The sequence below is a fragment of the Cardiobacterium valvarum genome, assembly GCF_900460955.1.
Lineage (GTDB): Bacteria > Pseudomonadota > Gammaproteobacteria > Cardiobacteriales > Cardiobacteriaceae > Cardiobacterium > Cardiobacterium valvarum.
Genome location: NZ_UFUW01000001.1, coordinates 57672 through 113618, shown reverse-complemented (window position 1 = coordinate 113618; position 55947 = coordinate 57672). Strand labels below are relative to the sequence as shown.

The following is a 55947-nucleotide window of genomic DNA, read 5'->3' as shown; positions in this document are numbered from 1 at the left end:
CTGCCGCTGGACCGCGCCCTGGCTGCCAGCGCCGCCACCTACCCCGCTGCCCTTGCCGCAGACAAACATACCGCTGCCGTGCGCGACTACATCCGCGAACGCCTCGACAGCTACTACCGCGAACAGGGCATCCGCAGCGAAACCGTGCAGGCCGTGCTGGCACTTGACAGCGACGACCTCGTTGATAACGACCGCCGCATCCGCGCCCTCGACACCTTCGCCTCTAGCGACAACGTGAAAAACCTGCTGGCGAGTGCCAAACGCATCCGCAACATCCTGAAAAAGAACGGCGAACGCGACGGCGCAGTGCAAACCACCCACCTGCAAGAGCCCGCTGAACAGGCGCTGTGGCAGGCATGGCAGGACAAACAGCCCGCCTTCGGGCAAGCCCTTGCCGCAGGCGACTACCGCGCCGCCCTGGAACCACTCGCGACCCTCGGCGCACCGCTGGATGCCTTCTTCACCGACGTGATGGTGATGAGCGACGACCCGGCGCTGCAACAAAACCGCCTGACGCTGCTCACCACCCTGCAACGCGGCTTCGACAAAATCGCCGACCTGTCGCTGCTTTCCGAATAATACGCATCACGGGGCAGCACCCCATGCCTTAACAGCAGGAGAAAACCGATGGAACCCAAAACCTACACCAACCGCTACGGCCTCGTCTTCGACAGTCAGGAAGAACTCGAAGCCTGGGATGCTTATGTTGAAGAACGCCTTGCCAAAGCGCGGCAGACGCCCGTTATCAGCAACGAAGAAGCAAAAGAAGAAATCCGTTTGCTACGCGAGAGCCTGCGCCATGTACCGCATACGATGGAATAGAGCGGCTATCTGCGCCTTGCAAACCATCGCGGCATACCTGAAAGAAGAGCGCGGTGTGCCGTGGGTTGCGGATAAAGTCATCGCTAATATAGAAAGAACCATTGACGACTACATCGCCTTCATGCCGCGCATGTTCACCCAATCGCCCGGCGGCACGGCACACGCCTGTTGCCTGCCCTATCCCTACATCATCTACTACGACATTGACGAAGCCCTCCACACCGTGACCATCCTTGACATCATCCACGGCGCACAGGGCGAACGGCGTCGATAAACAGCCTTACCCCCATGCCCCGCATCCAGCAACTGCCCAACAGCCTCATCAACCAGATCGCCGCCGGCGAAGTTATCGAACGCCCTGCCTCTGTGGTCAAAGAAATCATCGAAAACGCCATCGATGCTGGCGCGACCGACATTGACATCGACATCGAAGACGGCGGCGGCAAACTCATCCGCGTCCGCGACAACGGCTGCGGCATCCACCCCGACGACCTCGCCCTCGCCTTCGCCACCCACGCCACCAGCAAAATCCAGAACATTGACGACCTCGAACACATCACTACCCTCGGCTTTCGCGGCGAGGCCCTGCCCAGCATCGCCTCCGTCTCCAAAACCACCCTGACCAGCCGCGCCGAAGGACAAGAACAAGCCTGGCGCATCAGTCCGCATCTCGGTAACGGCATCAGCCCCGCCGCACACCCGCCCGGCACCACCATCGAAATCCGCGACCTTTTCTACAACACCCCGGCGCGGAAAAAATTCCTCAAAAGCGAGCGCACCGAGCGTGCCCACATCCAGCAACTCGTGCAAAGCCTCGCCCTCAGCCATGCGGGCATCCGCATCCACCTGAAAAACCACGGCAAAACCCTCGGCGACTACGGCGGCGGCGACCTCACCGCACGCATCCAGAGCGTACTTGGCGACGAACTGCTCGAACAGGCCGTCGCGATTGACGCCCGCGCCGCCGACATGCACCTCTATGGCCGCGTCGGCCTGCCCACCTGCACCCACACCCAGCCCGACCAACAATACTTCTACATCAACGGCCGCATCATCCGCGACAAAATCATCGCCCATGCCATCCGCCAGGCCTACCAGGACATGACCTACCACGGCCGCCATCCCATCTACGTCCTCTACCTTGACATCAACCCCGAACTCATCGACGTCAACGCCCACCCCGCCAAACACGAAGTCCGCTTCCGCGAAAGCCGCCTCACCCACGACTTCATCTACAGCAGCCTCAACCACGCCCTGCGCGGCAACATCCCCGCCAATGCACCCACGCTGCCTCCTGCCGCTCCGCCCGCCCGCAGCAGTGTGGACGACAGCACGCCGCGCCCACGGCAAACCCCGCTCTACCTCGCGGGCAGCGAACGCCGCCCCGGCCGCAGCGCCGTCGCCGAAAGCACCGCTTACTACCAATGGGCGCAACACATCCCCGCCCCGCCACAGCCCGCCTCCGCCTATCCACTGCCGTCAGCGGGCAGCGTCGCGCCCGGCCCCGTCCTTCCCGCTGCCGCAGAACAGGCGCCAGAACACCCGCTCGGCTACGCCCTCGGCCAAATCCATAACATCTTCATCCTCGCGCAGAACGCGCACGGCCTCGTCATCGTCGATATGCACGCCGCGCATGAGCGCATCCTCTACGAACGCCTGAAACAACAACTGCGCGCACAAAACCCGCAAACCCAGCACCTGCTCATCCCGCAGAGTCTCGCTGCCACCCCGGCGACCCTCGATACCCTCGCACGGCACCATGACTGGCTCGCCCGCCTCGGCTACACCCTGGCGGCAAGCGCGGACGAAAGCCGCATCCACATCACCACCGTTCCCGCCCTGCTCAAACACGCGCCCGCGCCGGAAATCGTCGGCGAACTGCTGCACGAACTGGGCGAGTACCCGGCAAGCACCGCTATCGCCCGTCTCGAAGACCAAATCCTCTCGCGCCTCTCCTGCCACAAAGCCGTGCGCGCCCACGATGCCCTCAATCTCGATGAAATGAACCAGCTGCTGCGCGACATCGAAAACACCCCGGCCAGCGGGCAATGCAATCACGGCCGCCCGACCTGGATTCAGCTCTCGACCGACGAGATCGGCAAATACTTCATGCGCGGCGAATGAACGTCCGCGCTATCCCGGTATCCCGCCCATCCTTGGCGGCGGTGATGCGTGTTTTTTATCTTTAAGAGGAATCGCCATGAATCATGCCGTCGAACGCTTTTTGCACGTGTTACAGGAACAGGACGCCGCCGGCTATGCCTATCCGCCCGCCGATGCCGCCGCGCTGGCGGCATTTGAAGCGGCACACGACATCACCCTACCCCCCGCCCTGCGCGAGCTGTACCAGGTCATGAACGGGCAGGAGAGCGAGGTGCTCAACGCCGTGCCGTACCGCCTGCTGCCGTTGGCGGAAATCCCGCAGGTGCAGGCGCGCCTGCTGGCGCATATCGAGCAAGCCTTCGGCGCGGATTGGGCGGCGTTCCGCCTGCCCGATTTTGAGGACGGCGCAGCGGTGCGCGAGGTGCTGTTTGATGCAGCGCGCCTGCCGGTCTTCCAGAATACGAACGACGACTTCTACTGTTTGGATTTCACCCCGGCGCCCGGCGGCGTGCACGGCCAAATAGTTGCCGTGATGGGCGAACCGACACCGGACGATATGGCGCCGCTGCTGCTGATGTTCGATACCTTTGAAGAATGTCTGGAAGATATTGCCGTTGATATGAGCGATGACACCCCGCTGGATATCGAATCCTTCCTGGCACAAACGGGGGAGGATCTGGACGCCTTCGGCGATCTGCTCGGCATCGCGCAGCAGGATTTCGGCGCTTATGACGCGGCGGTCGAGGCGCATATTGTCCGCACACTGGGGGAAACCGACGGCGTGCTGCGCCATATGGCTGAAGACGACGATCTGAAGCGGATACACATCCACCACCTCGCGGCGAATGAAACGCGACCGTTTCAGGTGCTCATCACCAGCGGCATGGGCGATCCGGCGCAAGCGGGGCAAGAAGAAGCGGCGGCGCGGACGGAACTGGTACTGCTGCTGCCGCCGCAGTGGAATATTCAGGCGGACGACCCTGCTGCCGCCTGGCCGCTGCAATGGCTGCAAATCATCGCGCAAATGCCGATCCCCCCCAGCTTCGCGCCGGGACGGGGCAGGATTATCGCGCTGGATCGTGACCGGAAAGAAACCCTGCCCGGTACGCCGTTCGGCGGTTTTTTCCTCTATCCGCCACTGGTCAGCCTGCCGCAGGATTTCCTGCACCTGACCCTGCCTGATGGCGGGGAGGTAACGTTCCTTGCGCTGCTGCCGCTCTATCCCGCCGAAGTCGCCCTGCTGGAAGAAGAGAACGGCCTGGCGCGCCTCTTTGCCGCCTTCTCGCAGCATCAGGTAACGGAATGCGTGGATGTTACCCGCCCCGATTGCGCTTCATGACAAACCGTAGTGCCGCAAGCGGGCAAATACGCCGCTTGGCGGGCCCGGTAACGCCCCCCCAGTAATGACGCCGCTATAACAAACCGCAGTGCTGGAAATAGCGGCGGTAAGCGGCGATTTTCTCCGCGAGTTTGAGCGGATAGGCGCGAGAGGTGGAAGGGAGGCGGGTCAATTCCAGCGTCCGCCCGTCCAGCTGGAAAGTCAGGCTCTGCCCGGTTTTCAGCGCCGCTTTCCCGCCGGGGACAAAGCCGAGCAGGACGTCGGTCGCCTTGCCGCCGGTAGTGAAAATGTGGCGCAACTGCGGCAGCTCTGCCAGCACGACAGGCAGGTCGAGGGTCTCGACGATGCGCAGATGGGCATCGGCGGCATTGCCCTTCTCGCGGATGGCACGGCGCACACTGGGGCAAATGGCGATGCCGCGTGCGACGAGGAAGGCACGGATGCGCCCGGCATCAAAGCGCTTTTCCCCGGCCACTTCAAAATAGGCGGGGTCGTCAAAGAAGAGGCTGCCATAGACGCGCCACATATCGTTCTGATAGTTGGGGTAGTGGAACGCCATGCTGCGCTTTTCCGCCGGCGGCGGGAAACTGCCGCTCATCATCACGGTCGCCTGCGGCGGCAGCAGCGGCGGGAAGGGGTGGGTTTCGATTTCCATATAAACTCCGGGAAGAAAGCGGGGTCATGAAAAAAGGGCTGCGATGCAGCCCTTTTTTGTTGCGCCAAGCGGTTACGGTTGCAGCGCGAGGTAGAGGTTTTGTCCATTGCGGGAGATGAGCAGCGGTACCGAGCGCTTGCTGTTGGCTTTTTCCAGCAGGCTACGCGCCGTTTTCACGTCTTCGACGCGCTTGCCGCCGACTGCGACGAGGATGTCGTTCTCGCGCAGGCCGGAGCGTTCCGCTGCCGAGCCGCTTTTCACGCCGCTGATGCGCACGCCTTTACCTTTGTATTTCAGGGCCTCGCGGCTTTCTTCATCAAGCGCGCTCAGGCTCAGGCCGCGTACCGCCTGCGTCGTTGCCTTGCCCGCACCGGGGATGTCGTCGCCCGCGTCGTTGAGGTTGCCGATTTCGACTTTGATGGTGAGTTCTTTGCCGTCACGCAGCAGTTTGACGTCGGCCTTGTTGCCGATCGGCGCGGTAGCGACCAGCGCCGGCAAGTCGGCGGATTTCTGCACGGGTTTGCCGTTGAATTCGATGATGACGTCGCCGTTTTCGATGCCCGCTTTGGCGGCTGGCGAGTTTTCCATGACTTCGGCAACGAGCGCACCGCGCGGGCCATCCATACCAAAGGATTCGGCCAGGGTTTGATCCAGCCCCTGGATCAGCACACCGAGCCAGCCGCGCACCACTTCGCCCTTGTCTTTCAACTGGTCGGCAATGTTTTTCGCCACGTTGATGGGGATGGAGAAAGCGAGGCCGTTGAAGGCACCGCTGCGGCTGTAGATTTGTGAGTTGATGGCGATGACTTCGCCCTTGCTGTTGAAGAGCGGACCGCCGGAGTTGCCAGGGTTGACCGCCGCATCGGTCTGGATGAACGGCACATAATCGCCGCGCGGCAGGTTACGGGCGACAGCACTGACGATGCCCTTCGTCGCGGTGTGGGTGAAACCGAAGGGCGAGCCGATGGCCAGTACCCAGTCGCCGACCTGCACTTGGTCGGAATCGCCGAGTTTGGCGACGGGCAGGTGTTCGCCCTGGATTTTTACCAGCGCGATGTCGGTGCGTTTATCCAGGCCGATGACTTCAGCACTGTATTCCTTGTTGTTGTTGAGCTGCACGCGCACCTTGTCCGCCCCTTCGACAACGTGGGCATTGGTGAGGATGTAGCCGTCGCTATCGATGATGAAGCCGGAGCCCTGCCCTTCCAGCACACGCTCCCTGGGCGCATCCTGCTCAAAGGGTAAGGCGCCGAACGGGGCAGGGAGGCCGAAGAAGTCTTCAAACACCTCCGGCGGCAGGCCGTTAAACGTCGTTGGCTCCTTAACGCGGCTTTCCACCTCGATGCTGACCACCGCATCCTTGGTCTTTGCGACCAGGGCGGTGAAGTCGGGGGCGGGGTCGGCAAAACCTGTCGGGATGGTAAACGCCAAAGCCAACATAACCAATGTTTTATTCATCAATACCTCTGCTTGCTTTAAGATAGGTCGCGCATTTTGGCCAACCCCACCTTACATCAGCCGAAACGGTCGATTAAAGAAAAATAAGGAGCAACTCATGCACGTTTTGATCATCGAAGACGACAAAGACGTCGCCGCCTACATCACCAAAGGACTCAGCGAAAGCGGCTACGTCGTCGATGCCGCGCACACCGGCAGCGAAGGACTTGCCATGGCGCAAAGCGGTCAGTACGACATCCTCATCGTGGACCGCATGCTGCCCGAAATGGATGGCCTCTCCGTCATCGCCCAACTGCGCAGCGAAGGCATGAGCACCCCCGTCCTTATCCTTTCGGCGCTGGGCGAAGTGGATGACCGTGTCGAAGGGCTCGCCGCCGGCGGCGACGACTACCTCGTCAAGCCCTACGCTTTTTCCGAACTCCTCGCCCGCGTGCGCGCCCTCACCCGTCGCCGCGGCGGCGAAATCCAGGACCAGATGATGCTGGAAGTCGCCGACCTGCAACTTGACCGCTTAAAACGCAAAGTTACCCGTGGCGGCAAAAAAATCAACCTGCAACCGCGCGAATTCCGCCTGCTCGAATACCTGATGAGCAACGCCGGCCAGGTCGTCACCCGCACCATGCTGCTCGAAAAAGTCTGGGAATACCATTTCGACCCGCAGACCAACGTCATCGATGTCCACATCTCGCGCCTGCGCAGCAAAATCGACAAAGACTTCGAACCCCCTCTAATTCACACCGAGCGTGGCGCAGGATACAGCCTCTATGACCCAAGCGGCTATAACTAAGCGCCTGCGCGACTGGGGGAAGGCGGTGCGCACCACCGCCTTCAAATTTTCCCTGCTCTTTACCCTGGCATCGAGCTTCGTCACCGGCATCTCGATGTACACCCTCTACCGCAGCGCCGAAAAAGAAATCCGCGAACAAATCGACTCCCGCCTCCTCGCCGAAACCACCAGTCTGCGTCGCCGCTTCGAAGAACGCACCAGCATCGGCCTCTACACCCCGGTGCTCGGCATCATCGAACGCGTCCCCGGCGACCCGAACATCACCTTCTGCGTCACCGCCCGCAGCGACGGCGCAAACAGCGTCAGCGGCTACAGCAGCAACAACCCCTTCACCAACGGTTTTGCGACCAACAGCCCCATCAGCGCACCGAGCGACGGCGTATCCACCAGCGTGGACAGCAATGTCGCCGACCTCATCATCCTCGACAGCAGCGTCGCCGACCTCTGCCGCATCAATACTGCCGATGCCGATAACAGCGTCGGCAGCAGCATGCGCATCAACCTCGTCATGCGCGTCGTCGTCGTCAACACCGCCGACAACCGCTACACCCTCATCACCGCCTACGACACCACAAACGAGCGGAAAATGCTGCGGCGGATGCTGGATAACACCATCTACGTCACCGGCTTCCTCATCCTCATCGCCTTCATCGGCGCCTTCCTCATCGGCTACACCATCATCCACAGCATCTCGCGCATCTCGCGCACCGCGCGGCACATTGTGGACGGTGACTTCGCCGAACGCGTCCCCATCCGTGCCAACGACTCTGACGAAATGAACCAGCTCGCCGACGACCTGAACCACATGCTGGACCGCATCGAAGCCCTCATCACCAGCCAGCGGCAAGTCACAAACAACATCGCCCACGACCTGAGAAGCCCGCTGAACCGCCTGCGTAACCGCATGGAAGTGGCCCTGCTTGACCGCAGCAGCGATACCAAAACCCTGCGCGACGTTATCGCCGACTCCGTCGAAGACGCCGAAAACCTGCTCAAAACCTTCAACGCCCTACTCAGCATCGCGCAAGTCGAAAGCCGCGCCAAAGACGACTTCACCCACACCAGCCTGAGCGGCATTTGCGACGACCTCGCCGAACTCTACGACGTCTTGAGCGAAGACGGCGAACACACTTTCGCTGCCAGCATCGAACCCGACCTCAACATCATGGGCAACCGCCAGCTCATCGCGCAAGCCATCACCAACCTGCTTGATAACGCCGTCAAATACACACCGAGCGGCGGCAACATCCGCCTTAGCGCCGAGAAACGCGGCGACAATATCCTGATCAACGTCGCTGACAACGGCAAAGGCATCCCGCCGGACAAACGCGACGACGTATTAAAACGCTTCGTCCGCCTTGACAGCGCGCGCAGCACCCCCGGCAACGGGCTAGGCCTGTCGCTGGTCAGTGCCATCGTCGCCCTGCACAACGGCAGCCTGACCCTGCACGACAACAAACCCGGCCTGCGCATCCAAATCACCCTGCCGACAGAAACCGCTTACCTGCGCCGCCAGCACGAAAGCCGGTACTGAAAACCGCATCATTGCCCTGCCTGAAGGCAATCACCCAAACTACAAGGACATTACACTATGAACCAAACCCTCTGGCGCTGGACACGCATCATCCACTGGACCCTCGGTGCTTACATCCTGACCGCGCTGACCTTTTTCGCCGCTACCGGCTTCATGCTCAACCACAGCGCCTGGTTCGACAGCGAACCCGCCGAAACCCAATGGGAAGCCAAACTGCCGGATGACCTCACCCTGCCTGAACTCAGCGACGACCCGAACGCGCCTACCCCCGCCCTCAGCCCCGGACTTACCGCCTGGCTGGCCGGACGCAGCCCCTACCCGCTCGCCACCTACACCCTGAAAGCCGAGCCGCCGCAACTCATCCTCGAAACCCGCGCCCCCGGTAGCGAAGCCACCATCACCATTGACAGCGAAACCCGCAGCGTTGAATACAGCGGCCGCAAAAACGGCATCATCAGCCTGCTCAACAACCTGCACAAAGGCCGCCACGCACCCCACATCTGGCATCTCTTCATGGACAGCCTCGCCATCCTTACCGTCCTCGTCGCCGCAAGCGGCCTCGCCCTGCTCGCCTACTACCGCAAACAGCGCAGCAGCACCTGGCTGTGGACCACCACCGGCATCAGCATCCCGCTGATTATCATCTTCCTCAGCATCCACTACTGACATGAACCCAACCCTCGCCTACCTCCTCATCGCTGTGCAAACCCTCGCCTGGCTCCTTTGGCTGTGGCATCACCGCCCACAACAGGACACTGACGACAACAACCCGCTACTCCTCCTCTACGCCAGCCAGGGCGGCCAGGCCGAAACCCTCGCGCAAACCCTCGCTCCCCAGCTTGGCATCACCGCGCACAACCTTGACGCCTGGCACGCGCGCCACCCCCTCAAAGCCCTCAACCACAAAACCCTTATCTTCATCGCCAGCACCACCGGCGAAGGCGCGCCACCGGACAACGCTGTGCGCTTCACCCGTACCTTATGCAAGCAGACCGTGCCGCTCACCAACACCCGCTACCACCTGCTGGCACTTGGCGACAAACGTTACCCGCACTACTGCGCCTACGGCCACACCCTTGACCGCGAACTCAAGCGGCTCGGCGCCGAAGCTGCAAGCCCTATCGCCACTGTGGACAACCTTGACCCGCAAACCATCGCCTACTGGCAACAACAACTCGCTGCCGCACACGGCCTCACCATCAGTACCCCTGCCGAAGCGCCGTACCACAATGCCATCCTGCGCACGCGGATCCTGCTCAACCCCGACAGCGCCCAGCCCATCTACCACCTGCGCCTTGACTGCCCGGCCATCCCCGCCGACACCGCCCTCATCGAAATCACCATCCCGCAGCCGCACGAACAGGAAATCCGCCGCCAATACAGCGTTGCTGCCATCGCCCCGGACGGTAGCCGCGGCCTTGACCTCATCGTCCGCCTGCAAACCCACCGCGACGGCACACCCGGCCCCGGCTCAGCCTATCTCACCCAAACCCTCACCGCAGGCGATACCCTGCGCATCCGCGCCCTCACCCACCACCCTGCCGACCTGCCTGCAGAGCCGCGCCCGCTCATCCTCATCGCCAGCGGCAGCGGCCTTGCCGGTATTCTCGGCATCCTCACCCGTATGGAAGCGCACTATCCCGCCCGCGAACACGGCCTCAAACACTGGCTCATCTACGGCGAGCGTCACCCGGAGCATGACCGCATCTACGCCTCCTGCCTCGAAAAACAGCGCGAAGACGGCATCCTCGCCTGGCTTGACCGCACTTACAGCCAGGGCAACCCGCCGCAATACGCGCAGCACATCTTGGAAACCCAACAAGAGCGCCTACTCAGTCAACTGGAAGTCGGTGCCGTCATCTACATCTGCGGTAGCGCAGACAAAATCGGTACGGGAACGATAGACACCCTGCGCCAACTGCTCGGCGAAAAAACCTGCGACCACCTGACAAAAGAAGGCCGCCTGCACTTCGACACCTTCTGAATGCGCTATTACCCCGCTTGGCGCGCCCAGTAACGACGCCGCTTGACGCGAAACCCCAGTAACCACGCCGCTTGGCGGGCCGGCATTGACGCCGTCCGGCTGCCGTTATTCTCTCCCGCCGGGATGTCCGTCCGGCGGGACATAGACGTTCAGCGCCGCTTCGGCCAGCAGGGCATCGCCGTGATAGAGGCGGCAGTCGAAAATGCCGAAGCCGGTGCTGTCGCGCGTGGATTCTTGCGCCTCGACACGCAGGGTGGCAGGCAGCAGCAGGGCGCCCTGGTGCAGGCTCAGTTTGCGCGTGCCGAGCAGGTAGCCGAGACGTACAGGTTCGCCCGCATCCAGGGCCAACGCACCCGCCAAGGCACCAATGGCCTGCGCCATGATTTCGAGATAGGCCCACACGGGCAGGTGGCCGTCTTCGGCAAAGATATTGTCGTGCGTAATGTCGCTTTCGGTGCTGATGTGGTGCACGTCGTAGGCGAGGACGCGGTCGATGAGCACCATGTGGCCGCTGTGCGGCAGGAGCGGGGCGGCGGGGGCGATCGGGGTTTGCATGGGTCGTTAGCGGTTAGGCGGGTGATTTCAGTCCTGTTCAGTTACGGCGCTTTTGCGCGCCAGCATGCTGCGCGCGTGCTCGCGGCTGGTGTCGCTGTCGGCGCTGCCCAGCATCCGCGCGATTTCGATGATGCGCGCTTCGTCGTCCAGCGCGGTAACACGGGTTTGGGTTTCTTTGTCATCGCTGGTTTTTTCGATGCGGTAGTGCGCATCCGCGTAGGCGGCGACTTGCGGCAGGTGGGTGATGCACAGCACTTGCCGGCTTTTCCCCAGGGTATGCAGCAGGCGGCCGATGGTGTCGGCGACTTCGCCGCCGATGCCGCTGTCGATTTCGTCGAAGATGACGGTCGGGGTCGGTGCTTCGTCGAGGCAGGCCACTTCGATGGCGAGGCTGACGCGCGAGAGTTCGCCGCCTGAGGCAACTTTCGCCAGCGGTTGCAGGGTCTGGCCGGGGTTGGCGCAGAGGGTGTAGGTGATGTCGTCCGTACCGTGCGTGGCCGGGCGCGCGGCGGGGGCGATGTCAATGCTAAAGGTGGCTTTGTTCATGCCGAGCTGGCGGATCCAGTGTTCGACTTCGTGCGCGAGTTTGGGCGCGGCCTGCTGGCGCGCGGCGCTGAGGGCGGCGGCGCGTTCGCGGTAGGCGGTTTCGGCAGCCTGGCAGGCGGCAGCGAGTTGGCTGCCGTCTTCGTTTTCTGCGGCCAGCGCCGCGTGTTCGTCGGCGAGTTTTTGCCAGTGCGCAGGCAGGTCGGCGGGGTCGCAGTGGTGTTTGCGCGCCAGGCTGTGCAGGGCGCTCATGCGTTCTTCGACGGCGGTCAGGGCTTCTGGGTCGTGTTCGATTTTGTTCAGCTGTTTGTTGAGGGCGTCGCTGGCTTCGTCGAGGTAAACGACGGCCTGTTCGAGCAGTTCGGCAGTTTCCTGGAAGGTGTGGCTGGTGGTGGCGAGGTGGTTGGCTTCGCGCAGGGCCTGGCGCAGGGCGGTTTGCAGGTTGTGGTCGCTTTCGCTCAGTTGGGCGCTGAGCTGGCCGCCTTTGCCGAGGATTTCGTCGGCAGCGGCAAGCAGGCTTTGCCGCCCGGCCAGGGTGCTGAATTCGTCCGGCTGCGGCGCGATGTGTTCGATTTCTTCAAGCTGGTAGGCGAGCAGGGCCAGGCGTTCTTCTTGCGCGGCGCGGTTTTGTTGCCAGTCTTGTTGTTGTTTTTCGAGGCCCTGCCAGTGGCGGTAGGCTTCGGCGCAGGCGGCGAGCTGGTCGTGATGTCCGCCGTAGCGGTCGAGGCGGCGGCGCTGTTCGTCGTTTTTGAGCAGCGCCTGGTTGCTGTGCTGGCCGTGGATGTTGACGAGTGTGGCGGCGAGGGTTTTGAGTTTGGCGCCGGTAATACCGTGGTCGTTCGCCCAGGCTTTGCTGCCGCTGTCACGCAGGCTGCGGCGGATGTGGATTTGTCCGGGATTGTCGGGGTCGTCAAGGGCGTCTTCTGTCAGGGTTTGGCAGATGGCGGGGCTGAGGCGGGTAAAGGTGGCGCTGACGGTCGCGCGTTCTGCGCCGTGGCGGATGTGGCTGGCATCAGCGCGCCCGCCGAGGACGAGGCCGAGGGCGTCAATGAGGATGCTTTTGCCCGCGCCGGTTTCGCCGGTGAGGACGTTGTAGCCGGGGCGGAAGTGGATGTCGCTGTGGGCGATGATGGCGATTTGGTCAATGGTGAGTTGTTCGAGCATGGGGGGCTGGGGTAGGTAGGCGCGTGGTTATCCCGCTTGGCGTTATTTGGGCTGGCTGTCTTCGGGGGCGACGCCCCAGTTCAGTTTGGCGCGCAGGCGGTCCTGGAAGTGGTAGTCGGCGGGGTGCAGCACGGGCAGGGGGATGCCGGCGCGGATGGTGATGCGGTCTTTGGGATGCAGGCGGTGCTGTTGCTGGCCGTCGATGCTGAGGTGGGCACCGCTGCCGCAGGGGGTGATGGTGATGGGGCTGGCGGCATCGATGACGACGGGACGCTGGGTAAGGGTGTGCGGGCAGATGGGGACGACCAGGCTGACCGGCAGGCTGGGTTCGATGATGGGGCCGCCGGCGGCCAGGGCGTAGGCGGTCGAGCCGGTCGGGGTAGCGATAATGAGGCCGTCGGCGCGGTAGTGGCTGAGGTGGCGCGCGTGGGTGTACACGTCGAGTTCGATCATGCGTGCTTTGTTGCTGCGGATGACGGCGTCGTTGATGGCGGTGTGTTCGTAGCTGCCGTCGCGGGTATCCACGGTAACGTGCAGGGTGTGGCGCTCTTCGTGATGGTATGCATCGGAGAGGATGTGATCAAGTTCGCTGTCAATGTCGGCGAGGGTGAGATCGGTGAGGAAGCCGAGACGGCCAGTATGGATGCCGATAAGCGGGATTTGCCGCGCGATAAGGGCACGTCCGGCGTAGAGGAAGGTGCCGTCGCCGCCGACGACGATGCAGAGGTCCACGTCGCCCCAGGCGGCGATGGGCAGGGCGGCGGGGTCGTTTTGGTATTGCGGCGGGGCGGTGTCGCGGTCGAGGGTGTAGGTAAGGCCGCGCGCGGTGAGGGCGGCGATGAGGCGGGCAATGGTGTCATCAACGCGCACGGCGCCGTATTTGCCGACGATACCGATGTGTCGGATGTGTAGGGGCATGTTTTTTAACGGGTTGGGTTTGCCTTTATTATACGCAGTTGTTTGTTTTCTTTTGTTTTTGCGGCGCTGCCGCGGGAGGATGTGATGGAATTTTTTCTGGTCGGCGGGGCAGTGCGCGACAAGTTGCTTGGTTTGCCGGTGCTGGATCGCGATTGGGTAGTGGTCGGTGCAACAGCAGAGGCATTGCTGGCACAGGGCTTTCGCCAGGTCGGGCGGGATTTTCCGGTGTTTTTGCATCCCGATTCGGGTGAGGAATACGCGCTGGCGCGGCAGGAACGCAAATCCGGCCCAGGGCATCAGGGCTTTGCTTTTTATTTCGCGCCGGATGTGTCGCTGGAAGCGGATTTGTTGCGCCGCGATTTGTCCATCAATGCAATGGCGATGGACGCGGACGGGCGGGTGATTGACCCTTACGGCGGGCAGGCGGATTTAGCAGCTCGGCGACTGCGTCATGTTTCGCCCGCGTTCGTCGAAGACCCGCTGCGGGTGCTGCGCCTGATGCGTTTTTGGGCGCGCTTCGCGCCGCTGGGATTCGTGATTGCCGAAGAGACGCTGGATTTGTGTCGGGATATGGTGGCAGCGGGCGAATTGCGCCATTTGAGCGCGGAGCGGGTGTGGGCGGAATGCGGGAAGGCGTTAGCCTCGCCCGCACCGCAGCAGTTTTTCGCCGGTTTGCAGATGGTCGGTGCGCTGGATGTGCTGGGCATGTCGGTCAGTGACGCCCAGCTTGCGGCGATGAATGCCCGCTTGCGGGCGGCTGTCGCGGTTACCAATGCACCAGAGCAGCGCCTTGCGCGATGGTTGCAGGCGGAGGATTGCACGGCAGCGCGGACGGGCTTGCAGGAAACGCTGCCGCTGCCAAAGCGGTTTGTGTATTGGCTGGCGCTGGTAGCCACTTATGGTGCAAGCATGCAGATGTGGGCGGAACTCACCGGCGAAGCGCGCTGGGCGCTCCTGAAAGCGTGTCACAGCCTGCGCGAGGCCGGTGATGTGCTGACGCTTGCCCGTCTGATGCAGGTGGACGACGCCATATATGCCGCCATTGAAAACGCCCGCGAAAGGGTGCGGGCGTTGTTGGTGGATACGCTGGCGATGCAGTATCAGGGACCTGCCCTGGGCGCAGCCATCCGCGCGGCGCAGGTGGCCGCGTTGGCAATGATTAATTGAGATCTGCCTGCACTAATTTACGATTAAACGTATAGCTGGTGATTTTACTATCTTTAAAAACGGGGCTTTTCACAGTGAGCCGGGTTGTGGTTCTTCCGACAAGGACATCGCCTTCTTTGGTCAACAAATCAGGTACATTTTTTTGTACGCTAGTGGCAAAGGTAATATCAGCATAATCTTTGAACAGATTTTCATGATTAATGGTGTATTCGGACAGACGGTCCCATATATAACCATTTTTTTCAGGTTTTGGTTTCTGGAAATTTTTTGCTGAGGTGGCAAAGTATTCGCATGCTTCCGTTTTCCCGCCATCAACGATTTTGTATTTGTAACGGGTGTATTCATCTCTAATGTTAACCACAACATCTGGTGCCAATAAATCGCATAATGCCTGTGGATCGGCCTCACGGTTAAAGTTGACTTGTTCAACTACCCATGGGCGCATATAGGCATCATTGAATGTCTGGTAATTGTGAAAGAGATAGGCAGCAAGGCCCAAAACAATCAGTATCAGGACATGAATCATCGTTATTCCTTAATCAAAGTTTCCCCAAGGAATGGGCGGTAATGCCCATCATTTTATAAGCCAGATCGGCGGCAGTGAAATCGTACACATGCAGATCGCGAATTGGCGCAAATTCTACCAAATCCAGCCCGACTACCTGTCGTTGCCGGGCGATACTGTTCAGTAAATCCAGCAATTGCCACCAGCCAAGCCCTCCCGGCACCGGAGTGCCGGTCGCAGGCATCAGGGCGCTGTCCAGCCCGTCAATATCGACAGTGATGTAAATCTTCTGCGGGAAGCTTTCCGGCAGGCGCAGGTCATGCTGCGGCGGGCGGCAGATAACGCGCGCATCGTGAGCAGTAATTTGCGCCGGAAATTCGTGACGCACCGCCTGTTCATCCAGACTGAGCGCACGCACACCAATCTGGCACAGTGGCAGACCTTCGTCCACCAGGCGCTTCATTACGCAGGCGTGACTCCAGATGCTGCCTTCGTAGTTTTCACGCAGATCGGCATGGGCATCAAACTGCACCACGCCGATGCGTTCGCCGGGAAAGGCGTCAACGACACCCATCACTGCTCCATAACTCACGGTATGTTCGCCGCCCAGCACGAACGGCAGGCTGCCGCTTTCAGCGGTGGCACGGGTGCGCCCACGGATACGTTGCAGAATATCGCCCGCCTCGCCCCGGCAATCCACCGCTTCCTGCGTGTAAATGCCCAAGCGGCAGGGTTCGCCGTGCAACTGGTCGTAAGTTTCGAGCTGGTTGGAGGCTTCGATGATAGCCGCCGGGCCTTCCGCCGTGCCGCCACCGTAGCTGACGGTCTTTTCATACGGTACGGGTATTACATGAAACAGTGCGTCATCCGGCGCAGGTTGACGGATTTCCGAGCCGAGGAAGATACGCTCTGCCATAGATCCCCCGCTTAACGCGCCAAATCGCCTTTCAGGGCGACACCGGCTATTACCCCACCAGCATGACATTCATATTGGGTTGTACTCGAATAAGGTGATTTACGGTAATAGCTAATGAGGTTAATGACCTTTGTTGCACCAGCATCACGTGCGGATTGCTGGAACTGTTTGACCGCAGAGACAAAGGCACGAATACAGGCTTCCTCGTCACTTTTATTGGCGGCATTGGTTTTTTTATTACTAACCAGCCCTTTGCGCAGGATATCGCCATTACCTTTAGCGAACTCTATTTTAATATCCGGGTCAAGGGTTTCCTTGGCGAGTGGCGAATTCATCGCATCAGAAATCAAGAAATTATGTTTGGTATCACGGCCACAGCCAGTAATTAATAATGCGGCGCTAAAACAGATAGCGGCCATTTTTATGGAAGTTTTCATGTAAAATCCTTGTGTTAACGAAGATGACGGCTCGAAATACAGGCTGCATTTCAACTTATCGTCATTGTAACCAAAGCCTTACTGATTGCCAATGTTCGCCCCTGTCCTCTACTACACCGCGCCGCAAGACGCTGCTTACTCTCCGGATCAGCTGGACGACGGCGATCGCACCCGCCTGCAACATGCCCCGCAACTGGAACAGCGCGCTGACTGGCGCAGCAGCCGCGCCCTCAAACAATTGCTGCCGCAGCCGCGTCCGCCATACAGCCTCGCCCACAAAAAAGGGCACGCTGTGCTGCTCACAGGCGCGCCCGTCGTTGGCGTCGATATGGAAGCTTTATGGCCGCGTGATTTCACCGCCCTTTTGCCGTGGTTCGCGAATCCGGCGGAACAGCGCTGGTTCGGCACGCAACCTGACCCGGCTCTCGCTTTCTATCACTTGTGGACATTTAAAGAGGCGCTCTTGAAAGCATTGCATGCCGATTTTGCCGATTTGCCACGCCTTACGGCAGACACGCCAGCCCCAGCGGGGATGCGCTGGCAACGTCATGCCTGGCTGCTGGCAGGAGAGTGGCTGGTCAGCGCCGTACTGGCAGCGCCCACGCCCTTGCCGCCGCCGCGCATCATCGGCACGGCAGACGTGCAGCATTTGCCCGCCTACACCGCCACATGCGCCTGAATCCAGGCCAGCATATCCGCTTGCACCGCCTGCGCATCGCCAGCATTGTCGATGCGCACGCCGTGCTCATCGGCCTGTAATACTTCAAGAATGGCCAACTGCGAATCAAGCATGTCGGCTTTCATGTAATGCCCTTGCCGTGCCAGCATCCGTTCCAGGTTGACCGCCTGCGGTGGCGCCAGATGGATGAAGATTACCTCGCCCGTCGCCTCGCGCAGAATGTCGCGATACTGCCGCTTCAATGCGGAACAGGTGACGACGCTGACCGCCGCCCCCTGTTTGGCTTGCGCTGTCATCCAGTCGCGCAGATTGCGCAGCCACGGATAGCGGTCTTCATCGGTCAGCGGTATCCCCGCCCCCATCTTGTCGCGGTTCTCTTGGGTGTGAAAATCGTCGCCCTCGGCATAAGGACATTGAAAATGCGCTTGTATGGCGCAGGCAGCGGTTGTCTTACCGCAACCGCAAACCCCCATAATGACGAAATGCACGGTCATAACCACCTCATAATAAAGAGAACGCCAGCGCCGACAGGGCAAAGCCGATGACGGCAATCAGCGCCTGGTTGACCGTCCAGGTTTTCAGCGTCGTCGGCACATCCATATCGAGCAGGCGCCCGACCAGCCAGAAACCGGAATCGTTGACATGGCTGGCAAAGACCGAGCCGGAAGCGGTGGCCAGCACGATGGCGGCGAGCTGCCAGTCGTTATAACCGGCAGACGCGACCGCAGGCGCCATCAGGGCGGCGGCCGTGGTCAGCGCTACCGTGGCCGACCCCTGGGCGACACGCAGCACCAGCGCGACCAGAAAACAGCCGGCGATCACGGAAATACCCATATGCGCCATGCCGTCCGCCAGCGCCTTGCCAATGCCGGAGGCACGCAGCACGCCGCCGAACATCCCGCCGGCACCGGTAATCAGGATGACCGAGCAGACCGGCCCAAGTGCGCCATCCACTGTCTTTTCCAGTGCCGAGGCGTGTTCGCCACGTTTGCGTCCCAGTACGAACAGAGCCACCAGCACCGAGATCAGAAGCGCAATCGGCGTCGCTCCGAGCATTCTCAGCAGCTTGACCCAGGTGGCATCGGCGCTGACGACTTTTTGGCTGATTAACGTCATGAGGCCGGTATTGAGGAAAATCAGCACCATGGGAATCAGCATGATGCCGATGACCGTGCCCGCCGACGCAGGTGCACGTGGCGTATCCGTATCACGCTTGCCGCCGCTCAGAAAATCCGGCACCGGCACATGAAAATGCCGCCCCAAAAACTGCCCCAGCAAATAACCGCTGAAATACCAGGTAATCACGGCGATCGGCAAGCCAAGCAGCAGTACATGGCCGATATTGGCACCATAATATTCGCCGGCGGCAATTGGCCCCGGATGCGGCGGCAGGAATACATGCATCACCGAAAAAGCGCCGATGGAGGCCAAGCCATACGGCAACACCGGCTCATTCATGCGGCGCGCGGTAGCAAATACAATTGGCAGCATGACCACCAACCCAGCATCGAAGAAAATCGGAAAACCAAAAATCAGCGAAGCGACGCCGAGAGCAAAAGCCGCCCGCTTCTCGCCAAAAAGACGCACCAGCGCATCCGCGAGCGACTGTGCGCCACCGGACGTTTCCACCAGCCGCCCCAGCATGGCACCAAGACCGACCAGAATCGCCACACTGCCCAGCGTGCCGCCGAAATTCTTGATCAGCACCTGATCAACAATGGCTTCCAGCGGCAGCCCGGCGACGATGGCCGTCAGCAAGCTGACCAGCACCAGGGTAAGCAACGCGTGCACACGGAAGCGGATGATCATCACCAAAATCAGCAGGATTGCACCGGCGGCGATGGCCAGCAGCGAGCCTGCACCCAGAGACTGTGTCCAGTTATCCATCAATATCTCCCTCTCTCAAATACGACGGTTTGGGTGCCCTCTACCAGATACACGGCAAACAACACACCATCCACGGATATTCCCGTGCATTTCACGGTAAATCCATCACCATCATATAGAGGAACGTACCCGGCTGCACGATAAAATCGTGCCGCTATCCCGACTCGCAGGCAAATCGACCTGCCTGATGGATCGCCCCTGCGTGTATCGCGCAAGCCCAGGATTTATCCCGCTTGGCCATAGATATCTACCCATCTCCACCCCAAACAACCCATGCGGCCCCCTTATTTCTTCCGGTGTCATAAACTCCAATAATTCCTGTGCTGACAACAGATTAAGCATCCCTCCCAGAAGCGCAGGGGCGGTAATCTCACGCCCCTTCTTCGTCTGTCGGCCCGATAGCCGCATCAGAAACTCACACAGCCGCTGCCCTGCTTCGCTCCGGTCACTTTGCAGCCGCCACACCTGCAGGCAGCCGGCTCTACCCCACAATCAGCAACCGCTTGCAAATCCTTTCTCCCGTCTCCTGCTGCCAGCCCTCCACCCGGTAGCCCGCGCTCTTCAACAGTTTGCAGTAGCTCTCTATCCGCCAGCGGTAGTCGTCATACTGTGCCGCTTTCCGCGCCGTAATTTCCGTATTCGTCAGCAGTATCCACGGCGCCATCGTCTTCCCCGCCGTCTTCAACCGCACGCAGTTCATTTTTGCTTTCAGCGGGGTATGCCGCCCTTTGCCCCGCTTGGCGACCTCGGCAACTACGTCGCCTGACCAGAATCTTGTTGAGCACAAAATGGAGGCGAAAGAACAAAGACGGCGTGCTGCCCGATATAATCCGCTCCGCTTGTCGGGGTGTTCCTATGGAACTGAGAAATACCCGTAGAACCTGAAACGGTTAGCGCCGTCGGAGGGAACAAGGTTCACGCCGGTTCCCGTTTACTCATCGCAACAGCAAGGGAATCCATATGCCCACTTCCATCGCCCTCACCATTGCCGGCTCCGATTCCGGCGGCGGCGCCGGCATCCAGGCCGATCTCAAAACCTTTTCCGCCCTCAGTGTTTATGGCGCCTCCGTCATCACCGCCGTTACTGCGCAGAACACCCGCGCCGTCACCGCCGTCGAGGCCGTCAGTCCCGCCCTCATCCGCGCCCAAATCGAAGCCGTTTTCGCCGACCTGCCGCCGCAAGCGGTAAAAACAGGGATGCTGGGCGACAGCCAAACCATCTGTACCGTCGCCGACAGCCTCGCCGCCGTCGCCCTGCCGTATCTCGTCATCGACCCGGTGATGGTCGCGAAAAGCGGCGACAAACTGCTCGCCGATGCCGCCATCGCCACCCTGCGTGAGCGTCTCATCCCCCTTGCCACCCTGATAACCCCCAACCTGCCCGAAGCGGGCGAATTGCTTGGCCGTCCCGTCACCACGCGTGACGATATGCCGCAAGCCGCTGCCGATCTGCTCGCCCTCGGCTGCCACGCCGTGCTGCTCAAAGGCGGGCACCTCGCCGGCGATGCCAGCGACGACCTGCTCCTTACCACCGGCGGTGCCACCTGGCTTCCCGCCGCACGTCATCCGGGCAAAAACACGCATGGCACCGGCTGCACCCTGTCGGCTGCCATCACCGCCGGCCTCGCACGCGGCCTGGCGCTCGTTGACGCTGTGCATGCAGCGAAGGACTACATCGGTGCCGCCATTGCCGCTGCCGACCACCTGCATGTCGGCAGCGGGCACGGGCCACTGCACCATTTCCACCGCTGGTGGTGATGCGTCAAACCGGCAGCGGCCGCTTTGCGGAAACGTAAGGCACCGTTCAGATTTACGCGGGTGCCGCTGTGCGATACTGAATACGCACACCATGTGCATCCGCACTTACACAGGGAGACATCCATGAAATCCGTACTGAACAAAAGCATTCTTGCCCTCGCCCTGCTCGCCTCGCTGACCGCGTGCAGCAGCCTGACCCCGGCCCAGCGCAATACCGCAATCGGTGCCGCTGTCGGCGGTGCCGCCGGCAGCATGCTCGGCGGCGATACCGGCGCTATTCTCGGTGGTGCCGCGCTGGGCGGCGTCATCGGCAGCCAGATCCACTGAGCGGTACCCGCCACAAATCCGGGGCGCGCTGCGGCGCGCCCTTTGTTTCTACCTTTCGGTAATCTTACCCGGCCGATGCACTACTGCGACTACACCGCGACCCTGCCACCTGATAACCCGCACCGCCGCTACCATGACCACGAATACGGCTACCCTATCGCCGAAGATGACCGCCTCTTCGAACGTCTCGTTTTTGAAATCAATCAGGCGGGCTTGAGCTGGACGACCATCCTCAACAAGGCGGACAACCTGCGCCGCGCCTACGACCATTTCGCTATTGAGCGCGTCGCCGCCTACGGTGAGGCCGACGTCGCCCGCCTGCTCGCAGACGCCGGCATCATCCGCAACCGCCGCAAAATCGAGGCCACTATCCACAATGCCCGCGTTATCTGCGGGCTACAGGCGGCACACGGCAGTTTCCGTGCCTGGCTGGACGCACAGGAATGTCCAGACAAAGCTGCCTGGGTCAAACTGTTCAAAAAAACTTTCAACTTCACCGGTGGCGAAATCACTGGCGAATTTCTGATGAGCTGCGGCTACCTCGCAGGCGCGCACCGCCGCGACTGCCCGGTGTACGGCAAAATCCTCGCTGTCCGCCCGCGTTGGCTGACAGGCGGCAGATAAAGGCGGTTTGCCCAAATAAAAAGGGTGGACAGTATCGTCCACCCTTTGTTATTGGCGTTTATCGCTCAGCCCGCCAGCGGGTGCAGCCCGTCGATACTGGGGGCATCTCCTTTGCTGTAATCAAGCAGCAGCCAGCCGAGGGTGCCGTCTGCCGTTTTGATGAGCAGGCGGGTTTCGGTGCAGATGGGGGTGTTTTCGTCACCGATGCGGGCGCTGGCCGGGCAGTTGTAGCCGGCATCTGCCAGCAGCAGGGTGAGTTTGTCGCCCGCTTTCAGGGTCGCCACTTTTTTGCCGCTGTCGTCAGTCAGCGTCAGGGTGGCGTTTTTATTTTCGTAGCCGCCGTGGTAGGTGCTGTCGAGACCGAGGTAGTAATACGGTTGGGCGATTTCTTTGAAGGCTTTGCCGTCAAGCGCCCATTTTTGCCGCTTGCGGTAGTAGCTGCTGCCGCTGTCGTCGTCATCGGTGTATATGTAGCCGTTGCCGGGGAGGTAGTAATCCCGCCCTCTCAGGGCAGGGGCGCCGGTACGGGCAGCGTTGGCGTGCTGGAAGAGGCAGTAGTAGTCATCGCTCATGCCGGTCGAGCAGTCGATGCGGTAGGTGGCTCCGCCTGCTTTGAGGGCGGTGTCAAGCAGGTGGTCATAAATTTCATGGTAAGGGGTGGCCTCTTCGGGTTTGCCCTCAGGCGGGGTGCCCTGGTGCTGTTTGCCGTTTTCATCAAGGTAGTAGGTTTCCCGCGTGGCTTTGCCAAGTGTTGGCAGGTAGTGCAGGTTGAAAAGCGATGTTTCGCCCTCGCGCAGTTCGCTTTTTTCCAGGGCGGGGAAGTCGTCGTTGTCGTCTGCGGCGGTGACGGGTTGCGCCCAGCCGGTAAGGCCGAAGTGGTTGGCAACGAGGGTGTGGCCTTTGCCGTCGCTGATGAGCGCGGTGGCTTTGCCGCCTTGCGGGATGATGGCGACGGTCGCGCCGCCTTCAGGCTTGAGGGTGAGGGCAAGCGGCGCGGTGGTTTTGCTTTCTTTGCCAATATAGGTCAGCACACCGTCTTTGCCGGCGGGGATGTTGTCAGCCAGCGGCAGGGGAGCTGCGGCGGCAGTTGTGATGGCAAGGATGAGGGCAAGGGTCAGGGGTTTGCGGATCATGGTTTTTTCCTTTTATGGGTTAGGGTTTTTGCACGGTGGTGAGGCGGGTCGGCAGCTCCCAGGCTCCGCCCGGGAAGTTTTTGCATTGGCCGCTGCCCGCGCTGTAAGTGGTAACGAAGCGCTTGCCGTCCCAGGTGTGGCGGGTGATACCGAGGCAGTCACCAAGGCCGCGTCCGCGTCCGCCGCTTTCGATGGTGCCGTCCTGGTAGTCGTAGCCGTCTTCGATGTCCACGGCGGCGGTCAGGGTTTTCAGGTCGGGGCTGAGGATGGCGTAGTAGTTGGCGCTGTTGTAGGCGGCGAGCCAGCAGGAAGTTTCGGCGAGGGTGTGGCTGCTGTCAAGCGGATAGAGGGTGATGTCGTTCTCGCCTTCATTGATACGGTCACAGTCCTCCCCCGCTCTTTCGGCGAGCAGGCGGCGCAGGGCGCTATATTCGGCGTCCCCTGCTTTCAGGACACGCGGCGGGGTGCCCGGCACGGCAGCGGCATGGATGACGGGTTTGGCAGCCGGGGCGGGGATGGTTTTTTTGTCGTTACCGCGTTTGACAAGGGCGGTCGGGGTGCCGACCCGGCCCTGATATTCGTCCATTTTCAGCAGCACGGCGGTGGCGCCTTCGTTGGAGAGGGTCCAAGTGGCTTTATCGGTGCGGAAGGTGATTTTGCCGCTACCGGCGACGGCTTTGCTGACGGCTTCGCTCTGGGCGGGACTGAGGCGGGCTTTCGGCGCGGCGCCATCGCCGCTGAGGGTGATTTCGCCCAGGTTTTTATCGTTGAGGTAGAGGCTGCCTTTGAGCGGTTGCGGGGCTTTGTCGTCCCAGTTGAGGTCGGTCACGGCGATTTCACTGCTCACTGCGGCATCCGCTCCAGCGTCGCGCACGAGGAGGAGGGAGATGGAAAGGTCTTCGCCATCTGCCTGGTAGCCGGCAGCGCGGCAGGTGCCGGTGTTGTCGCAGGCGATTTCCCAGTCTTTGTGGTCAAAGTAGCTGCCGCCCTCGTCGAAGGCGAGGGCAGCAAGCGGCAGCGCCGCGAGGAGGGTGAGGGGTTTGCGGATCATGGTGTTTTCCTCTTATGGGTCAGGGTTTTTGCAGGGTGGTAACACGGATCGGCAGCTCCCAGGCTCCGCCCGGGAAGCCTTTGCATTGGCCGCTGCCTGCTTTATAGGTGAGAACGAAGCGCTTGCCGTCCCAGGTGTCGTGGGTGGTAAAGAGACAGTCACCAATGCCGCGCTTGCGTCCGCCACCTTCGATAGTACCGTCGCTGTAATCGTAGCCTTCGGCGTCCACGCTAGCGGTGATGGTTTTCAGGTCGGGGCTGAGGATGGCGTAGTAGTTGGCACTGTTGTAGGCGGCGACCCAGCAGCTTGTTTCGACGAGGATGCGGCTGCTGTCGAGCGGGTAGAGAGTGATGTTGTTCTCGCTTTCGCTGAGGTCGATGCATTCGTCCCCGGCCTTTTCGGCAAGCAGGTAGCGCAGGGCGCTATATTCGCCGTCCCCTGCTTTCAGGACGCGCGGCGGGGTGTCCGGTACGGCAGCGGCATGGATGACGGGTTTGGCAGCCGGGGCGGGAATGGTTTTTTTGTCGTTACCGCGTTTGACGAGGGCGGTCGGAGTGCCGACCCGGCCCTGATATTCGTCCATTTTCAGCAGCACGGCGGTGGCGCCTTCGTTGGAGAGGGTCCAGGTGGCTTTATCGGTGCGGAAGGTGATTTTGCCGCTACCGGCAACGGCTTTGCTGACGGCCTTGGCCTGGGCGGGACTGAGGCGGCCTTTCGGCACGACGAAGTCATCGCTGCTGAAGGTGATTTTTCCGAGGTTTTTGCCATCAAGGTAGAGGTGGCCGCTGAGCGGTTGCCGGTTTTTTTCGTCCCCGTTGCGGTCAATAACGGTGATTTCGCCAGTAATGGCAGCATCCGCCCCTGCGTCGCGCATGAGGAGGATGGAGATGGCGTTTTCGTCCTCGTCAGCCTGGTAGCCGGCAGCACGACAGGTACCGGTGTTGTCGCAGGCGATTTCCCAGTCTTTGTGGTCAAAGTAGCTGCCATTGTCATTGAAGGCAAGGGCGGCAAACGGCAGGACAGCGAGGAAGGTGAGGGGTTTACGGGTCATGTCGGGCTCCGGTTGTGATGTGAAAAGAGACGCGGTGGGGCGGCTCTCAGCGGCGGATGTTATACCAATCCCGGAAAATAATCTGAATGCGTTGGCGCGTCTGGTCACCCCTAAAAAATCGCGCAGTGATTTTCATGGAAACCCGCGCCGTACGATCTTCGACTCGCCACCTTATCTCAGTTCTATTTGAACGACTATACGGATTAACATCCCATATGCAACGAAAAAACGCCTCCGTGGACGTCTGGCGGAGCCTGTATTTACGCCGCTTGACGGTTACCAAAAAGCGAATGCGCAATTTGCATAAAAAGGGCGGACTTTACGTCCACCCTTTATCTGCTTGTGAATATAGTAAAATATATAGAGAATAGCAGCCTGAATCGTAGGATAAGTTTTAGTCAACCGATTAAGACATGCTGAATGTTTCAGTAATTTTTACTCTGCAATTTCCACATATATTCGCCCGCCAGACATTTCAGTAATAGAAATGTCGATAGTATTATTATTGCTTAATTCAGCAATGGCATAATGTACATTGCCTTCTGTTTCTAAAATTCCAACACTTCTACATGAGATTGGTTTATGGAGTTGCTCTTTGAAGATTTGTGTTGTTATTTCACAAGCGGAACGCTCTAATGTTGATTGCCCATCTCCAATAGGAAATATTAAATACATTATAAAAATTATAAATGATGCTAACCAAATCCAGAAAAATACTTGGGATTGTCTTAAGATATTACTACGCTTCCATATGTATACAGGATATAACAGAATTGGCCATAAGATATTGCCTACTGTTACCCCTTCTTTTTTCCAGAGAAGGTAGTCTATAGTACATAATATAGTAGGTAGGATAGTAAAAATTTGCCCTATAATATTATTGTCATATCTAATGAGTAATCTATCAAAAAAGACTGCTATCAATGGGAATATAGCAGCACATGTTGCAATAATATTACTAGGTATAAGTAACTTAGATTGATTTTCAACGCTTTCCATTTTTAATCCCAGTTAAATATCCATAATTTCTAATTTGTTTTTGGCTCAAAGAAAAAGTGTTCTACTGCAACCACAATAGAAGCTATCATAAATGGAATGGAAATAATTAAAGGAATTGGCACAAACATATTAACTAAAAAGAAAAGGAATACAATTTGCTTTGGCCAATACCAAGTATTAGAAATCCCTTGCTTTTTCTTTTTGTTATATGCTTTTGTAGCCACTATTAGAGATAATACAAAAAATAGGGTTATCAATACCATAAATACAATCTTAATTGTGTCCATCTTGGTCTCCTTTAGGATAAATATAACTAGCCGACCATCTTGCAAAGATAGGTCGTATCTTAGAGCTGTTACTTAATGTGGAAATCACATCAGTTAATCATAAACTCTGTAGATATTTTCGCTATAATTACCAACCTTAACCACATACAACTTTTATCAGTAACTATCCCTAATAGTGTAGGTTCCCATGAAAGTACACGACAAAATCCGCACCATGCGTGAATTGCGGCACTGGTCGCAAGAGGAAATGGCTGCCCGTCTGAGCATGTCCACCAATGGTTACGCCAAGCTGGAGCGTGGCGAAACCCGTCTCAATATTCCTAAACTGGAGCAGATTGCCGGGGTATTGGATGTTGGTCTGAATGATTTGATGGCGATAAGCGAGCGCAGCGTAATTTGCCTCTTTAATGAAAACGGCCCACATAGCAATAATTACTACGCCAATTCCTCACAAGAGCTCACCACCGAAATCAACCGTCTGCAACAGCAATTGCAGCATCAGGAAGCCCTGGGCGCACAAAAGGATGCGCTTATCGCCCAGCAGGCGCGCGAAATCGAGACCTTGCGCACTCTGGTTGCCGTTCTGCAAAAAAACGGCAGCGCCTGAAATGCCGCAACTCACCGCTTCGGCACCCGGCTCAATCATGGTGACGGGCGAGCATACTGTGGTCTATGGCGCGCCCGCTATTGTCTGTGCCGTCGCCGCACGTGTCCGCATTCATCTGCGCACCCGCGCCGACCGCCGCCTCCTCATCCACAGCGCCCTCGCCGACTACGCGACCGATCTTGATACCCTCGCCGATCATCCCAAGCTGCGTTTCATCCTCGCCGTCTTGCGTCAGGCGCCGCCCGTCTGCGGTCTGGAGCTCGATATTGTGAGCGATATTGACCCCACCCTCGGCCTCGGCTCTTCCGCTGCCGTCACCGCCGCGCTTACCGCCCTGCTCGCCCGCCTGAGCGGCGAGGCGTTTGACCCCGCCGCCCTACACCGTGCGGCGCACCGCACCATTCTTGCCGTGCAAAAGCGCGGCAGCGGTGCGGATCTTGCCGCTTCGCTTGTAGGCGGTATGGTTGCTTACACGCCAGCCATGGATGCTGCACCGGCCCGCATTAGCGCGCTGCCCCTGCCGCCGACTGGTCTCAGCCTGCGTTATGCGGGTTATAAGACGCCGACGGCCGAGGTGCTGGCGCAGATTGCTGCCCGTGCCGCCGCCGATCCACAGTGCTATCAGGATCTTTACGCGCATATGGGCGAAAACAGCGCGGCGACGATTGCCGCCATCGCGCGCGGCGACTGGCCGGAGGCTTATCGCCTGCTGAACGGCTACCAGCATTTGCTGGAGGAGCTCGGCGTTTGCGATGCGGTGCAGGCGGCGCATCTTGCCGCTGCGCGCCCGCATGCCCATGCGGTGAAAATCAGCGGCAGCGGTCTCGGCGATTGTATTCTTGCCTTCGCCGATACGCCGCCCCCGCAGCATCAGGCGGTGGTTGTTGACGGCAACGGCCTCCGCTTTGAGGTATAGCGGCCAGAGCGCTATACGGCGCTGATTTATCCCCCTTTCCGGAAAGAGTCCTGTGTATGCGGCCTTCATGTACAACAAAAGCCCCGTGGCCGTCTGGTGGAACCGGCATTTACACCGCTTGGCGGCATTGCTTCCAGGCAACTGCAAAGATCGCTCCAAGCGGGCTTACGCCTGCCCGGTGGGCTGAAGCCAACCCCGACCTTCTTCACGGGAGGATCTCTCGTTTGGATGCGCCAAGCGGCGTCATTACCGGGTCCATCAGCGGCGTGGTTATCGGGTTTTATAGAGACGTTGCCTGCAACGTCTCAAAAATAAAAGCGCGTTGTTTCCCCGCTTGGCAGTCATGTTTGCCCGAAGCGCAAAAAGCAGGCCGCGCCTGCCCGGCGGGCTGAAGCCCGCCCTACGCCCGCCAAGCGGCGTATTTGCCGGGCCCGCCAAGCGGCGTATTTGCCGGGCCCGCCAGGCGGCGTATTTGCCGGGGCGCCAAAAGGAAACGCCCCCGGGCGGGGGCGCTTGTTGTTGCCGAACCTGCTCAGGCGGCGGCGATTTCTTCGATGGTCGCTTTCAAGAGAGCGACGCGCGGTTCGATGCTTTCGATTTCCAGGTATTCTTTGTCGCTGTGGAAGCAGGCACCAATCGGGCCGAAGCCGTCCAGCGAGGGGATGCCGTGCGCCGAGGTAGTATTGGCGTCCGAGCCGCCGCCGACCGCCTGCCAAGTGATCGGCAGGCCGATTTTTTTGCCCGCCGCTTCGACGAAGTGCATCAGTTTTTCCGTGCCGGCGTTCATCACCATCGCCGGTTTTTGCGATTTGACGGTGATGTCCACACGGACGCCGTCCACGAACGGTTTGGCGGCGAGTTTGTCGAGCAGCGCCCTGATTTCGTCGTATTTGTTGTTGTCCCAGAAGCGGAGATCCAGGGTGGCTTCGGCGCTGTCGGGGACGACGTTGCTGGCGCTGCCGCCCTTGACCAGGCCGATGGTCAGGCTGGTGCCGTTCGCGTAGTCGTTGTGTTTGCCGAGTTCGAGGATCCAGTGCGCCATTTCGACGACCGCCGAGCGGCCTTTTTCCGGGTCGTTGCCGGCGTGCGAGGCGATGCCGTGGAAATTGAGGATGAAGGTGGCGTTGCCTTTCCTGCGGTTCACCAGTGAGCCATCGGCGCGGGCGGATTCGCAGACGAGGACGTAGGCGGCTTTTTTCGCTTCTTCGAGTATCCACGGGTCGGAATGGATGGAGCCGATTTCTTCGTCCGGATTGTGCAGCACGGCGATGGAGAGTTTATCGAGCACTGCCGGGTCAAGTTCGGACAGCGCCGCATACATGGCGACGACACCGTTTTTCATGTCGGCGACGCCGGGGCCGTAGGCGCGGTTGCCTTCGACCTTGAAGGGGCGGGCGGCAGCGGTACCGGCGGGGAAGACAGTGTCAATGTGGCCGATGAGCATCACATCGTAGTGGTCAGGGTTTTTGCGGTTGGTAATGAGCAGCCCGGGACCGACTTCGTCGTGCAGGTGTTTGCGCGTGACGTGCCAGCCGAGGGCGGTGTATTTGTCGGTGAGCATGTCGGCGATTTTGCCGACGCCTTCCGGCTGGTAGCTGCCGCAGTCGGTATTGATGAAGGGTTTTAAGTGTTCAAGGAAGATTTCTTTTTTCATGATGTTCTCCTAGACGAGGATTTGCATGACGACAAGGGAAAGCAGGGCGTTGATGACGGAGATGAGCACCATTACCGGGATGTATTTGCCCGGCACGCCAACCACGCCGAGCAGGCGCCCGATGTATTGCACTTGCGAACCCATCAGGTACATCGCCGGGGCGAGGACGGCGACGTCGTGCAGGCTGAGGGTGTCGGCTGCGAACAGGCTGGAGGCAACGCCAACGCCGCCGCCCATTGACAGCCAGGCGGCAAGCAGCACCATCAGCGCTTCGCCGGGCAGACCAAAGACGCGCATCAGCGGTCCGCACAGGTTGCCGATGAGGTCGAGGATACCGGTGAGTTTGAGGAAATAGATGAGGACGAAGGCCATCAGCACGTTCGGCAGCATGCTGCCGGTGGCGATGCCCCAGCCACGCCGTACACCGCTGACGAAGACGTCGGTGATCATCGGTTTTTCGTTTTGTTCGCTCATGATGGGTTCTCCGGTTGGGCCGGTGCTTTACGGTCGGCGAGGTTGAGATACAGCCGCATCAGGTTCGCGCCGAAGAATTTGAAGAGGAAGAGGACGGCGAAGCAGATGCCGATGGTGGTCGGCACGCCCTGCGTCGTACCGTCGGCAGCGACCGAGGTCAGTGCCAGGAGCGCCGCGCCGGAGCCGAGGAAGTTGGTGATGGTCGCGCCCGCGCTGAACTGGAACATGCAGAAGATTTCCCGCTCGCGCGCGTTGATCTGCCCCTGGTCGTAGAGCGCACGGGTCAGCGCCGCGCCGGCGTCGGTGGACTGGAAACTGGCGATCATGGCAAGCCCCGTGTCGCCGGGAATGCCCATCAGCGGCCGCAGGATGCGTTGCAGCAGGCGGCGCATCGCTTCCAGCGCGCCGTAGTGTTCGAGCACGGCGATGATGCCCATGGCGAGGAGGGTGGTCGGCACCAGGGTCAGGGCAAACATGAAGCCCTGCCGTGCGCCTACGCCGCCTTCACCGCTGAAATTACCGGTGGTGTAGGTCCCCGGCTCTTTCGCCTTGGTGTCAGGGATGACGACTTTGCCGAACTTGCCGTTCAGGGTGTTGAAGTCGAAAACGCTGAAGATATCGTGCACTTTCTTCGGCTCGACATTCATCTGCTGCGCGATGGTGGTGCCGAAATTTTTGACCGGCCCGCTGACGCTGATGCCGGAGAAGAAAATCACCGCAAACAACAACGCGATATAGGCGCCGACACCCGCTTTGCGCGGTGCGGTGGGAGTAGGATTTTCCTGCATAAACACCTCTTGACGATAAATGAACAACAAACAGCGTGCAAAAGCTGTGGACCTTTGGCGAAAAATTATCGCTATTACGCATTATTGAGGAGTCGGATAGGAAAAGTCCAGTGCTGGTTGTAAATTATTTTCTGTAATAATAAAAGGTTAGCACAAAATATTGGCTGCTGCCGAAAGGCAGCCTGCGCAAGTTCAGCATCGTGCCAATATGGGGAAGTCCGTGTAGGATAGTGGAAATTTGAGGTTATGTTACCACATTTTGCACGACGACAAACAGCCAGCAACGGCGTAAAATTGCGAACCTCTCCTATTTGTAAGTAAGGAAATCCCATGTCCGACAAAATCACCCTCGATCTCACCGTCCTCTCCGAAACCCTGCTCATCCCACTATGGGCAAAGGCGGTCGAACAGCAACAATCCGCACCGCTTCTTGTGGACCCGGTCGCGCCGCAGATGCTGATGCGCCTGGATTACGATTTCAGTAAATACGGCAAAGCCACCGCCTCACAGGTGGGCTGCTGCGGGCGGGCGTGGCTCTTCGACGAACAGGCGCGCCGCTTCATCGCCGCTCATCCTGATGCTGTGGTGGTGCAGATTGGCGCGGGGCTGGATGCGCGTTATGAGCGTCTCGGCCGCCCGGCTATCACTGCCTGGTACGACCTTGACCTGCCCGAAGTCATTGCCTTGCGCCGCGAGCTGCTGCCGGAATCCGGCAATATCTACTTGAGCGAATCGCTCTTTGCTTCCGGCTGGATGGATCGTGCCGCCGCTCACGGTAAACCGGTCTTGCTGCTCTGCGAAGGGGTGCTGATGTACTTTGAGGAAAGCGAGGTGCGCGCCTGGCTGGCGACCCTTGCGCAACACCTGCCGCAAGCGACGCTGGTGTTCGATATCATCCCGACCATCCTAGTCGGCCGCGCCAAGCGGCATGATGCCCTCGGCAGCATGAAAAAAGCCCCGCCGGAGATGAAGTGGTCGGTCAAGGACAGCCGCGAACTGGAAACCTGGCTGTCGGGATTGGCGCTGGAAGAAGAGCTGCCGTTGAGCAAGACCTGTGGCAAACGCTATCCGCTTTTCCTGCGTCTGCTTTACGCCCTCGGCGCGGGCAGCAAGCTGGATCAGCGCGTTGTGCGGGTGAAGCTGCCGTAAGTAGAGCGACGGCAATAAAAAACCCCGCCTGGCGGGGTTTTTGCCGAGCAGAACTAGCCGAAAAGGTTGGCATCCGGCGCCTTGCCGCCGACGATTTTCGGGTTGAGTTGGTACATTTCGCCCAAGAATTGCAGAATTTCCGTGCCGATGTCTTTGGCGCGCACGGCGGTCAGTGCGGAATGTTCAAAGGCGCGTTCCAGCGCGGGCACGGAGGCGGGCATGTAGTTGGCAGCGATTTCCGCCGCGCTTTTGTTGTTGGCGGCGACCCAGTCCAGCGCGGCCAGCAGGTCTTTATCCAGCGCGGCAAGGAAATCGGCCTGCTCTTTGACGACCGTCTCCGACACCATCAGTCCCGCTTGGGCGATGCCGTTCTGCGTGCCGAAGGATTCGTTCCAGATTTTGTCGATGGGGAAGCTGCGCACTACGTTCACGCCTTCTTGTTTGCCTTTGAGGATGGAGGCACTGGCGAGCGGTTCCGGCAGCAGGGCGTGCGGGAAGTCTTTTTGCAGGAAGAGGGTGACGGCTTCCGGCGGGGTGGCGGTGTAGGTGACAAGATTGGTGAGGTCGATACCCGCCCGCTTGGCGAGGATTTGCAGGACGAGGTCGGGCATGTCGCCCTTGAACGGCATGACCAGTTTCTGCCCGGCGAGATCTTTGAGGCCGGTGATGGGTTTGCCTTTGCTCATCACGGCGAGCAGGCCGCGCGTCATGATGTTGTGCAGGACGACGGGCTGGCCTTGTGCGCGCAGGTTGGCGGCGACGTAGCTGGGCACGATGCTGATTTCGATGCTTTTGTTCAAAAGGCCCGCGCGCAATTGGTCGGGACTGGTCCAGCTTTTTACGGTGAAGGGGCGGATTTTGCGCGCTTCGCCCATTTGTGCCGCAACGGCAAGCAGCACGGTCGGCGTGACCGGCGGTCCCCACAAGGTAAAGGCGCTGTCGGCAGCACGCAACGGCAAGGCGGTAGCGGCAAAGGCGGCGGCGGTCGCGCCGATGAATTGGCGACGTTTTAACATGTCATGCTCCGGTGATGAATGGTCCGGGCATTATAGGAATGGAGATAGCGAATAGGAATGATTCCTGTCAATGCCATTCGGCAGGCATAAAAAAAGCGCCTTGCGGCACTTCTCTTGCTTAAATGGGGTGGATGATGGGAATCGAACCCACGACCTCCGGAATCACAATCCGGCGCTCTAACCATCTGAGCTACACCCACCATATTTTTATGGCGCACCCGACAGGACTCGAACCTGTAACCTACGGCTTAGAAGGCCGTTGCTCTATCCGGTTGAGCTACGGGCACTTAACCTTGACTGGTCGGAGTAGAGGGATTTGAACCCCCGACCCCCTGGTCCCAAACCAGATGCGCTACCAGACTGCGCTATACTCCGACGCGGGATGAGGCGCGCATTCTAGTGGGCGCCCTGCGCATCGTCAAGCACTCTCTCTGTTATGGCGAAGTGGGCGCATCGCCAGCACCGCTGTCAGGCAGGTTGCTGAGGTCATCCGGCTTGCTGACCGGCGACGGGGCAGCGGCTTTTTCCACAACAGGCACGGCAGGTGCAGCCTTCTCTTCAGCGCGATAACGGACATGTAGCGGCGGTGCGCTGCCGTCCTTGTCCTGCCCAAAATAAATTTCCATATGCGGATAGGGCATCTCGATTCCTGCCGCGTCGAAATACATTTTCACCAGACGGTTATAGGCGCGACCGACCGTCCACTGATCGCCCGGCGTCGTTTTGATCGACACACGCAGCATCACCGCGCTGTCGGCGAGCTGAGAAACCCCTTGAATATTAATCGGTTCCAGGATGTAGCGTTTCATCTCGCCCTTGACCAATTCATTGAACGCCGCGCGCAGTTGTTCCATCGCCTCGTCCACATTCTCGCGGTAGGCGACGCCGTATTCGGCGATATGGTTGGCGTGGCCGCGCATATAGTTCGATACCCGCGTAACGTTGGAAAACGGGATCAGGTGATACGTCCCTGAACTGTCGCGGATGCCGACCGAGCGGATACCGACCTGTTCGGCACGGCCGGTGATGCCGTCCACCGTGACAATATCGCCGGTGTTGATGGCGTTCTCGATCTGGAAAAAAATCCCGGTAATCACGTCTTTCACCAGCGTTTGCGCGCCGAAACCGACCGCAAGACCGAACACCCCGGCACCGGCAAGCAGCGGGCCGATATTGATGCCCACCTCCGTCAGCACCATCAGCGCCGCACTGGCAAAAATGACCACTGCCCAGCCGCTGCGGAAGAGTGACAGCAGCGTCTGTGTGCGTACCCCCGGCGCGCCGCTGCCCACTTCCGGACTCAAATACCGCTCGATCAGTACCAGCGACACCAGCCACACCGCGAGTGCCACCGCCAGAATCAGGCAGACATTCGAGAAGCGCGCGAGCAGGGCATGACCCAGTGCCGAGCGTTCCCAGGCACTGACATCCACCACATGCCACGTCGCCAGCAGCTCAAAAAACACCAGCCACAGCATTACTATCCGCACTAGGCGCAGCCCCAACGGTACATAAAAATTCAGCCGCTTTTCCAGACCGGGCAGACGCCGCGCCGTATCAGGCGAAAAACGGATGGGACGGCCTATCCGCTGCGACAGCAACATTGACGCAAGCAGCGCCCCGCCGACCAGTGCCAGCGAATACAGCGTGCCGCGCAGCACAAACGGCAGCGACTTCTCGCCGCTCAATAGCGTCAGCACCAACAGCATCGAAAAATAAGCAATCGCCAGCCAATGCCATAGCGGGGCGAATACCCGCAGCGTCCCGGAAAAAATCGCGCTACCGGAGGCATCCGCCGCCTGCCGCAGGGCGAGGCGCACCGCTGTGCGCTGGCGGATGACCACCACCATGCCATAAACAAAAGCGCTGAGCGCAAGCAGTGCCGAAAACACCAGTCCCAGCGATGGCGACAGGAAAATCCGGATCAGCGGGAATACCACCAGATAGCCATAACCGAGCAACTGCAACAGCGTCGCAAACCAGCGGTTCCAGTACGCTGCCGCCTTATCCGTGCACGTCAGCAGGCGCAGGCCGGGAAAACGTGGATAAAACACCAGGCGTACCCCGATGCGCAGCGCCTCCACCGCCACAAACGCGCGCATAAAAAACGCCGCCTGCGTTGAGAGTGCCCCTGTCTCGCCGACCACAAACACTGCCAGCACATTGGCAAACACATAAGCAAAGAGCAGCAAGAGGGCATCGCAGAGTGCAGCCATGCCGACACCGAGCAGACGGCGCGACAGCGGCGACAACTGCGCTCCCTGCAACACCCAGCCCTGCAACCGCGCCTTCGCCCCGCGCGTAGCGCGGTGCAAGCCCCACAAAAACGACAACGTTGCTGCCACCAGCAGCGCCAGATTCAACGCCGTCTGCTGCAGCACCTGCCAATTCACCGCCTGCAACATCAAATCGCGACCACTGAACGCACCGACCAGCGCATCCCAACTCTCGGCAAAACGCGAACCCACCTCGCGCAGCACCTGCACCCCGGCCTCAGCCACTTTTTTCGGCCAGGCGGCGGCAGACACCACTGCCGCGCGCGCATTCTCGGCGACCGACTGCAACGCTGCTGCCTCCGCCTGCACCTCGTCCTTCTTCTCCCCGGCGGGTGCCTCCGCCGCAACTGCTTCCTGCCCCTCCGTCGTCTCGCCTGATGCCGCCGTATCCGCAGACGCTGCCGCATCACCGGCCTGTGCCGCCGTCGTGGCTGCCTGCTCCTTGCCTGCCGCCTTCCCGGCTGCTTCCAGCCGCCGCAACTCCGCTACCAGCGCCTTGCGCTGCGCCGGATTCTCCAGCACATCGGCGAGCGCCGCCCAAGCGGTGGCTTCATCCGTTTTGCCGCCTGCCTTACCACCATCTGCCGCCCAAAGCGGCGCCATCAGCAAACCCAAAACCAACACCAACCACCGCATCGTGCACTCCCTTCAAAATTAAAAGAAGCGCATAACATACACCAAGCCCGCAGTGCCCCGCTTGCCGGGCCAGTATTTACACCGCTTGACGGGCCCGGCATTGACGCTGCTTGACGGGCCCGTCGTCTGCGACACCCAGGGGCTGACCCTCTATTACGGCAACCGCATCCGCGCCCCAGCGCCACCGATTACGCCGCCATCGCCCGCGTCGCGCAGGACTACCTGCACCAGCACGCCGCGCCGCGCGTCATGGCACGTCTTGATGCCCACGGCCTGCACCTCTACCGCCCCAATGGCCGCAGCGACAGCATGGCGTGGCAGGACATGCGCAGCATCCGCGCCATGCTGCGGCGGGCAAAGAACGACCCGCTGACCCACTTCCGCCTCAGCGACCATGTCGGCGCAAATCCTCTACCTGCTGCTGGCGCTGCTCAACTTCTACGGCGAGCGGCTTTATGCCCGCCACCCCTGACACGCATATCCGCCGGGCAGCTGACTTTTTATAATGCCCCTCTTTCAGTCAAGCACACGGAGATTCCATGCAAACCTTCGACCTCATCTGCATTGGCGGCGGTTCCGGCGGCATCGCCACCGCCCGCCGTGCCGCCGAATACGGCGCGAAAGTCGCCGTTATCGAAAGCGCCCGCCTCGGCGGTACCTGCGTCAACGTCGGCTGCGTGCCGAAAAAACTCTTCTGGTACGCCGCGAACACCGCAGAAGCGCTCGCCAACGCCCCGCGTTTCTTCGACGGTATCCCGGCGCAGCCCGCTTTCCGCTGGGACGCCTTCAAAGAAGCCCGTGACGCCTACATCGCTCGCCTGAACGACATCTATGCCACTAACCTCGACAAAAGCGGCGTCACCCTCATCCGTGGCGCAGCACGCTTTGCGTCCGCCGATACCGTGTGCGTCGGCGACGACACCTATCGCGGCAAGCACATCGTCATCGCGACCGGCGGCTATCCGGAAATCCCCACGCACATCGCAGGTGCCGCACTCGGCAGCACCTCGGACGACTTCTTCGCCCTGGAACGCCAGCCCAAGCGCGCCGTCATCGTCGGCGGCGGTTATATCGCCTGCGAAATCGCGGGCATCTTGCAGGCGTTGGGTACGCAGTGCCACATCGTTATCCGGGGCGAACGCCTGCTGCGCGCCCACGACGCCGACATCGCCGAGACACTGGCGGACGCCATGCGCACGCAAGGCATCACCATCCACCGGGGCACGCAGGTGCGGCAGGTGGAAAAAAACGGCGCCGATTACAGCATCACCCTCAATGACGGCAGCACCCTCACCGCCGATTTCCTCCTCTGGGCGATGGGGCGGCACGCCAATACCGCCGCACTCAACCTCGCCGCTGCCGGCGTTACCGTGCGCGACAACGGGCAAATCCCGGTCGATGCCTTCCAGAACACCAACGTGCCCGGTATCTATGCCATCGGCGACATCACCGGCGCCGCCGAGTTGACCCCGGTTGCCATCGCCGCCGGCCGCCGCCTCGCCGCCCGCCTCTTCAAAGGCGACGCGGATGCCCGTCTGGATTACGAAAACATCCCGACCGTGATGTTCACCCACCCGCCTATCGGCGTCGTCGGCCAAGATGAAGCGGCGGCGCGCGCGGAATACGGCGCGGACAACGTCAAAACCTACCGCGCCGCCTACAACCCGATGGCGCGCGCCTTTGCCGCGCATGCGGCGAAAACGCTGATGAAACTGGTCTGCGTGGGCGAAGACGAACGCGTCGTCGGCATCCAGATGATCGGCGACGGCGTCGATGAAATGCTGCAAGGCTTTGCGGTGGCGGTGAACATGGGGGCGCGCAAACGCGACTTCGACAACACCGTCGCTATCCATCCGACCAGCAGCGAAGAACTGGTCACGCTGCGCTGAATGCCATTTCCCCGCCGCACATGAAAACACCCCGCTCAAGCGGGGTGTTTCCATATCGCGCGTAGGGTGGGCCTTGGCCCACCGCTTGGCGGGCTATAAGGGTTCACCCAATCGGCTCAGAACGGCATCCATCGCGGCGAAGCGCGCCGCGTCCGAAGAGGCATATTTGAGCTGGGTGTCGGCTTCGTCGGCGTTGAGCAGGACGATGCTGTCGCTGTCGTGGTTGCCGTAGATGGCGATGCCGCACAGCCAGTGGGCGAAGCCAAAGGGTTTGCGGCGGAAATGCCGTTCCAGTGTCGCCCGGGCGGCGCGATCCAGCTGGTAGAAATCGTCATCGCCGCCGTAAGGCAGGGCAAACATCGCTTGCAGGTGCGCCATCGCCAGCAGGAAGGCGCTGGTCGTTGCGCTTTCCTGCTGCCAGTGCCGACGGTCTTCGCTGACCCACACCGGCGGGTCAGGGAGGTGCAGGTCGGCATGGCGGATGCCCCACACGCAGCAGCCCTGGTTCTCGTTATAGAACACGAGATGGTCGGGGGTCTGATGCCGGGCGGCAGCGTCCGGGGTGAGCAGGTCGTCCTGGGTGTGGTTCAGCTCGCGGTGTTTGCCCAGCGTGCGGTAATAGTGGGCGAGGACGGCAGGCAGGCCGCCGCAGAGTGCGTGCAGTGGCGCGAGTTCGGCGGCGCTGTAGCCGTAATCGCCGTTATCCAGGGCGTAGAGACGGCGGATAAGCGGGCAGGGGTCGGGGGTCATGCCCGCCCGCGCACGGTTTCGGCCAGGGCGGCGAGGCGGCGCGCAGGTTTTTCGACGTAGGGGTTGGTCGTATCCCAGGCATAGCCGGCGAGGATGGCGCAGATCATGGCACGGATGTCGGGGTTATCGTCGCTGGCGTAGATGACATCCTGGAAGCTGCCGTCGTACCAGCCGAGGACGTAGGTTTTGAACGCTTCCACGCCGATGGTGAGTTTGGCGGCGTAATCCTGGGCCCAGTCCACCGCCTCATTGCGCAAGGTGCGGGTAACGGCCTGGGCGGCGAGTTGCGCCGACACGAGCGCGACGGTGACGCCGGAGGAGAAGACGGGATCGAGGAATTCGCTGGCGTTCCCCAGCAGGGCGTAGTGGTCGCCGTAGAGGGTGCTGACGTTGGCCGAATAGCCGCGAATGCTGCGTATCGGCATGCCGTTATCCCAGTTGGCGTCTTTGAGGAAGCGGGTGAGCAACGGCACATCGGCGGCAGCCGTTTTGAGGATGCTTTCATTATCAGCGCCAAGCGCGGCAAGGCGCGCCGGTTCGCCGACCACGCCGATGGAGGCGGTGCCGTCGGCGAAGGGGATGAGCCACAGCCACACGTCCCGCAGCTGGGTCGGGGTGGAGATGAGGATTTTGTTGCGGTCGTAGGCAGGGTCTGTGATGTGGTCTTTGATGTGGGTAAAGACGGCCATGCGTTCCGGCAGCACGGACGGGCGTTCGAGGTCAAGGAGGCGCGGCAGGACGCGGCCATAGCCGCTGGCATCGAGCACGAAGCGGGCGTGCACGGTGTAGCGGCTGCCGTCTTCTGCCTGCACGCTGACTTCCGCGCCGTCGCCGGTGTCGCGGTAGGCAGTGACTTCGTGGCCGAAGCGGATTTCCGCGCCCTGTTTGCCGGCTTCTTCAAGCAGTACCTGGTCGAAGTCGGCGCGTTTGACCTGGTAGGTGACGCCGGGGCCGGCGGTGTATTTCTGGGTGAAGTCGAAGGCGGTGTAGCGCTCGCCCCAGGTGAAGGCGGCGCCGTTTTTCATCTGGAAGGCGCGGTTGGCAGCGGCGTGTTGCACGGCGGCGGTCATTTTCGCCTCGCTCAGCACTTCCATGCAGGCGGGCAGCAGGCTTTCGCCGATGACGAAGCGCGGGAAGTGGCTTTTTTCGAGGATGAGGACGTCGAACGATTGCTGGCGCAGCAGCGCGGCAGCGACGGCGCCGGAGGGGCCGCCGCCGATGATGAGGATGTCACGGTTTTCCATGGGGTTCCTTGATGTTGGATGGGAAGAGCCAGGTGGCGAAGGTCAGCGAGAGGGCGATGCCGATGGCGACAGTGGCGCCGAAGGCGGCAACCGCCGGGGTTGCGGACAGGGCAAGAATACCGAAGCTGGTTATGGTGGTCAAAGCAGCGAGCAGCATGCCGCGATAGCGTATGGCGGCAGGTGCGCCGCCGCTTTTGGCGTACACGGCGTAGTCCACGCCGATGGCGCTGATGAGCAGCAGGCCGAAGGCGGCGAAAAGGCTGATGGGGATGGCGAGCGCGCGCAACAGGGCGACGGTGGCGATGGCGGCGGCAAGCGGTACAGCGAGGATGCTCAGGCTGTCGCGGCGGTTGAAGCCGGCTGCGCGCAAGATGCCCCAGGCGACAAGGTAGGAGGCGAGTTTCAGCCACAGCGCCTCGCTGCGCGTCGCGCCGAACAGGGTATTCAGGCGGGCGCGGCGGTCGTGGTAGCGGATAGCGTCGCCGTCAGCCAGGGCAGCGAGGGCGGCGCTGTCGCGCACGCCGTAGAGGGTGACGCGGGTATAGGCGGGGCAGTCGCTCGTGGACGGGGCTTGTTGTCCCTGCCCCTCCACGGGGGAGGGGGTGGTTATGGCGTGGGCATCAGGCGGGCGACACCGCCGCCCCAGGTAATGCCCCTGCCAGCGCACGGCGAGCGGGCTGGCGAGTTGTGCGGCGATGTCTTGCGGGGCGTTGGCAGCGGCATGGCGCAAGGCATCGTGCACCTCTGCGGCGGGGATGCCGAGGTCAGTCAGTACCTGCCACGCCGCCGGTTCAGCGGCGAGGCGCTGCAAATCGGCAGCAGTCGCCGCTTGCGCATCCGTCGTCCACACCCACTGGCTGATGGCGCTGTAATCCTGCACCGCGCCTGCCGCTTTGGCGGCATCAAGCCGCGCTGCCAGCGCCGCATCAAGGCGCAGCAGCGCGTCTTCATCCGCCGCGCGCAGCAGGTATTGCTGCGCGGCAGGCTCGACCCCGCTGATGCGCGCCACCTCCGCCGCCTGTTGCAACCATTGCGGCGGCAGGGCGATCCACTGGCGGATATCGTCCTGCCAGTCGCTGTGCCACAGACCAACGGCCAGCAGGGCGAGGGCAGGGATAACCAACACCCGGCGGCGCAGGGCGCGGCTGCCGCGCAGCAAGATGTCAGCGAGGCGGCCAAAGGCGGGGTTCGCGCGCGGGCGGAAGCGGCGGAAAAGCGGCGGCAGCGTCCACAGCGTCGTCAGCCAGGCGATCGGCAAGGCGGCGAGGGCGAACACGGCGCTTTGCCGCAGGATGGGCAAGGGCGTTGCCAGCAAAAAGGCGTAACCGGCCAGCGTTATCAACAGACTGATCAGGAAGGGGCGACGCAGGGCGGCAAGGGCGCTGTCCGCCTGCCAGTCCGGCGCGGTGCTCTTGCCGAGCCAGTGCAGCGGGAAATCGAGGAGGAGGCCGATGAGGCTGCTGCCGATGACCAGTGTCAGCAGATGCACGCTGCCGCATAGCGCGACCACGGCAGCGAGGCCGCAGACGAGGCCGCAGGCGAGCGGCAGGGCGATGAGCAGCACGCGCGCCCGGCGGAAGACGACGCCGGCGAGGAGCAGGGTCAGCGTCGCGCCGAGGGCGGACATCCAGTGACCTTCCGCTTCGCCCGCCTGCCGGCTGCTGGCGGCAAACACCGCCGTGCCGGCGACGTGCAGGGTGGCACCCTGCGCGGCGGCTTGTGCCGCGCTGTGCTCAATCAGCGGGATGAGGCGCGCCTCGCCGAGAATGTTCGGTGCGTCAGCGAGGGTGGCGCGGATGAGCAGCCAGCGTTTGCCGTCTGCTTCACGCACGAGGTAGCCGTCGCCATCGGCCTGCCAGTGCGCGGCGAGCGGCGCGGGCAGGAAACGGCTGAAACTCAGCCAGTCCTCTTGCGGCGGCAGCATGGCGACGGCGAACGGGTTAGCCAGATCGGCGGCGCGGGCGGCGAAATAGGCGGCGGGGTCGTCATGCAGCTGCTGCCGCGCGGCGGGCGGTAGGGCGAGGAAGCCGCGCTGGAAAAAAGCCGCGCGCAGTTCGTCCAGTGGCGGCGTGCGCGCAATGGCGATATCGGCAACGAGACCGCTGGCCTGCCAGTCGCGAACGACGGCCTGCGCGGTGGGCAGCGGTGCGTCGGCACCGACGAGCAGCAGCAACTGCCGCCCCTGCGCCGTCTCTGCTGCCTGCAACAATGTCTGCTCCCGCGCGGGCAGGGCGGCATCAGGCGGCAACAGCGCGTCCATGTCGCTGGCGGCGAAAGGCGCGCGCATCAAGAGGAACAGCGCGGCGAGAAGGCTGAGGATGAGGGGGAAAAGAGCGCGGGGCATAATCGGTGTACTTGCTTGGTTAGGCGGTGGTGAGGCCGGATTTTATCCCGCCTGGCGGATGGCCAGGGCAAACATTCGTGTCGCCAAGCCGCTTGCTACCGGGAGCGCTTTCCTTTTGTAGGGGATTCGCGGCGAAACCGCTACAATCTCCGCCCTTTTTTTACAACGACACCATCATCATGAACCAGGCCCCACACCAACCCACCATCGGTTTCGTCAGCCTCGGCTGCCCGAAAGCGCTGGTCGATTCCGAACGCATCCTCACGCAAATCAGCGCCGACGGCTACGCCATCAGCAAAAACTACGACGACGCCGACCTCGTCATCGTTAACACCTGCGGCTTCATCAACGAAGCCGTGGCCGAATCGCTCGCGACCATCGGCGAAGCCATCCGCGAAAACGGCAAAGTCATCGTCACCGGCTGCCTCGGCGTGCAGCCGGAAAAAATCCGTGCCGTGCATCCCTCCGTGCTCGCCATCACCGGCCCGCAGGCCTACGAATCGGTGATGAGCGCGGTGCACGAACACCTGCCCAAGCCGCCCTACAACCCGCACCTCGACCTCATCCCCTCCTCCGGCCTCAAACTCACCCCGCGCCACTACGCCTACCTGAAAATCGCCGAAGGCTGCGACCACAAATGCACCTTCTGCATCATCCCCGACCTGCGCGGCCGCCTGCAAAGCCGCCCTATCGGGCAAGTCATGCGCGAAGCGACGAACCTCATGAAAAACGGCGTGAAAGAACTGCTCATCGTCGCCCAGGACACCGCCGCCTACGGCGCGGACAGCCGGCACCAGATGGACAACTGGAATGGCGCGATGCTGCCGACCCGCCTCTACGAACTGGCGCAGGAACTGGGCCGGCTCGATGCCTGGGTCCGCCTGCACTACGTCTATCCCTACCCGGACGTGGACGCGCTCATCCCGCTCATGGCCGATGGCCGCATCCTGCCCTACCTCGACATCCCCTTCCAGCACGCCAGCCCCGCCATCCTCAAAGCGATGCGCCGCCCCGGCAACAGCGAACGCGTCCTCGAACGCATCCGCCGCTGGCGCGAGATTTGCCCCGACCTCGCCATCCGCAGCACCTTCATCGTCGGCTTCCCCGGAGAGAGCGAAGCGGATTTCGAAGAATTGCTTGATTTCATTGAAGCTGCCGACATCAACCGCGCCGGCTGCTTCGCCTACTCACCTGTGGACGGTGCGCCGGCGAACGCCCTGCCTGGCGCCGTGCCGGAAGCCGTCAAACAAGAACGCCGGCAACGCTTCATGGAAAAACAGGCGGAAATCAGCGCGCGTTTGCTCGCGGATAAAGTTGGCGACGTGCTGCCGGTCATCATCGACAGTGTGGACGCGGACAGCGACAGCGCCATTGGCCGCACGCCCTACGACGCGCCGGAAATCGACGGCGTGGTACACATCAGCGGCGTCAGCGGCATAAAAGCGGGCGACATCGTCCATGTGAACATCGACGACAGCGACGACCACGACCTTTTCGGCAGCGTGTATTAAGCTTTTTTGGTCATAAAAAACCCGCTGCGGCGGGTTTCATGCCGCCATGCCCCCGGCTACCCTTGCCGCCATCCACTTCGCGCGTCCGCGCAAATAGCGGCAAGCCCAGGTTTTATCCCGCTTGAGCGGCCACACCTTGCCCTCGCGCACAAAAAACGGGACGCCGCAGCGCCCCGTTTCCCCGCTAACCCTCAAAACTTCGGCGGGTTGTCCTTGCGTTCCTGCTCCTTGATGGCGTTTTCATAGCGCGGATCATCCAGGCGCAAATTGATAAAAAACGTTGATTTGACGAGTGACAGCGTCGGGTCGCTGTCAATACCGCAATCATCGCCACACCAGATATAGAAAACTGTCCCGCTGCCTTCATTCCCGGTCATTCTCACCGGTTCCCCATATTTCTCCTCGGCAGCTTTGAACATCTCGGAGCCATCTTCTTTGGCACCTCTTTCCTTTTGATAATCAACTGACGAGACCACCCGCTTTTCCGGCTGCCCATGCAGATAATCCGGCCGGAAACGCACTGTCATTTTGTTTCCTGCACCGTGACCATGCTTGACACTGAAATACGCAGGAATTTTTTCGCCCGTTTTTTCATCTTTATCCGGGTATGGTTCGGGCTCGATGTCCTTATCCGTCAACTGCATTTTCTCCTTCACCGCCGCCGTGGCTTCATCCCAGCTCATACCCAGGCGGACACCGGCAATATCCAGTTGATACACATCCACAGCCTTCTGACTGCTGGCTGCTGGCGCACTCTCTTGCGAAGAAGCGACAGAGGAGGCAGCAGCGTTTTCCGCTTGTGCCTTGCCGTCATCACTTTTACTGTCGCAAGCGGATAGCGCGACGGCCAAAAACAGGGTGGTGCATAAAGTACGTTTCATCATGAATTCCTTAAAAAAATGGATTACAGCGGCAGAACCGCCGCGCCGCAGATTACGGATTAGCGCACGCAAAAACAAGCCGCGAACCGCTAAGATAGCCGCCCCTCCCCACAGAACGAAGGACCCCCATGCACAGCCTCGACCTGAAAATTCTCGACCCCCGCCTCGGCGATACCATCCCGCTGCCCGCCTACGCCACCGCCGGCAGCGCGGCGATGGACCTGCGCGCCGTTTTCGATGCCGATACTTACACTCTGAACGCAGGCGCGGGCGCGCTTATCGGCACAGGGCTTGCCATTCATATCGCCGACCCCGGCTACTGCGCCCTCATCCTGCCGCGCTCAGGATTGGGGCATAAACACGGCATCGTCCTCGGCAACCTCGTCGGCCTCATCGACAGCGACTATCAGGGCGAGCTGAAAATCCCGCTCTGGAACCGCAGCCGCAGTGCCTACACCATCACCCTCGGCGAGCGCATCGCGCAAATGCTCATCCAGCCGGTCGTCCGCCCGGCGCTCAACCCCGTCAGCGACTTTGCCGCCAGCGCGCGCGGCACCGGCGGCTTTGGCCATACCGGCAGCCACTGATATGGATTTCGTCACCGCCCTGCGCACCCTGCGCGCCGCCATCGACGACCCCGCCCGGCATGGCGAACGCTGGCACTTCACCACCCGCATCCCCGATGCCGCTGAACTGACCGACATCCGCGCTGCCACCGCAAACGCCCTGCCGGAAGACTATTACCGCTTCATCGCCACCTGCGGCAGCGGCGAATACTTTGACGACGACTGGCCAGTCGTCTTCTACGACGCCGCAGAACTGCGCGCACAAAACGCCTACTATCAGGAACTGCTCGCCGAAGAACTCGCCGCATTGCCGCCCGATGCGCCCGCGCCGCAGAACGGCCGCCTCATCGTCGTGGGGGAACATCAGGCCATGGGTGACTGGTTCGGCTTTGACACCAGCCGTGCTGTGCCAAACTTCGACATCTTCATCCACGACGCCGCCGATCCGTCCACCTACGCCGAAGAAGCCGAGTGGCGCCACTTTGCCGACTGGATCGGGCAGTGTGTCGCCAGCAAAGGGCAAAGCACCCTGTAAACCAAGGAGAACCCATGCGTATCCTGCTTGCCGAAGACGACCGCATGATTGGCGAAGCCGTCGTCGCCGGCCTCAAAGACGCCGCCTATGCCGTGGACTGGGTCAGGGATGGTGCGATGGCGACCCGCGCCGCCGCCAGCGAGACCTACGACTGCATCCTGCTCGACCTCGGTTTGCCGAAGAAAGACGGGCTGGACGTGCTTGCCGACATCCGCCGTGACAGCGCCGCGCCCATCCTCATCCTCACCGCCCGTGACGACCTCGACAGCCGCCTGCGCGGCCTCGACGGCGGCGCGGATGACTACCTCATCAAACCCTTCGACATGGCGGAGTTACTGGCGCGGATGCGCGCCGTGCTGCGCCGCCGCAGCGGCAGCGCCGACAGCCTGCTGGATAACGGCATCCTCAGCCTGAACCCCGCCACCCGCGAAGCACGCCGTCTGGATAGCGGCACCGCCACCATCCTCACTGCACGCGAATACACCATCCTGCACGCGCTGATGCAGCGCCCCGGCCATATCCTCTCGCGCAGCGACCTCGAAGACAAAACCTACGGCTGGGGCGAGGAAGTGGAAAGCAACGCCATCGACTACCTCATCCACAGCCTGCGCAAAAAACTCGGTGCGGACAGCATCAAAAACGTGCGCGGCGTCGGCTGGTGCGTCGCCAAGCGTGGTGAGTGAAAACGCGGGATTACTCCGCTTGGCGGCTGTCCGCGAGCCCAGCGTTTTTCCCGCTTGGTGGCCATCCGCGAGCCCAGTGTTTGTCCCGCTTGGCGGCCGTCCACGAGCCCAGTGTTTGTCCCGCTTGGCGGTCGTCCGCAAGCCCAGTGTTTGTCCCGCTTGGTGGACCCGATATTTACGCCGCTTGGCCACAAAAAAGCCCCCAGACGGGGGCTTTTTGTTAGCCACGGCGTTATTTTTTCTGCGGCGGCAGGTCGGTGCAGGTGCCTTCGGCCACTTCGGCAGCCATGCCGATGCTTTCGCCGAGGGTCGGGTGCGGGTGGATGGTCAGCGCGATGTCGGTAACGGTGGCATCCATTTCAATGGCAAGTGCCAGTTCGGAGATCATGTCGCCTGCGCTTGGGCCAACGAGGGCGCCGCCGACAACGCGGTCGGTGTTTTTGTCGATGATGAGCTTGGTGAAGCCGTAGTCACAGCCGTTAGCCAGGGCGCGGCCGGAGGCAGCCCAGGGGAAGACGGCTTTGCGCACGTCGAGATTCTGCGCGGCGGCTTGCAGTTCGGTCACGCCAACCCAGGCGACTTCCGGCGAGGTGTAGGCCACGCTGGGGATGACGCGGGCATCGAAGAAGCTGTTGGCATCGCCGGCGGCGACTTGCGCGGCAACATGGGCTTCATGCACGCCTTTGTGTGCCAGCATCGGCTGGCCGACGATGTCGCCGACAGCGAAGATATGCGGCTGGGTGGTGCGCATTTGTTTGTCCACTTTGATGAAACCGCGTTCGTTGACGTACACACCGGCTGCGTCCAGGTTGAGCTGGTGGCCGTTCGGGCTGCGGCCGACAGCGACGAGGACGCGGTCGTACACTTGCGGCTCGGTCGGCGCCTGGGTGCCTTCAAAGGTGACGTGGATACCGTCTTTTTCGGCGGTAGCCGCGACGGTCTTGGTGCTGGTCATGATGTTGTTGAAGCGGTGGTTATTGCGTTTTTCCCAGACTTTGACGAGGTCTTTGTCGGCGCCTGCCATCAGGGTGTCGGCCATTTCAACGATGTCCACTTGGGTGCCGAGGGTGGCGTATACGGTCGCCATTTCCAGACCGATGATGCCGCCGCCGACGATGAGCAGACGCTTCGGCACGTCTTGCAGGGCAAGGGCGCCGGTAGAGTCGATGATGCGGTCATCCTGCGGCATGAAGGGCAGTTTGACGCTGCGCGAACCGGCGGCGATGATGCATTGTTTGAAGGGGATGGTTTGCGTCGCGCCTTTGTCGTCGGTGACGGTGACTTCGTGGCTGCCGGCAAATTTGGCGGTGCCGTGTACGACGTTGACTTTGCGCATTTTGGCCATGCCGGCGAGGCCGCCGGTGAGCTTGCTGATGACGCCTTCTTTGTGTTTGCGCAGGCTTTCGACGTTGATTTTCGGCGCGTCGAAAGTAATGCCGCTGCCGGCGACGCTATGCGCTTCTTCGACGACTTCGCAGACGTGCAGCAGTGCTTTGGACGGGATACAGCCGACGTTGAGGCAGACACCGCCCAGGGTTTGATAGCGCTCGATGAGGGTGACTTTCATGCCGAGGTCGGCGGCGCGGAAGGCGGCGGAGTAACCGGCCGGGCCGGCACCGATGACGAGCATATCCACGGCGCCGTCGGGGCCGCTGGCGGCAGCTGCCGGGGCTGTGGCGGGTTTGTCGGCAGCAGGTGCTGCGGCAGCGGCAGGGGCGGCAGCACCGCCGATATCGAGAGTACCGATGGTGTCGCCGGCGGAGACTTTGTCGCCCACTTTGACGGTCAGGGTGGCAATGACGCCGTCTGCCGGGGCAGGCACGTCCATGGAGGCTTTGTCGGTTTCGAGGGTGATAAGAGAGTCTTCTTTTTTCACGCTGTCCCCGGCCTTAACCAGGATTTCGATGATGTCAACGTTGGCGAAGTCCCCAAGGTCGGGGACGATGATGGGTTGGGTTGCCATGATGTGTTACCTCGCTTTTGACTGAAATGAAACAAATGTATCAGTGGCTGATTTTATCACTGTCCTAAGGCTTTTTGCGCCAGGAAGCGCTCGGCATCCAGCGCCGCCATACAGCCGCTTGCCGCTGAGGTAATGGCCTGGCGGTAGGTCTGGTCGGTAACGTCGCCGGCGGCGAAGACACCGGGGATGGAGGTTTGGGTAGCGTTGCCGTGGTTGCCGCCCTGGATGGTGATGTAGCCATTATCGAGGTCGAGTTGGCCGGTGAAGAGAGTAGTGTTCGGGCTGTGGCCGATGGCGATGAAGATGCCGTCCACGTCGAAGGTTTCGTCCCTGCCGTCTTTATAGTGAATGCTCGCGCCATTCACGCCTGCTGCGTCGCCGTGGACTTCTTTCAGTTCGGCGTTGAGCTTCAGGGTAATTTTGCTGGCGGCGACTTTGTCGTGCAGTTGGTCAAGCATGATTTTTTCGGCGCGGAAGGCGTCGCGGCGGTGGATGAGGGTAACGTGTGCGGCGAGGTTGGCGAGGTAAAGCGCTTCTTCCACGGCGGTATTGCCACCGCCGACCACGGCCACCGCTTTGTTGCGGTAGAAGAATCCGTCGCAGGTGGCGCAGGCGGAAACGCCTCGGCCTTTGTAAGCCTGTTCGGAAGGCAGGCCGAGGTATTTGGCGCTCGCCCCGGTCGCGATGATGACGGCTTCGGCGACATAGGTGTCGCTGCGGGTCCTCACGGTAAAGGGGTAGGTGGCGAAATCAACGGCGGTGACAGTGTCGCGCACGATAGTGGTCTGGAAGCGTTCGGCGTGCGCCAACATGTTTTGCATCAGTTGCGGGCCCTGGATGCCTTCTGCCGCTCCGGGCCAGTTGTCCACTTCGGTGGTGGTCATCAGTTGTCCGCCCTGTTCGAGGCCGGCGATGAGAACGGGGTTTAGACCGGCGCGGGCGGCATACACGGCAGCGGTGTATCCGGCAGGGCCGGAACCAATGATGAGGACTTTGGCTGGGATCATGGGATTCCTTATGTGTTTGGAGGAATGTTTGATATGGGGACGCGGTTCGGTTTTTCCATTTATGAACGAAAAATGGCACAAACATTACGCTTGCATTTCACAAAGTTAATGTGCATCATGCCTCGCGAGGCTTTATGGGAGGTGGTGTGGCTGCTAAATGGATTCTCGCGCTGGATGTCGGTCAGCGTAAAACCGGCGTGGCTGTCGGGCAAACTTTGACCGCGACGGCGCGCCCACTCGCAGTTATCCGTCATCCTGCAGCGACGCTGGAAGCCGCGCAGTTTGCCGCGTGGGTTGCGGAATGGTCGGTCTCTGCCATCGTCATCGGCTGGCCGCAATTGCACGATGGTAAGGAGCATCCGCTGGCGCCCGCCATCCGTCGTCTGGCCGATAAATGCCGCGAGGCATTTGCCCTGCCGGTGTATTTTTCAGATGAATATCTGAGTTCGCACGAAGCACGGGCACGTCTGCCGGCCGCCAAAGAGGTCGATGCCATGGCTGCCGTGGTTATTGCAGAAGACTGGCTGGCCGCAGAGGAACGGGGGAATAGCATGGGAGCGTCGCAATTTTAATGACAATCCGTTATTCTATGTCCGATGTATTAGCGAAAATTAAGGAGTTCGCGTGTCTGATAATAAATCCGTGAAAGTGCTCGTGGTGGACGATAGTGGCACGATCCGGAAAACCGCCGAAGCCATTCTCAGCCGGGAAGGCTACACCGTAGCTACCGCCGAAGACGGTTTCAGCGCCTTGTCCAAAGTTATGTCGTTCAAGCCGGATCTGATTTTTCTCGACATCATGATGCCGCGTCTGGACGGCTATCAGGTCTGTTCCGTGATTAAAAGCAATGCCGCATTTGCAAAAACGCCGGTGCTGATGCTTTCCAGTAAAGACAGTATCTTCGATAAAGCGCGCGGGCGCATTGCTGGTTCGGAGTTTTTTATGACCAAGCCTTTTTCGCGTGATGAATTGCTAAACGCAATCCGTACGCACGTTAAATAAAGGAATTCCCCGATGGCTACGATCCTGATTGTGGATGATTCGCCGACCGAAGCAGAAGTCGTGCGGGTCATGTTGGAAAGTGAAGGTTACAGCGTGCTGTGGGCCGATACTGCTGACAAAGGCATCAAGATGGCGGAAGAGAAACGCCCCGAATTGATTCTGATGGATGTGGTAATGCCCGGTATGAGCGGATTCCAGGCAACGCGCAAATTAATGCGCAATCCAGAAACCCGTGAAATCCCCGTCATTATGCTGACCACCAAAGATCAGGAAAGTGATCGTGCCTGGGGGCTTCGTAACGGAGCGCGCGAATATTTTGTTAAACCGCCGGAAAAAGAAGCATTGCTGGCACAAATCCGGTCATTGATATGAGCAGTGAAAACGTTAAAGGCACGGAAACCACACCATTCACTATCCTCTGCGATTATGTGGAAAAAGCCGAAGCCCGCAAACAGATCGTCGATAAATATCACGATATTGGCGAAAGCTATTTGGCCTTTACCGCCGGTGATAAGAATTATCTGCTGGATATGAAAATGGTACAGGAAGTATCCACCACTATTCAGGATATTACGCCATTACCTTTTACACCGAATTGGTTGCTGGGACTGGCCGGTATTCGTGGGGAAGTTTTTTCCGTGGTGGAGTTCAAACGCTTTGTGGATCCTGCGGTGAAAAATACCAAAGGTAGAAGCGGATTTATCGTGCTGCATAATGAAGGGCAGGGCTATATTCTAAAAGTGGATGCCATTCAGGGTATTCGTTCCTGTGAAGTCTCTTCTTATCAATCCACGCGCAATTGGCTGGATGGACAGGCCGCTATGGATGGACGTCAATGGTTGCGTATCGATTTGAAGAATCTGGTGACAGACGCTTCATTCATTCAAAATGTACAATAATATCGGGTGATTTATGTTGAATTCAAGAAATAGAATAATTGCCGCTGAAGGCAATAGCGGCAACACTTTTCGTATTGCCGCACTGGCTTGTTCGGGTATCGCTGCTGCATTGGCGCTCTTTTGCCTCTTTCAAATCTATTTGGGTGATGGCGGTATGTTGGGCACCATTCTGCCCGCCATGATTGTATGCGCCGCTCTTGCCGGTTTCCTTTGGTACAAATTTGTTGATGCGCAATATTCCAAAATCCAGCACGTTTCTACTGAAGCGGAATTTCGTGCCAAGCGGGATCAGGATGCCATTTTGCGTCTGATGGACGAATTGGCGGAATTTTCCAACGGTGATTTGACCGTTGAAGCACAAGTAACGGAAGACTTTACCGGCGCTATTGCGGATTCCGTTAACTACGCGATTGAATCCATGCGCGAACTGGTCGGTACCATTAACCGTACTTCCACTCAAGTATCCAATGCCTCCAACAGTACGCGTCTGATTGCCGAACAAATGCAAAGTTCATCCACCGAGCAGGCGCAAAAAATTCATACCATCACCAAAATTATCGGCGACATGGTGCGCTCACTTGACCGCGTTGCCATCAGTACCAGTGATTCGGCAGAAATTGCCCACAATTCCGTGAGCATCGCGCGTGAAGGCGCGCAGCAGGTGCGTAATACTATCAACGGTATGAACAACATTCGCGGTAACATTCAGGAAACCCGCACTCTGATCAAGCGTTTGGGCGAAAGCTCGCAGGAAATCGGCAATATCGTCGAAATCATCAAGAGTATTGCCGACCAGACCAACATTCTTGCGCTCAACGCTGCGATTCAGGCTAACTCGGCCGGAGAAGCGGGACGCGGTTTTGCAGTTGTTGCCGACGAAGTGCAACGCCTGGCAGAGCGTTCGTCCAATGCGACGAAGCGGATTGAGGGTCTGGTCAAGACCATTCAGAACGATACCAATGCGGCGGTAGCCTCCATGGAACGTTCGACCAAAGAAGTGGTAGAAGGCGCGAATATTGCCGAAGAAGCCGGCACCGCACTCAGCAAAATCGAAGATGTTTCCACTTCTTTGGCTTCGCTTATTGAAAAAGTGTCCGATTCGACGCGCAAAGTATCCACTATGGCGGAGGGTATCGCCAGCGATATGGCGCAAATCAACCAGATGGCGGTGACAACGACAGAAAACGTAGTTAAAACATCCGATTCTATCGAGAATCTCAGTTTGCTTTCCCAAGAACTGAAAAATTCCGTTTCCGGCTTCAAACTGCCGGTCGGCTATTAACAATAACTTACGATAAATGGTTTGGGTTTTGTGCCATTAACCGGGTACAGGAGTTTTCATGGCAACTGAAATAGGCAATCAATTACTGGCGCGTGTCCGGGATGAGATGGGGCGCAATATCGCTACCATCAAACGGCAACTCATTGAATGGCTGGAACGTCCCGAATCCGGCGGTATTGAGATTTTGCGTGACAAACTTGCGGAAATCAGCGGTGGTCTGTCCCTAATGGAGCAAGGCGAAGCGGTTGCTTTGGCAGACGTCATTATTGCGGGTGTGACCGATTTAAGTCAGGGTGTAGCGCAGCATGGTGTGGATGCGGCTTTTGCCGGGCACGGAGCAGAAATTGCCGCCGGCCTCTTGGTGCTGACCGATTACATCGAGCGCCTTGATCATCTCAGCGAGCACAACCGGCAAGCGGTCATCCAGGCAACCGAAGCGGTGAAAAGTATTGCCGCTGCCGATAAAGACACGGTACATGTTGCCGCTCAACCATTTATCAGCAAAGAAACCTATCAGGCACTTGCGGCCAAGATCAATGAAGTCATCGAAACCAGCCGTAACCAGATTGAAGAACATATCCGCAATCCTGAAGCACCTTTTAATACGGCAACAATCATTGAGGCCAATAAAGACCTGATCAGTTTCTTCGCCGTCCTCGAATTAAAGACGCCGCAAGCCTTATTGCAGCAAATCAATCAGCAAATCTCAGCACAATTATCCGAGCAGCAATGGATCGATATTGCCGAAGCTATGATTCTGGTGCAGGAATCCCTGAGACTCGCCGAGCACGACGAAGCAATTGCGCAAACCGACAACTTCCGCGAAGCCGTACAAGCGCAGACGGCACACTCACGCCTGCTTGAAGTTGAAAAACTGATACACGACACCGGCAAACTGGGGCGGCGTTTTTTTGAAGCATTGCGCAAGGAAGTGCTGCATGCCGAGACGATCAGGCAAGAACAACCCTGGCGAGAGGCAACCACGCAACTGGTGCATTACAGTGCCATTACCGCTTTGGCCGGCCTGAAAGAACTTGCCGCACAACTGCAACACTTCGGCCTGCTCTGCGCTGAATTTACCCTGCAAAAAGACGAAGCGCTGGCAAAAACCTATGCACCGGTGATTGATGCGCTGGTTGCCATTGAATACCTTTTCAACGATTTGGCGGAAACCGGCAAGATTTCCCTGCATAACGTCGGCTTCCTCGCGGCAGCGGTCGGCAATATTGACAAAATTACGCCTGTCAGCGCCCAGGCGAAAAACCTTTTTGTCCAGCTTGCCAACATGGCACCACCGGATGATGGCGAAGAAGAGAGCAGTGGCGATATCGAGCAGTTCAAGGATGTGCTGGAATCGGCGCTGGATGTGCTGGACGACGACTTTTCCATGTTTGATGCGCTGGAAGATGTACAGGAAGAAACGGTTGCAGAAGAATTGCCTTCAGTTATGCCGGCCGGAGCTCCCGCAGGCGCAGGGGCGCCGGCTTCCACCACGGGTGTGACGCAACTCGGGCACAGCGACAGCGCTGCTGCCATCTCCGTCAATCAAGACACCACCAGTGTTGGTATTAATGCGCCGCTTGCCGGACAGGGTGCTGCAGCACAGGTAGGTAGTACAGAAACAGCTGCACCTGTGCCAGGCATCCCGCCAAGCGGGACAATAACGACTGTGGCGGCAGAAAGTGCCCCAAGCGAAACAGCGGCTGCGATAGAAATCGCACCAAGCGGGGCAACCGGTGCATCCGACAGTGGACAACAGGCTGCCGTTGCCGCAAGCGTTACTCTACCGGCAGTCGCCTATTTTGCCGGCAAGTCGCTGGAGGATTTGCAGGCAATGGATGTGCCAGCTGAGAAAGTCTCCTTCGTCGGCAGCCATGCTGATGCCGTTATGGATGAAGAAATCCGCGAATTCTTTAACGAAGAGCTGGCGGAAATCATCGCGACCATGAATGACGTTTATCCACAATGGCGCGAAGCCTCGGATGATGCGCGCCTGACCGGTGATATTCGCCGCGCTTTCCACACCCTGAAAGGTTCGGGGCGTACGGTGGGCTATGAATCGCTGGGCGAATTTGCCTGGCAGCATGAACAACTGCTTAACCGCGTTATTGAAAAAGATTACCCGGCGAACTCGCTGGTGCGCGACACTGTTGGCGACGCCATTTCCCTGCTCAACGTCCTGCATCAGGGCGAAGAATTTGTTGAACACAAAGGGGCGCTGTTGCAGCAGGCGCTGGTGGCTGAGCGTGTCCGCTTGTCCCTGCTCGATGCGCCGCAGAGCGAACAGGATGCACTGGACGCCCTGTCCCGCAAACTGCGCCTGTCCGACGGCGGCGCAGTCCCAAGTGGCGAAGCGGCAAGCGAGGCAGTAGCTACGACTACCCCGGCAAGCGAGACTGCAGACGACTGGGCTGTCTTTGATGATATTGCCCTCGATGCCCCGGCCAGCGACGAAGTACCAACCATCACCTTGGCAGAAGACGATTTCAGCGTCGAAAAAGAGCGTGTTTCTCCTGACGAAACCGCTAGTGTCACGGCAACACATCACGATGATGCGGGTATCGACTCCGTCCCTGCCGATGAACATACTGTGACCGCCAGCCACGATATCGCTGCTGATGCAGACCACAGCGACATGGATTTCGCCTTCGTCGAAGACGACGCGGGTCACACAGCAGCACAGACTGTTGCTGCCTCTGTCCATCACGCAGCAGCACCGCACGCCGACACCGCCGCTATTGATTTCGCCCTGAGCGATAGCCACGCGACAAGCGATATAACCTCCGCTCCTCCGGCAGAGGAGATAAAAGCCGCCGATGTCAGCGGCAGCGAAAGTTACGACAAAGCCCTGCGTACCCTGCAACGCGGTCTGCGTATGGGCGAGCCGGATGCCGATATGCAGGCGGCGCTGGCCGAAACCATCCGCCGTCAGTGGCAGCAAAGCATGATGGATGACCCGGATATGCGCGCCGCCATGACGCAAAGTCTGATTGAATCTTTCAAGGGTGACAGTGCCGGTCAGGCGCAATGGGTCTCGGACATCCTTGCCCAGGCAAATGCTGCTGGCAATGCTGCGGTGCCTGTGCAGCCCGGTCTTGTGCCGCAAATGACCGGGGCGCCGGTGCACGTCGCGCCGTCGGGTATCTCGCAAGAAGCCTACGACCGCATGCTCACCACCCTGCGCCGTGGCCT

55 protein-coding genes, 3 tRNA genes and 1 riboswitch (2 of these 59 running past the window's edge) are annotated in these 55947 nt (G+C 60.1%); of the genes, 28 read left to right on the top strand and 30 right to left on the bottom strand.

From position 1 onward, the window contains the following. From glyS to DY250_RS00545, 5 genes are all read left to right on the top strand, one after another. Positions 1 to 579, top strand: partial view of a glycine--tRNA ligase subunit beta gene (gene glyS / locus DY250_RS00560; protein ID WP_115610458.1) — the 3' end only. Its footprint begins 1485 nt before the window's first position; only the last 579 of its 2064 coding nucleotides appear in the window; its start codon lies beyond the left edge, outside the window; the stop codon is at positions 577 to 579. Between the two features lie 48 nt (positions 580 to 627). Then, complete coding sequence (locus tag DY250_RS13830; RefSeq protein WP_172542118.1) at positions 628 to 822, top strand: hypothetical protein; 195 nt, start codon at positions 628 to 630, stop codon at positions 820 to 822. Beyond that, the gene (locus DY250_RS00555) at positions 800 to 1096 is read left to right on the top strand and encodes a type II toxin-antitoxin system RelE/ParE family toxin (protein WP_172542117.1); all 297 of its coding nucleotides are present in this window, start codon (positions 800 to 802) and stop codon (positions 1094 to 1096) included. Before DY250_RS13830 ends, DY250_RS00555 begins: the two co-directional genes overlap by 23 nt. 14 nt (positions 1097 to 1110) lie before the next feature. After that, entirely contained in the window at positions 1111 to 2946 is a 1836-nt protein-coding gene (mutL, locus tag DY250_RS00550; protein WP_115610456.1) for a DNA mismatch repair endonuclease MutL, read from the top strand. Between the two features lie 76 nt (positions 2947 to 3022). After that, positions 3023 to 4264: a suppressor of fused domain protein gene (locus DY250_RS00545; RefSeq protein ID WP_115610455.1), complete on the top strand. Its 1242-nt coding sequence runs from the start codon at positions 3023 to 3025 to the stop codon at positions 4262 to 4264. Positions 4265 to 4337: 73 nt separating this feature from the next. Here the strand turns inward: DY250_RS00545 and DY250_RS00540 are convergent, their stop codons facing one another. Both DY250_RS00540 and DY250_RS00535 read right to left on the bottom strand, forming a co-directional pair. Then, positions 4338 to 4919, bottom strand: a complete 582-nt coding sequence (locus DY250_RS00540; protein WP_115610454.1) for a DNA glycosylase — start codon at positions 4917 to 4919, stop codon at positions 4338 to 4340. A gap of 72 nt (positions 4920 to 4991) precedes the next feature. Then, a complete protein-coding gene (locus DY250_RS00535; protein ID WP_245950982.1) occupies positions 4992 to 6377 on the bottom strand; it encodes a DegQ family serine endoprotease in 1386 nt (461 codons plus the stop codon). A 97-nt stretch (positions 6378 to 6474) separates the two neighbouring features. Between DY250_RS00535 and DY250_RS00530 the strand changes: the two genes are divergently transcribed. The 4 genes from DY250_RS00530 to DY250_RS00515 are packed head-to-tail and all read left to right on the top strand — an operon-like array spanning position 6475 to position 10682. Continuing rightward, positions 6475 to 7164, top strand: coding sequence for a response regulator transcription factor (locus tag DY250_RS00530; RefSeq protein WP_050809101.1), 690 nt, complete (start codon positions 6475 to 6477; stop codon positions 7162 to 7164). Next, positions 7142 to 8698 carry a HAMP domain-containing sensor histidine kinase gene (locus DY250_RS00525; RefSeq protein WP_115610452.1) on the top strand — a complete coding sequence of 519 codons (1557 nt, stop codon included), beginning with the start codon at positions 7142 to 7144 and terminating at the stop codon, positions 8696 to 8698. Before DY250_RS00530 ends, DY250_RS00525 begins: the two co-directional genes overlap by 23 nt. Positions 8699 to 8755: 57 nt before the next feature. Further along, complete coding sequence (locus DY250_RS00520; RefSeq protein WP_006985264.1) at positions 8756 to 9364, top strand: PepSY-associated TM helix domain-containing protein; 609 nt, start codon at positions 8756 to 8758, stop codon at positions 9362 to 9364. A 1-nt stretch (position 9365) separates the two neighbouring features. Continuing rightward, positions 9366 to 10682, top strand: coding sequence for an NADPH cytochrome P450 oxidoreductase family protein (locus DY250_RS00515; RefSeq protein WP_115610451.1), 1317 nt, complete (start codon positions 9366 to 9368; stop codon positions 10680 to 10682). A 105-nt stretch (positions 10683 to 10787) separates the two neighbouring features. On the opposite strand, the gene DY250_RS00510 is transcribed toward DY250_RS00515, so the two are convergent. From DY250_RS00510 to DY250_RS00500, 3 genes are read right to left on the bottom strand one after another with little or no spacing between them, the layout of a single operon-like run. Continuing rightward, positions 10788 to 11237 (bottom strand): hotdog family protein, encoded by a 450-nt coding sequence (locus tag DY250_RS00510; protein ID WP_115610450.1) that lies wholly within the window; start codon positions 11235 to 11237, stop codon positions 10788 to 10790. A gap of 27 nt (positions 11238 to 11264) precedes the next feature. Continuing rightward, a complete protein-coding gene (gene recN / locus DY250_RS00505; RefSeq protein WP_115610449.1) occupies positions 11265 to 12944 on the bottom strand; it encodes a DNA repair protein RecN in 1680 nt (559 codons plus the stop codon). 42 nt (positions 12945 to 12986) lie between these two features. Beyond that, positions 12987 to 13862 (bottom strand): NAD(+)/NADH kinase, encoded by an 876-nt coding sequence (locus tag DY250_RS00500; protein WP_115610448.1) that lies wholly within the window; start codon positions 13860 to 13862, stop codon positions 12987 to 12989. A gap of 84 nt (positions 13863 to 13946) precedes the next feature. Here DY250_RS00500 and DY250_RS00495 point away from each other — a divergent pair, with 84 nt between their 5' ends. Beyond that, a complete protein-coding gene (locus DY250_RS00495) occupies positions 13947 to 15029 on the top strand; it encodes a tRNA nucleotidyltransferase/poly(A) polymerase-related protein (RefSeq protein ID WP_115612727.1) in 1083 nt (360 codons plus the stop codon). Here DY250_RS00495 and DY250_RS00490 read toward each other — a convergent pair. The 3 genes from DY250_RS00490 to DY250_RS00480 are packed head-to-tail and all read right to left on the bottom strand — an operon-like array spanning position 15022 to position 16887. Continuing rightward, the gene (locus DY250_RS00490) at positions 15022 to 15555 is read right to left on the bottom strand and encodes a hypothetical protein (protein ID WP_115610447.1); all 534 of its coding nucleotides are present in this window, start codon (positions 15553 to 15555) and stop codon (positions 15022 to 15024) included. The two genes, DY250_RS00495 and DY250_RS00490, sit on opposite strands and share 8 nt — an antisense overlap. 13 nt (positions 15556 to 15568) lie before the next feature. After that, complete coding sequence (gene speB / locus DY250_RS00485; protein WP_115610446.1) at positions 15569 to 16450, bottom strand: agmatinase; 882 nt, start codon at positions 16448 to 16450, stop codon at positions 15569 to 15571. 11 nt (positions 16451 to 16461) lie between these two features. Continuing rightward, positions 16462 to 16887, bottom strand: a complete 426-nt coding sequence (locus tag DY250_RS00480) for a hypothetical protein (RefSeq protein WP_006985273.1) — start codon at positions 16885 to 16887, stop codon at positions 16462 to 16464. A 91-nt stretch (positions 16888 to 16978) separates the two neighbouring features. On the opposite strand from DY250_RS00480, the gene DY250_RS00475 reads away from it, so the two are divergent. Next, entirely contained in the window at positions 16979 to 17566 is a 588-nt protein-coding gene (locus DY250_RS00475; RefSeq protein ID WP_115610445.1) for a 4'-phosphopantetheinyl transferase family protein, read from the top strand. Here DY250_RS00475 and DY250_RS00470 read toward each other — a convergent pair. From DY250_RS00470 to DY250_RS00460, 3 genes are all read right to left on the bottom strand, one after another. Then, complete coding sequence (locus DY250_RS00470) at positions 17545 to 18060, bottom strand: gluconokinase, GntK/IdnK-type (protein WP_115610444.1); 516 nt, start codon at positions 18058 to 18060, stop codon at positions 17545 to 17547. The two genes, DY250_RS00475 and DY250_RS00470, sit on opposite strands and share 22 nt — an antisense overlap. A 7-nt stretch (positions 18061 to 18067) precedes the next feature. Next, entirely contained in the window at positions 18068 to 19453 is a 1386-nt protein-coding gene (locus tag DY250_RS00465; protein ID WP_006985277.1) for a GntP family permease, read from the bottom strand. Positions 19454 to 19934: 481 nt separating this feature from the next. Next, positions 19935 to 20240 (bottom strand): hypothetical protein, encoded by a 306-nt coding sequence (locus tag DY250_RS00460; RefSeq protein WP_172542115.1) that lies wholly within the window; start codon positions 20238 to 20240, stop codon positions 19935 to 19937. A 46-nt stretch (positions 20241 to 20286) separates the two neighbouring features. After that, positions 20287 to 20378, top strand: a riboswitch (TPP riboswitch). Positions 20379 to 20413: 35 nt separating this feature from the next. On the opposite strand from DY250_RS00460, the gene thiD reads away from it, so the two are divergent. The 3 genes from thiD to DY250_RS00445 all read left to right on the top strand — a co-directional run bounded on the left by thiD (position 20414) and on the right by DY250_RS00445 (position 22162). Beyond that, positions 20414 to 21211, top strand: a complete 798-nt coding sequence (gene thiD / locus DY250_RS00455) for a bifunctional hydroxymethylpyrimidine kinase/phosphomethylpyrimidine kinase (protein WP_115610442.1) — start codon at positions 20414 to 20416, stop codon at positions 21209 to 21211. 123 nt (positions 21212 to 21334) lie between these two features. Next, positions 21335 to 21538, top strand: a complete 204-nt coding sequence (locus DY250_RS00450) for a glycine zipper 2TM domain-containing protein (protein ID WP_006985281.1) — start codon at positions 21335 to 21337, stop codon at positions 21536 to 21538. Positions 21539 to 21613: 75 nt separating this feature from the next. Then, the gene (locus DY250_RS00445; protein ID WP_115610441.1) at positions 21614 to 22162 is read left to right on the top strand and encodes a DNA-3-methyladenine glycosylase I; all 549 of its coding nucleotides are present in this window, start codon (positions 21614 to 21616) and stop codon (positions 22160 to 22162) included. Between the two features lie 65 nt (positions 22163 to 22227). On the opposite strand, the gene DY250_RS00440 is transcribed toward DY250_RS00445, so the two are convergent. The 5 genes from DY250_RS00440 to DY250_RS00425 form a co-directional block, all read right to left on the bottom strand. Beyond that, on the bottom strand, positions 22228 to 23295 hold the full coding sequence (locus DY250_RS00440; protein WP_115610440.1) for a hypothetical protein: 1068 nt from the start codon (positions 23293 to 23295) through the stop codon (positions 22228 to 22230). Positions 23296 to 23314: 19 nt separating this feature from the next. Beyond that, a complete protein-coding gene (locus tag DY250_RS00435; protein ID WP_115610439.1) occupies positions 23315 to 24346 on the bottom strand; it encodes a DUF1176 domain-containing protein in 1032 nt (343 codons plus the stop codon). A 19-nt stretch (positions 24347 to 24365) separates the two neighbouring features. Then, positions 24366 to 25397 (bottom strand): DUF1176 domain-containing protein, encoded by a 1032-nt coding sequence (locus DY250_RS00430; RefSeq protein WP_115610438.1) that lies wholly within the window; start codon positions 25395 to 25397, stop codon positions 24366 to 24368. A gap of 435 nt (positions 25398 to 25832) precedes the next feature. Continuing rightward, positions 25833 to 26396: a hypothetical protein gene (locus tag DY250_RS13555; RefSeq protein ID WP_006985561.1), complete on the bottom strand. Its 564-nt coding sequence runs from the start codon at positions 26394 to 26396 to the stop codon at positions 25833 to 25835. A 29-nt stretch (positions 26397 to 26425) separates the two neighbouring features. Then, entirely contained in the window at positions 26426 to 26683 is a 258-nt protein-coding gene (locus tag DY250_RS00425) for a hypothetical protein (RefSeq protein ID WP_115610437.1), read from the bottom strand. A 187-nt stretch (positions 26684 to 26870) separates the two neighbouring features. Here DY250_RS00425 and DY250_RS00420 point away from each other — a divergent pair, with 187 nt between their 5' ends. Together DY250_RS00420 and DY250_RS00415 are read left to right on the top strand one after the other, a co-directional pair. After that, a complete protein-coding gene (locus DY250_RS00420) occupies positions 26871 to 27290 on the top strand; it encodes a helix-turn-helix domain-containing protein (protein ID WP_115610436.1) in 420 nt (139 codons plus the stop codon). A 1-nt stretch (position 27291) separates the two neighbouring features. Further along, positions 27292 to 28206: a mevalonate kinase family protein gene (locus DY250_RS00415; RefSeq protein ID WP_115610435.1), complete on the top strand. Its 915-nt coding sequence runs from the start codon at positions 27292 to 27294 to the stop codon at positions 28204 to 28206. Positions 28207 to 28738: 532 nt separating this feature from the next. Here DY250_RS00415 and DY250_RS00410 read toward each other — a convergent pair. Genes DY250_RS00410 through DY250_RS00400 form a run of 3 tightly spaced genes read right to left on the bottom strand, consistent with a single transcriptional unit; the run spans position 28739 to position 31122 of the window. After that, complete coding sequence (locus tag DY250_RS00410; RefSeq protein ID WP_115610434.1) at positions 28739 to 29860, bottom strand: M20 family metallopeptidase; 1122 nt, start codon at positions 29858 to 29860, stop codon at positions 28739 to 28741. A 9-nt stretch (positions 29861 to 29869) separates the two neighbouring features. Then, positions 29870 to 30334, bottom strand: a complete 465-nt coding sequence (locus DY250_RS00405) for a YjiG family protein (protein ID WP_115610433.1) — start codon at positions 30332 to 30334, stop codon at positions 29870 to 29872. Then, complete coding sequence (locus DY250_RS00400; RefSeq protein ID WP_115610432.1) at positions 30331 to 31122, bottom strand: nucleoside recognition domain-containing protein; 792 nt, start codon at positions 31120 to 31122, stop codon at positions 30331 to 30333. The genes DY250_RS00405 and DY250_RS00400 overlap by 4 nt, the downstream gene beginning before the upstream one ends. A 330-nt stretch (positions 31123 to 31452) precedes the next feature. On the opposite strand from DY250_RS00400, the gene DY250_RS00395 reads away from it, so the two are divergent. Further along, positions 31453 to 32271, top strand: a complete 819-nt coding sequence (locus DY250_RS00395) for a class I SAM-dependent methyltransferase (protein ID WP_115610431.1) — start codon at positions 31453 to 31455, stop codon at positions 32269 to 32271. Positions 32272 to 32324: 53 nt separating this feature from the next. Here the strand turns inward: DY250_RS00395 and DY250_RS00390 are convergent, their stop codons facing one another. The 5 genes from DY250_RS00390 to DY250_RS00370 form a co-directional block, all read right to left on the bottom strand. Continuing rightward, positions 32325 to 33287, bottom strand: a complete 963-nt coding sequence (locus DY250_RS00390) for an ABC transporter substrate-binding protein (RefSeq protein WP_115610430.1) — start codon at positions 33285 to 33287, stop codon at positions 32325 to 32327. A 123-nt stretch (positions 33288 to 33410) separates the two neighbouring features. After that, positions 33411 to 33487: transfer RNA gene (locus DY250_RS00385), tRNA-His, on the bottom strand. Between the two features lie 10 nt (positions 33488 to 33497). Further along, a tRNA-Arg gene (locus DY250_RS00380) sits at positions 33498 to 33574 on the bottom strand. A gap of 11 nt (positions 33575 to 33585) precedes the next feature. Continuing rightward, positions 33586 to 33662, bottom strand: a tRNA-Pro gene (locus tag DY250_RS00375). Positions 33663 to 33721: 59 nt separating this feature from the next. Then, positions 33722 to 36199 (bottom strand): mechanosensitive ion channel domain-containing protein, encoded by a 2478-nt coding sequence (locus tag DY250_RS00370; RefSeq protein WP_115610429.1) that lies wholly within the window; start codon positions 36197 to 36199, stop codon positions 33722 to 33724. Positions 36200 to 36738: 539 nt separating this feature from the next. Here DY250_RS00370 and gorA point away from each other — a divergent pair. Then, a complete protein-coding gene (gene gorA, locus DY250_RS00360) occupies positions 36739 to 38088 on the top strand; it encodes a glutathione-disulfide reductase (protein WP_115610427.1) in 1350 nt (449 codons plus the stop codon). A gap of 93 nt (positions 38089 to 38181) precedes the next feature. Here the strand turns inward: gorA and DY250_RS00355 are convergent, their stop codons facing one another. Genes DY250_RS00355 through DY250_RS00345 form a run of 3 tightly spaced genes read right to left on the bottom strand, consistent with a single transcriptional unit; the run spans position 38182 to position 42426 of the window. Further along, positions 38182 to 38838: a hypothetical protein gene (locus tag DY250_RS00355; RefSeq protein WP_115610426.1), complete on the bottom strand. Its 657-nt coding sequence runs from the start codon at positions 38836 to 38838 to the stop codon at positions 38182 to 38184. Further along, positions 38835 to 40082: an NAD(P)/FAD-dependent oxidoreductase gene (locus DY250_RS00350; RefSeq protein WP_115610425.1), complete on the bottom strand. Its 1248-nt coding sequence runs from the start codon at positions 40080 to 40082 to the stop codon at positions 38835 to 38837. Before DY250_RS00350 ends, DY250_RS00355 begins: the two co-directional genes overlap by 4 nt. Then, the gene (locus DY250_RS00345) at positions 40069 to 42426 is read right to left on the bottom strand and encodes an MMPL family transporter (RefSeq protein ID WP_115610424.1); all 2358 of its coding nucleotides are present in this window, start codon (positions 42424 to 42426) and stop codon (positions 40069 to 40071) included. The genes DY250_RS00350 and DY250_RS00345 overlap by 14 nt, the downstream gene beginning before the upstream one ends. 179 nt (positions 42427 to 42605) lie before the next feature. Here DY250_RS00345 and rimO point away from each other — a divergent pair, with 179 nt between their 5' ends. Next, entirely contained in the window at positions 42606 to 43937 is a 1332-nt protein-coding gene (gene rimO / locus DY250_RS00340) for a 30S ribosomal protein S12 methylthiotransferase RimO (protein ID WP_172542113.1), read from the top strand. Positions 43938 to 44128: 191 nt separating this feature from the next. Here rimO and DY250_RS00335 read toward each other — a convergent pair whose 3' ends face one another. Beyond that, on the bottom strand, positions 44129 to 44821 hold the full coding sequence (locus tag DY250_RS00335; protein WP_147293423.1) for a hypothetical protein: 693 nt from the start codon (positions 44819 to 44821) through the stop codon (positions 44129 to 44131). Positions 44822 to 44946: 125 nt separating this feature from the next. On the opposite strand from DY250_RS00335, the gene dut reads away from it, so the two are divergent. From dut to DY250_RS00320, 3 genes are read left to right on the top strand one after another with little or no spacing between them, the layout of a single operon-like run. Then, the gene (dut, locus tag DY250_RS00330) at positions 44947 to 45405 is read left to right on the top strand and encodes a dUTP diphosphatase (protein WP_115610422.1); all 459 of its coding nucleotides are present in this window, start codon (positions 44947 to 44949) and stop codon (positions 45403 to 45405) included. A gap of 1 nt (position 45406) precedes the next feature. Next, complete coding sequence (locus DY250_RS00325) at positions 45407 to 45919, top strand: SMI1/KNR4 family protein (RefSeq protein WP_218565514.1); 513 nt, start codon at positions 45407 to 45409, stop codon at positions 45917 to 45919. A 14-nt stretch (positions 45920 to 45933) separates the two neighbouring features. Next, positions 45934 to 46602, top strand: a complete 669-nt coding sequence (locus DY250_RS00320; protein WP_115610421.1) for a response regulator — start codon at positions 45934 to 45936, stop codon at positions 46600 to 46602. Positions 46603 to 46834: 232 nt separating this feature from the next. On the opposite strand, the gene lpdA is transcribed toward DY250_RS00320, so the two are convergent. Both lpdA and trxB read right to left on the bottom strand, forming a co-directional pair. Further along, positions 46835 to 48565 carry a dihydrolipoyl dehydrogenase gene (gene lpdA, locus DY250_RS00315; protein WP_115610420.1) on the bottom strand — a complete coding sequence of 577 codons (1731 nt, stop codon included), beginning with the start codon at positions 48563 to 48565 and terminating at the stop codon, positions 46835 to 46837. 56 nt (positions 48566 to 48621) lie between these two features. Continuing rightward, positions 48622 to 49572: a thioredoxin-disulfide reductase gene (gene trxB, locus DY250_RS00310; protein WP_115610419.1), complete on the bottom strand. Its 951-nt coding sequence runs from the start codon at positions 49570 to 49572 to the stop codon at positions 48622 to 48624. A 146-nt stretch (positions 49573 to 49718) separates the two neighbouring features. Here trxB and ruvX point away from each other — a divergent pair, with 146 nt between their 5' ends. The 6 genes in view from ruvX to DY250_RS00280 are tightly spaced (at most 58 nt apart) and all read left to right on the top strand, a layout consistent with a single transcriptional unit that may run on beyond the window. After that, positions 49719 to 50144 (top strand): Holliday junction resolvase RuvX, encoded by a 426-nt coding sequence (gene ruvX / locus DY250_RS00305; RefSeq protein ID WP_115610418.1) that lies wholly within the window; start codon positions 49719 to 49721, stop codon positions 50142 to 50144. A gap of 52 nt (positions 50145 to 50196) precedes the next feature. Further along, the gene (locus DY250_RS00300) at positions 50197 to 50574 is read left to right on the top strand and encodes a response regulator (protein ID WP_040389146.1); all 378 of its coding nucleotides are present in this window, start codon (positions 50197 to 50199) and stop codon (positions 50572 to 50574) included. 12 nt (positions 50575 to 50586) lie between these two features. Then, complete coding sequence (locus DY250_RS00295; protein WP_006985532.1) at positions 50587 to 50946, top strand: response regulator; 360 nt, start codon at positions 50587 to 50589, stop codon at positions 50944 to 50946. Next, positions 50943 to 51473: a chemotaxis protein CheW gene (locus DY250_RS00290; RefSeq protein ID WP_006985531.1), complete on the top strand. Its 531-nt coding sequence runs from the start codon at positions 50943 to 50945 to the stop codon at positions 51471 to 51473. Before DY250_RS00295 ends, DY250_RS00290 begins: the two co-directional genes overlap by 4 nt. A gap of 13 nt (positions 51474 to 51486) precedes the next feature. After that, entirely contained in the window at positions 51487 to 52755 is a 1269-nt protein-coding gene (locus tag DY250_RS00285) for a methyl-accepting chemotaxis protein (protein ID WP_115610417.1), read from the top strand. Positions 52756 to 52813: 58 nt separating this feature from the next. After that, a protein-coding gene (locus DY250_RS00280) for an Hpt domain-containing protein (RefSeq protein WP_115610416.1) crosses the window boundary here: on the top strand, positions 52814 to 55947 show its 5' portion. 7825 nt of this gene lie beyond the right edge of the window; 3134 of the gene's 10959 nt are visible here — the first part of the coding sequence; it begins with the start codon at positions 52814 to 52816; its stop codon lies beyond the right edge, outside the window.

Excerpts from the sequence above, each read along its gene's own strand:
- DY250_RS00535 (WP_245950982.1), bottom strand. The coding sequence starts at position 6,377 with ATGAATAAAACATTGGTTATGTTGGCTTTGGCGTTTACCATCCCGACA.
- DY250_RS00500 (WP_115610448.1), bottom strand. The coding sequence starts at position 13,862 with ATGCCCCTACACATCCGACACATCGGTATCGTCGGCAAATACGGCGCC.
- DY250_RS00320 (WP_115610421.1), top strand. The coding sequence starts at position 45,934 with ATGCGTATCCTGCTTGCCGAAGACGACCGCATGATTGGCGAAGCCGTC.
- mutL (WP_115610456.1), top strand. The coding sequence starts at position 1,111 with ATGCCCCGCATCCAGCAACTGCCCAACAGCCTCATCAACCAGATCGCC.
- DY250_RS00420 (WP_115610436.1), top strand. The coding sequence starts at position 26,871 with ATGAAAGTACACGACAAAATCCGCACCATGCGTGAATTGCGGCACTGG.
- DY250_RS00405 (WP_115610433.1), bottom strand. The coding sequence starts at position 30,334 with ATGAGCGAACAAAACGAAAAACCGATGATCACCGACGTCTTCGTCAGC.
- DY250_RS00530 (WP_050809101.1), top strand. The coding sequence starts at position 6,475 with ATGCACGTTTTGATCATCGAAGACGACAAAGACGTCGCCGCCTACATC.
- DY250_RS00430 (WP_115610438.1), bottom strand. The coding sequence starts at position 25,397 with ATGACCCGTAAACCCCTCACCTTCCTCGCTGTCCTGCCGTTTGCCGCC.
- DY250_RS00335 (WP_147293423.1), bottom strand. The coding sequence starts at position 44,821 with ATGATGAAACGTACTTTATGCACCACCCTGTTTTTGGCCGTCGCGCTA.
- DY250_RS13830 (WP_172542118.1), top strand. The coding sequence starts at position 628 with ATGGAACCCAAAACCTACACCAACCGCTACGGCCTCGTCTTCGACAGT.
- DY250_RS00395 (WP_115610431.1), top strand. The coding sequence starts at position 31,453 with ATGTCCGACAAAATCACCCTCGATCTCACCGTCCTCTCCGAAACCCTG.
- DY250_RS00510 (WP_115610450.1), bottom strand. The coding sequence starts at position 11,237 with ATGCAAACCCCGATCGCCCCCGCCGCCCCGCTCCTGCCGCACAGCGGC.
- DY250_RS00390 (WP_115610430.1), bottom strand. The coding sequence starts at position 33,287 with ATGTTAAAACGTCGCCAATTCATCGGCGCGACCGCCGCCGCCTTTGCC.
- DY250_RS00410 (WP_115610434.1), bottom strand. The coding sequence starts at position 29,860 with ATGAAAAAAGAAATCTTCCTTGAACACTTAAAACCCTTCATCAATACC.
- DY250_RS00525 (WP_115610452.1), top strand. The coding sequence starts at position 7,142 with ATGACCCAAGCGGCTATAACTAAGCGCCTGCGCGACTGGGGGAAGGCG.
- speB (WP_115610446.1), bottom strand. The coding sequence starts at position 16,450 with ATGGCAGAGCGTATCTTCCTCGGCTCGGAAATCCGTCAACCTGCGCCG.
- DY250_RS00495 (WP_115612727.1), top strand. The coding sequence starts at position 13,947 with ATGGAATTTTTTCTGGTCGGCGGGGCAGTGCGCGACAAGTTGCTTGGT.
- DY250_RS00325 (WP_218565514.1), top strand. The coding sequence starts at position 45,407 with ATGGATTTCGTCACCGCCCTGCGCACCCTGCGCGCCGCCATCGACGAC.
- DY250_RS00350 (WP_115610425.1), bottom strand. The coding sequence starts at position 40,082 with ATGGAAAACCGTGACATCCTCATCATCGGCGGCGGCCCCTCCGGCGCC.
- DY250_RS00555 (WP_172542117.1), top strand. The coding sequence starts at position 800 with ATGTACCGCATACGATGGAATAGAGCGGCTATCTGCGCCTTGCAAACC.
- DY250_RS00285 (WP_115610417.1), top strand. The coding sequence starts at position 51,487 with ATGTTGAATTCAAGAAATAGAATAATTGCCGCTGAAGGCAATAGCGGC.
- DY250_RS00425 (WP_115610437.1), bottom strand. The coding sequence starts at position 26,683 with ATGGACACAATTAAGATTGTATTTATGGTATTGATAACCCTATTTTTT.
- DY250_RS00345 (WP_115610424.1), bottom strand. The coding sequence starts at position 42,426 with ATGCCCCGCGCTCTTTTCCCCCTCATCCTCAGCCTTCTCGCCGCGCTG.
- DY250_RS00290 (WP_006985531.1), top strand. The coding sequence starts at position 50,943 with ATGAGCAGTGAAAACGTTAAAGGCACGGAAACCACACCATTCACTATC.
- lpdA (WP_115610420.1), bottom strand. The coding sequence starts at position 48,565 with ATGGCAACCCAACCCATCATCGTCCCCGACCTTGGGGACTTCGCCAAC.
- DY250_RS00415 (WP_115610435.1), top strand. The coding sequence starts at position 27,292 with ATGCCGCAACTCACCGCTTCGGCACCCGGCTCAATCATGGTGACGGGC.
- DY250_RS00470 (WP_115610444.1), bottom strand. The coding sequence starts at position 18,060 with ATGACCGTGCATTTCGTCATTATGGGGGTTTGCGGTTGCGGTAAGACA.
- DY250_RS00490 (WP_115610447.1), bottom strand. The coding sequence starts at position 15,555 with ATGATTCATGTCCTGATACTGATTGTTTTGGGCCTTGCTGCCTATCTC.
- DY250_RS00465 (WP_006985277.1), bottom strand. The coding sequence starts at position 19,453 with ATGGATAACTGGACACAGTCTCTGGGTGCAGGCTCGCTGCTGGCCATC.
- rimO (WP_172542113.1), top strand. The coding sequence starts at position 42,606 with ATGAACCAGGCCCCACACCAACCCACCATCGGTTTCGTCAGCCTCGGC.
- thiD (WP_115610442.1), top strand. The coding sequence starts at position 20,414 with ATGCCCACTTCCATCGCCCTCACCATTGCCGGCTCCGATTCCGGCGGC.
- DY250_RS00450 (WP_006985281.1), top strand. The coding sequence starts at position 21,335 with ATGAAATCCGTACTGAACAAAAGCATTCTTGCCCTCGCCCTGCTCGCC.
- DY250_RS00540 (WP_115610454.1), bottom strand. The coding sequence starts at position 4,919 with ATGGAAATCGAAACCCACCCCTTCCCGCCGCTGCTGCCGCCGCAGGCG.
- DY250_RS00400 (WP_115610432.1), bottom strand. The coding sequence starts at position 31,122 with ATGCAGGAAAATCCTACTCCCACCGCACCGCGCAAAGCGGGTGTCGGC.
- gorA (WP_115610427.1), top strand. The coding sequence starts at position 36,739 with ATGCAAACCTTCGACCTCATCTGCATTGGCGGCGGTTCCGGCGGCATC.
- DY250_RS00370 (WP_115610429.1), bottom strand. The coding sequence starts at position 36,199 with ATGCGGTGGTTGGTGTTGGTTTTGGGTTTGCTGATGGCGCCGCTTTGG.
- DY250_RS00445 (WP_115610441.1), top strand. The coding sequence starts at position 21,614 with ATGCACTACTGCGACTACACCGCGACCCTGCCACCTGATAACCCGCAC.
- DY250_RS00435 (WP_115610439.1), bottom strand. The coding sequence starts at position 24,346 with ATGATCCGCAAACCCCTCACCCTCCTCGCGGCGCTGCCGCTTGCTGCC.
- DY250_RS00355 (WP_115610426.1), bottom strand. The coding sequence starts at position 38,838 with ATGACCCCCGACCCCTGCCCGCTTATCCGCCGTCTCTACGCCCTGGAT.
- DY250_RS00440 (WP_115610440.1), bottom strand. The coding sequence starts at position 23,295 with ATGATCCGCAAACCCCTGACCCTTGCCCTCATCCTTGCCATCACAACT.
- DY250_RS13555 (WP_006985561.1), bottom strand. The coding sequence starts at position 26,396 with ATGGAAAGCGTTGAAAATCAATCTAAGTTACTTATACCTAGTAATATT.
- DY250_RS00520 (WP_006985264.1), top strand. The coding sequence starts at position 8,756 with ATGAACCAAACCCTCTGGCGCTGGACACGCATCATCCACTGGACCCTC.
- DY250_RS00295 (WP_006985532.1), top strand. The coding sequence starts at position 50,587 with ATGGCTACGATCCTGATTGTGGATGATTCGCCGACCGAAGCAGAAGTC.
- DY250_RS00480 (WP_006985273.1), bottom strand. The coding sequence starts at position 16,887 with ATGAAAACTTCCATAAAAATGGCCGCTATCTGTTTTAGCGCCGCATTA.
- recN (WP_115610449.1), bottom strand. The coding sequence starts at position 12,944 with ATGCTCGAACAACTCACCATTGACCAAATCGCCATCATCGCCCACAGC.
- DY250_RS00545 (WP_115610455.1), top strand. The coding sequence starts at position 3,023 with ATGAATCATGCCGTCGAACGCTTTTTGCACGTGTTACAGGAACAGGAC.
- DY250_RS00515 (WP_115610451.1), top strand. The coding sequence starts at position 9,366 with ATGAACCCAACCCTCGCCTACCTCCTCATCGCTGTGCAAACCCTCGCC.
- trxB (WP_115610419.1), bottom strand. The coding sequence starts at position 49,572 with ATGATCCCAGCCAAAGTCCTCATCATTGGTTCCGGCCCTGCCGGATAC.
- dut (WP_115610422.1), top strand. The coding sequence starts at position 44,947 with ATGCACAGCCTCGACCTGAAAATTCTCGACCCCCGCCTCGGCGATACC.
- DY250_RS00475 (WP_115610445.1), top strand. The coding sequence starts at position 16,979 with ATGTTCGCCCCTGTCCTCTACTACACCGCGCCGCAAGACGCTGCTTAC.